Below are 57,671 nucleotides of genomic sequence, written 5' to 3'. Positions count from 1 at the left end.
GGCCGCCCTACGGCGAGACCAACTCCACGTTGCAGTCCGTCGCGTCGTCACTGGGCATGCGCCAGGTGATCTGGGACGTGGACTCCCAGGACTGGAACGGCGCCAGCGTCAGCCAGATCGTGGCCAACGCCAGCCGACTCCAAGCCGGTCAGGTCATCCTGATGCACGACGGGATCCAGAACACCCGCGACGCCATCGGACAGATCATGGCCAACCTGACCAGCCGCAACCTGTGCCCCGGCATGATCTCGTCGTCCACCGGCCGTGCTGTCGCGCCCGACGGCACCACTCCCCCGCCCACCACCACTCCGCCGCCCTCCGGCGGCACCTGCACCGCGACCGCCACGACCCCCAACGTCTGGGGCGACCGGTACAACACGTCGGTGACGGTCAGCGGCGCCAGCACGTGGACGGTGGTCGTGGCCATCACCGCACCGCAGCGGGTCACCACCATCTGGAACGGCACCGCCACCTGGGACAGCAGCGGAACAGTCATGACCATGCGGTCCAACGGCAGTGGCAACACCTTCGGCTTCACCACCATGACCAACGGCAACAGCAGCGCCCGCCCACAGATCCGCTCCTGCACCTCGGGGTGACATCGCCCAGGTGAAGACGTGCGCGGTGGGTGCGCCCGGCACCCACCGCGCACCTGCCTGCCCGCCGCACGTGGCCACTAGCCTGCAATGATGCGACACACCCTCACGCCCGGGGACGACAGCCTGCACGGCCACTTCTCCCCCGACTTCCCGCCGGTGCTCACCATCGACCCCGGCGACACCGTCACCTACCGCACCCTGGACTGCTGGTGGTCCGCCGGCCCGTACCCCGGCGGGCCAAACCGGGACCGACCCCGGGTCGCGCAGCACCGGCCCGACTACGGACACGCGTTGATCGGACCGGTCGCGGTCCGCGGTGCGCGCGCTGGCCAGACCCTCGCGGTACGCATCGACGCGGTCGTCCCGGGCAGCTGGGGAACCACTGTGGCCGGCGGCTGGCCGAGCGGCTTCAATCAGCGTTACGGCGTGCAGGATCAACCAGTGGTGCACGCCTGGGCGCTGGACCCTGTGACGATGACCGGCCGCAACCAGCACGGCCACACTGTCGCGCTGCGGCCCTTCATGGGGGTGCTCGGCATGCCACCCGCGGAGCCCGGGCTCCACTCGACGATCCCACCGCGCCCCTGGGGCGGCAATCTGGACTGTCGGGACCTCACCGCCGGCAGCACCCTCCTGCTGCCGATCCCGGTGGACGACGCGCTGTTCTCCGTCGGGGACGGGCACGCCGCGCAGGGTGACGGCGAGGTCGGCGGCACCGCGATCGAGTGTCCGATGAACGAGGTGACGTTGACCATCGACGTGCGCGACGACTTCCCGGTCACCGGCCCGGTGGCCCGTACCCCCGACGCGTGGCTGACCCTGGGCGTCGGCGCCTCCCTCGACGACGCCACGTTCACCGCCCTGGAGTCGATGCTGACACTGATGCAGCGGCTGCACGGCCTCAGCCGCGCGGACGCGGTGGCGCTGGCCAGCATCGCTGTCGACGTGCGGGTGACGCAGATCGTCAACCAGAGCGTCGGCGCGCACGCGGTGCTCCGCGACGACGCGCTGCGTTGGCCGGACGCCGATTCTGTCGGGGGGCGGCGTTAACGTGTGGTCACTGTCGCCGCGCCGGCCGGATCGCGCCGCCCGCTGACCCCTCGGAGGCCCCCCATGTCCCAGGAGACGACCTACCTCGAACTGTCCGAAGTGGACGGTGCGCACAAGTTCTACGAGGTCATCGTCGACAACGCCACGCTGACGGTGCGCTACGGCCGCATCGGCGACCAGGGGCAGGTCAAGGCAAGCGCCTATCCGGACAACGCCCGGGCCCGGGCCGCTGCGGCGAAGAAGATCGGGGAGAAGGTCCGCAAGGGCTACGCGCCGGCGGTCCCCGGTGTCCGCCAGAAGCGCACAGTGTCGCGGCGGCAGATCGTCAGCACCCGCTCCACCGCCCACACCGCCCCGGTGCTCTGGCGCTACGACTCCGGCGCCCCCGCCTTCGGCATCTTCGTCGACGGGCGGCACTGCATGGTCGGCAACGAGCACGGAGTCATCACCACGCTCGACCACGACGCCCGGGTGCGCAGCCAGGTCCGCCTTCCCGACGGGGTGAAGTGCATCGTCGCCGACGACGCCTGGATCTACGCCGGCTGCGACGACGGCAACGTCTACGACCTGTCCGGCAAGGTGCCCCGCGTGGCGTACGCGATCGCCCCGGAGATCGACATCTACTGGCTGGACATCCACGACGGCGTCCTCGGCGTCTCCGACGCGGACGGCGGGATCACCGCCGTCGACCACGAGGACGAGTTCCTGTGGCGTCGCCCCGGGCGGGGGCGTTCGGCCTGGATGGTGCGGTGCGACGACGACGCCATCTACCACGGCCACTCGCAGGGCGTGACCGGCTACGAGTGGCGCACCGGCAGCGAGCTGTGGCACACGAGGACCGGTTCGGTGCTCTTCGGCTGGCAGGAGCACGGCAGCGTGTTCGCCGGCACCAGCACCCGTGAGGTGGTGCGGCTGTCCAAGGCCGGTCGCCCCGAACGCACCTACCTGTGCGACGCCCCGGTCTTCTCCTGCGCCACCGCCGAGGGCGGCGAGTACGTCTTCGCCGGTGACAGCCAGTCCTCGATCTACTGCTTCGACGCGGCGGGCACCCGGCTGTGGAAGCTCGGCACCGGCTGCGGCTCGGCGTACTCGATGCAGTACCACGACGACCGGCTCTACGTCGTCACCACCGGCGGCCATCTGGCCTGCATCGACGCGAGCGAGCCGGCGATCCGCGCGGCGCAGGCCGGCAACGTGCCTGAGGTACGCGACATCAAGGCCCCCCGCCAGGCGCCCCAGCCGGTGCAACCGACGATCGTCGAGGTGACCAGCGACTCGGGCGCGGGCGTGGTCGTGCAGTGCATGGACGATCGGGGGCGGTTGCGGGTTCAGGTGCTCTCCGACGGTTACCGACGCGACTGGTCGGTGCAGTTCCCCAAGGGGATTCGCGAGCCGGGCGCCCGCTACCTGGTGACCGAGGTGCGCGAGTCCAGCCGCGGTGGCTACTACCGCGCGTTCGGCGACATCCGCCGGCTGCGCTGAGCCGCGGGCGCACCGCCTCGTCAGCGAGGGGTCACCGGGCGCGCCCGCCCGTGTCGTAGGGTGCCGCCATGGCGCACCCCGTCCGGGCCAACGGCGACGCCAACAGGGCCTGGTGGGCCGCCCCGCCGACGGGGCGAGTGAGTCACCTGCCGGGCATCGACCCGGAGCTGCTGCGGGTGGCACTCGACCCGTTGCCGCCGGCAGCGCCCGCGATCGTGCACTACCGGCCCACTGTGACGCGTCCTCTCGGTGACCTCGTGGACAGGGCGCTCGACCAACTGGACACCGCAGCCCTCGCGATGTTCCCCCGCTGGCTGACGGGGGCCGACCGTTTCGACAGCGAGGGCACGCTCGGCGTGGCGGCGGTGCGGGCCCTCGCGGCCCGTACCGCCGCCCGCTCCCGGCACTTCGGCCCGTTCCTGGCCGACCTCGCCGAGCGAGGGTTGCGCGGCCCGGGCCGCCCCGGCGGCCGGTCCCGCTTCGCCCCGGGGGTACGCGCCGCGGGGCTCGCCCGGGTGATCGCCGACGCGTACGACCGGGACAGTTGCGTCCTCGTCGTGGCCCTGCCCGACCTGGACGTCGACGCCGAGCGGACGCTGGTGGCCGCCGCCGAGTGGCTCGTGCGGCACGGCGGCTTCACCGTGTGGTTGGCCGGCGGGCCGCTGCGTCACGCCGACCGGGTGCGCTCGGTGCCCCTGTCGGTGCCGGCGCGGTTCGCCGGGCTGGCCAGCACGACCGGACGGCTTCCGACCATCGCCGCCGAGCCGGGCTCGACGGTGCTGGCCTGGCCGCCGATCGCTGGCGTGCCACGCGGTGACAGCGCAGCCGAGCAGGCACTGGAACGCGCGCTCGCGCCGCAGGACTGGGCGCGGGGCCGGCTGTGGAACCAGACCTACGAGTGGCACGTCCTGGCCGAGGCGTACCGACTGGATCTGTTTTGGCCCACCGAGGGTCTTGCGGTCGAGGTGGACGGCCCGGAGCATCGTGGGCGAATCGCTTTCGCCAACGACCGACGGAGAGACGTGCAGTTGCAACTCCTCGGGCTGGACGTGCTCCGCTTCACCAACGAGCAGGTGCTCACCGACGTGCCGGCGGTGGTCGACGGGATCCGTCGGCTGCTGGCCCGGCGACGCGCGGGCGGCACGCACAACCACGGAGATGAGACATCATGACGAGCCCGGCGGACGTCCCGCACCTGACGCCGAACCAGATCAACGCCCTCGTGGTGCTGATGGTCGAGGCACGCCGACTCACCAACGTCGAGCTGAAAGAGCTGGCCGGTTTCACGCTGACCGGCAGGGACAACGCGAAGCTCGTCGACCTGGGCCTGGTGGACACCGATCGGACGCACCGGCCGTTCGCCCACGAGCTGACCGAGGAGGGCTGGCGGGTGGCACGTCAGCTGCACACCTCCGCGCCGCCGAAGCAGGGCGGCTCCACGACCCGGTCGCTGTTCGTCGTCCTGTCCAACCTGCACCGTTCACTGGACCGGCTCCGGGTCAGCCACGGCGACTTCTTCAAGCAGACCGAGACAACTGCCCCGGCGGCCGGCGAGCCGCGACACGAAGCGGCGGCACCCAGGGCGACGACGGCGGCAGCGGCGGCACCGGTGTCCGCGGTGGAGGTGGAGGCGCTGGTCCGTTCCGCGTACCGGGATCTGGCCACCGCGCCGGGCGCCTGGGTCGGCCTCGCCGACGTCCGCGACCGGCTCGCCGACACCGACCGGGCCGCCCTCGACGCGGCGTTGCGGGCGATGGTCGGCCGGGAGGACGTCCGCATCATCCCGGTGGCGAACAGCAAGTCACTGACCGCACGGGACCGGGCCGCTGCCGTCCGCATCGGGAACGAGGACAACCACGCCCTGGCGATCGGCCCGGCATGATCTCCGACGACCAGCGGGCCGCACTGGAAGCGGTGAACCTCAACCCGGCGGTCACTCCGGACGACGTCTGGCGACCCAGCCCGCACAACGTGCCGGAGCTGCACGAGAAGGTGGCCGCGGAGATCCTGCGCGGGGTTGCGCGGGCCCGCACCGACGACACCAGCATGCCGCTCGGCGTGGCGATGCAGGGCCGCGCGGGCGCCGGCAAGACGCACCTGCTCGGGGCGGTGCGCGAACGGATTCAGCGCGACGGCGGCTACTTCTTCCTGGTCGACATGGTCAGCGGCAAGACGTTCTGGGAGAGCGTGGCCCTGGCCCTGGTGGAGGGGATGGGCCGCCCCCACGTCGGCTGGGGCACCCAGTTGAAGACCTTCCTGCGTCGACTCACCCCCCACCTCGGCCTGCCGGTGGAGGTCCGCGACGCGGTCGCCGGCGCCCGACCGGTGACCCGTGCGCAGCTCGACACCTTCATCTGGGCGCTGCGCGAGCGCGATCGGGAGGTCGGGCGGGACGCCCAGGACACCGCTCGGGCGCTCGTCCTGCACGGCGCCATCGACTTCGAGGCACAGGACGTCGGTTACGCACACCTCATCTCCGAACCTGGCGACCCGGCCGCGCGGGCGGCATGGGGGTTGAGCACAGCGATCCGCACCCCACAGCAGGTCGTGCAGGACATCTCCCGGCTGATGGCCCTGACCCTGGACCCCACCGTCATCGCCGTGGACCAGCTCGACACGCTGTTCGCCCAGACCAGCACCTCACTGCTCAACCAGCATCAGGGGCTGGAGGACGGCCAGGCCAAGGTGCTCGGCCCGATCGCCGACGGCCTGCTCAAGCTCCGCGACATCACCCGCCGCACCCTGGTCGTGGTCTCGTGCCTGCCGGACACCTGGGTGCTGATGACCCGGGCCGCACCCACCCCGGTCGCCGACCGCTTCCGTACGGCGACCCTGCCGGACCGGATCCCCACCCCGGAGATCGGGCAGGCGATCGTGGCGAAGCGCCTATCCGCCGCGTTCGCGGGTATGTACTTCGGGCCACCGCACCCCACCTGGCCGATCGCCCCCGCCGCCTTCGCCGACGCGCCCACCCTGACGCCACGCGCCCTGCTCCGCCGGGTGGACCGCCACATCGCCTGGTGCCGTGACCGCGACGAGGTGGTCGAACTGGATCGGCTCATCGACGGCGCCGACACGACGCCGACGGTCAGCACCGCCCGTGGCGCCTCCGCCGATCTGATGACTGACGAGCGCCGCCTGCACGAGTTGGACGAACGCTTCGCCGAACTGGTCGAGGCCGCGGACGTGTCGGCCGCCGTCGACCCGGCGGGCGAGGACGCGCACATGCCGCCGCTGCTCGCCGCCGGCCTGGCCGCCTGGATCGCGGAGCAGGCGCCGACCGGCGCCACTTACAAGTACGATCCGCCGCCCGGACGCAAGCCCGCGCTGCACGGACGGCTCATCGAGGTGCTCGACGAGGCCACCGAGAACGAGGCGCACTGGTGCTTCCGGGCCATCGCGCACCCCAACGCCGTCGCCGTCACCGCCCGGGTCAAGGCCGCCTGCACCCTCGCCGGGTTGGACCGGGACCTGCCGCAGCGGCGGCTGATCCTGCTGCGCAACGGTCCGTGGCCGACCGGGAAGCGTACGACCGAGGTGTTGACCGGCTTCGACGCGGCCGGCGGCCTGCGGTGCGCCGTGCCGGAGGCGGACCTGCGGGTCTTCGCGGCGCTGCGGGTGATGGCGGCCGAGCCGTCCACGGCCTTGCAGGAGTGGCTGGTGGCCCGCCGTCCGGCCAGCGGCACCGAACTGTTCCGCGCGGTCCTGCCCGGGCCCGACGGGACGCGCGGCGGCGCCCCGCCGCCGCCCGACGACGACGAGCCACCATCGGGTGGCACCGCAACCGACCCGACGAACGTGCCGGAAGCCGACGTCCCCGCTGGCGCGTCGACCGGCGCGACGGCCGGGCCCGTACCCGCTGACCCGGCCGACCTCCCGGTCGGCACCGGCGGTCGGGCCGTCGGGCTGGGGCGGACCGTCGACGGCGGTCAACCGTTCACGGTGCCCCTGGAGTCGTTGCGCCGCCACGCCGTCGTGTTCGCCGGGTCCGGCTCGGGCAAGACCGTGCTGATCCGCCGGCTGGTCGAGGAGTGCGCCCGCGAGGGGGTCTCCGCGATCGTGCTCGACCCCAACAACGACCTCGCCCGGCTCGGCGACGCGTGGCCCGACCCACCGGGCGGCTGGGGCCCCGGCGACGCCGAACGAGCCGCCGACTACCTCGCGCACACCGAGGTGGTGGTGTGGACGCCCCGGGTCACCGCCGGTCGGCCGCTGAGCTTCCAGCCGCTGCCCGACTTCACCTCCCTGCGGGACTGGCCCGACGAGTTCGACCAGGCCGTCCGCTCCGCCGTGGAGGCGCTCGCACCCCGGGCCGGTGTCGACCGGTCGAGCCGACTCGCCCAGCAGGGCAAGGCCGTCCTCACCGAGGCCCTCCAGGCGTACGCCCGCAGCGGAATGGTGGGCCTGCCCGGCTTCACCGAGTTCCTCACCGACCTGCCCGAGGGGGTCAGTCGGCTGGCCCGCGCCGGGAAGCTCGCCGAGGAGTTGGCCGAGGCGCTCAAGGCGGCGATGGTCACTGATCCGCTCTTCGGCGGGGTCGGCGCACCGGCCGACCCGGGGCTGCTGCTGACACCGTCGGCGGGGCGGCGGGCCCGGGTGTCGGTGATCAGTTTCGTCGGCCTCACCTCGGATCAGGAGCGGCAGAGCTTCGTCAATCAGCTGCAGATGGCGCTCTTCGCGTGGATCAAGCGGCACCCCGCCGGTGACCGACCGCTGGGCGGACTGTTCGTGATGGACGAGGCGCAGACGCTCGCGCCCTCGACCGGCACCACTGCCTGCACCGCCAGCACGATCGCGCTGGCCTCGCAGGCCCGCAAGTACGGGCTCGGGCTGGTCTTCGCCACGCAGGCGCCCAAGGGTCTGCACAACCAGATCTCCGGCAACGCGACGACGCAGTTCTTCGGGCTGCTCAACGCGCCGGCGCAGATCGACGCGGCCCGGCAGCTCGCCGAGGCCAAGGGCGGCCGACTGCCGGACATCGGCCTGCTCAACAGCGGTGAGTTCTACGCGGCCGGGGAGGGATTCTCGTTCGTCAAGGTCCGCACCCCGCTGTGCCTGACGCACCACCCGAAGGCGCCGCTGACCCCCGAGGAGGTCGTCGCCCGCGCCCGCCCGGCTGGGTAGCCTGGGGCCATGATCTTCATTACCGCCAAGTTCCGGGTCCTGGCCGGGCACGCCGACCGGTGGCCGCAGATCGCCGCCGAGTTCACCGAGGCGACCCGGGCGGAGCCGGGCTGCCTGTGGTTCGACTGGTCCCGCAGCCTGGACGATCCCACCGAGTACGTGCTGGTCGATGCGTTCCGCGACGACCAGGCCGGCGCGGCCCACGTCCAGTCCGCGCATTTCCGCGCGGCCCAGGAGACCCTGCCGCCGCACCTGGCCGAGACGCCGCGGATCGTGAACGCCACGGTGCCGCAGGAGGACTGGTCACTGCTCGGCGAGATGGCCGTTCCCGAGGGTCGCTGACCGCCATCGGCCCGGGGTCAGCGCCCGTCGTCAGCGCAGCCGGCGGGCGGTGAACCGGGCCGGCGGGTCGGCGATCACGTCCTGCGCCGCGATCAGCTGGATCTCCCGGGTGCCCGCCGCGAGAGTGGCCTCGAGCACGGCGTAGACGGAGGCGATGGTGCGTTCCAGCGCGGTCGCGGGTGAGCCGGTCGTCCACAGGTGCGCGAGGTACAACGCCGCTGTGACGTCGCCCCCACCGTTCGGGTTGATCGGCAGCAGCGGCGTGGTCACCGCCCAGGCGCCCTCGTCCGAGACCGCCACCACCTCCAGCGAGTCCGGAGGCAGGTCGCCGTGGAGCACGCTGGTCACCAGGACGTGACGTGGCCCGGTCGCGCGCACCACGTCGACCGCGTCGAGCACCTCGGCCAGCGAGTTCGTGGTCCGACCGGCGAGGAAGTCCAGCTCGAAGTGGTTCGGCGTGATGATGTCCGCGCGGGGCACGACGGTGTCCCGCAGGTACTCCGGAATTCCCGGCCGGACGAACATGCCCCGGCCGGCGTCGCCCATCACGGGGTCGCAGCAGTACACAGCCGCCGGGTTTGTCGCCTTCACCGTCGCCACCGCGTCCAGGATCACCGCGCCCATGGCCGGGTCGCCCTGATAGCCGGAGAGCACGGCGTCGGCGCTGCCGAGGACCCCACGGTCCTCGATGCCCGCGATCACCTCCGCCACGTCCGCCGCCGGGAGCATCGGACCCCGCCACGCGCCGTACCCGGTGTGGTTGGAGAAGTGCACAGTCAGGACCGGCCAGACCTCGTGCCCGAGGCGTTGCAGCGGAAAGGCCGCCGCCGAGTTGCCGACGTGACCGTAGGCGACCGACGACTGGATGGACAGGATCTTCACCGGCCCATCATCGCCGCTGCGGCCGGCGGCGCACCGACGGCCCGCCGTATCTGTCGGGTGGCCCACTCGCGCGGTGTCGGGTGGCACTCTCGCCGTCCTCCCGGCGGGACGCACGAACGGGCGACCCGGACCGTGTCGTCCGGGCCGCCCGAGCGGTCGTACGGGTCAGCCGCCGAGGCTCGCCGCGGCCGAGGCGATCGACGAGGCGAAGTAGCTCACCTGGGTGTAGACACCCGGGTAGTTGGGCCGGGCGCAACCGTTGCCCCAGCTGACGATGCCGACCTGGATCCAGGCGTTGGAGGCGTCGCGGCGGAACATGGGGCCGCCCGAGTCACCCTGGCAGGTGTCCGTGCCGCCGCTGGCGTAGCCGGCGCAGATCTCCTGGGCGGGGATGAGGTCCCCGCCGTAGTTGGCGTTGCAGGTGGAGTCGCTGACGAACGGCACCGTCGCCTTGAGCAGGTACCGCTGCTGGCCGCCGCCCTCGCGCGCGGCACCCCAGCCGGCGACGGTGAAGGTGCCGCTGTCGTACGCGGTGGTGCTGGCGATCGGCAGCGTGCTCAGCCCGGTGACGGGGCTGGCCAGCCGGATCAGCGCCCAGTCGCGGCCGGCGCCGTTGTAGCCGGGGGCACGGTAGACGTAGTTGGACCGGACGGTGATCCGGCTGGACGACTGGAGGTCGACAGTCCCGAGCGTCGCGGTGATGCTGGTGTTGGTGCCGGTCGCGCCCACGCAGTGCGCCGCGGTGAGCACCAGCCGGGCGCTGTACAGCGCCCCGCCGCAGCCCATCGAGAGACGGACCATGAACGGGAACTCGCCCTGAGCGGCGCGGGTGCCGCCGACGACGTTCGGCGTCACGGGGCTGTCGGCCGCGGCGGCCGGCGCGGTGAGGGTGAGGCTGGCCGCGGTCACCGCGGCCAACGCGGTGGCCAGCAGGCCAGTGAGGGTACGCCAGCGAACCATGCATTCCTCCGCATCAGGATGGCACGCCTCGTGAGCGCACCGCAGTCGAGATAGCGGTCATCATATTGAGGTCTATGGATCTAGCGGGTCATCCTCTTCGGGTCGTACCACCGGAGTTATGGATCTCGCACGACCTGCGGCGACCGGCGGTCAGGCGTCCGGGGTGCCGGTACTCCCCCGGCGGAGAAGCCGGAACGGTGTCTGCACGGTCAGCGGCCCCGCGACCTCCGCGCCCTCGATGCGGGCGACGAGACGGCGTACCGCGAGACGGCCGATCACCCTCTTGTCCGGGGCGATGGTGGTGAGGGTCGGGGCGGTGAACCGCCCCTCCTCGATGTCGTCGATCCCCACCACCGCGACGTCCTCGGGCACCCGGTGACCGGCCTCGGCCAGCGCCCGCAGCGCGCCGATGGCGACCAGGTCGTTGTAACCGAACACCGCGTCCGGCGGGTCACCGAGGGCGAGCAGGTCACGCATGGCCCGCATGCCGTCGAGCCGGCCGAAGGCGTCGGTGCGGGCGACCAACAGTGGTCGGTACGGCAGGCCGGCGGCGGCGAGGGCCTCCCGGTAACCCCGGACCCGCAGGTGGGCCGACTGCCGGTCACCGCCGGGGGTGGCGCCGATGAACGCTATCCGCCGGCGGCCGATCGCCACGAGATGCCGGATCGCCGCGTGGCTGGCGGCTACGTTGTCGATGGCGATGTGGTCGTGCGGCACGTCGTAGACGCCCTCGCCGATCAGCACGAGCGGGCTTCCGGCCGTCCGGGCCAGCACCTCCTCCCGGCCGACGCGCACCGGGCTGAGGATCAGGCCGTCGATGATGCGCTGTCGCGAGCCGTCGAGGAGCGCCAGCTCGGCCTCCCGGTCCGCTGCGGTGTTCTCCATGACGAGCGTGTAGCCGAGCGCGGCGGCCTCGGAGATGGCGATCTCGGCGAGCTCGGCGAAGTAGGGGTTGGTCAGTTCCGGGATGGCCAGGGCGATCAGGCCGGTACGGCCACGGCGGAGATGCCGGGCGCCGAGGTTGGGGCTGTAGCCGAGTTCGTCGATCGCCTGCTGCACCCGTTGTCGGGTCCGCTCACCCACCGGCCGGTATCCGTTCACCACGTTCGAGACAGTGGCCAGCGAGACACCGGCGCGCTGAGCGATGTCCTTCAGGTTGACGCCCATCCCCCGACCTTTCGCGAATTCGACCGGCGGGCCGACCGGACATTGATGAACAAGCATTGACGGGAGGGCCAGCGCGGCTCTATAACGTTATACAGGTGATGATGGATGTCAATATGCCGGTCACCGTTGGCGCGTGGAGATCCCACCGACATCCGTCGCTGACGCCCGTCCCCCGTCAATGACCACCCGACGCCCACCACCCACGCGCTTCGGGCCTGGCTGCACCGCCCGCGGCGACTCGTCCCCCCGGAGACGGCATGACACGTCACGTCCCCATCCGCCCCGCCCTGCCCCTGCTGCTCATCCTCGCCCTGGTCGTCGGCGCTCTCACCGCGCCCGCCGCACCGGCGTACGCCGCACCGGCCAAGACGCCACCACTGAGCACCCCCTGGACCAGCCAGGCGCTGGTCGGCACACCACTGCCCGAGTACCCGCGACCCCAGATGACGCGGCCGGACTGGCTCAACCTCAACGGCGAGTGGCAGCTACGCCAGTCGACGACCGACGACGCCCCGCAGTTCGGCACCAACCTGCCCGAGCGGGTCAACGTGCCCTTCCCGGTGGAGAGCGCCCTGTCCGGCATCCAACGGGCCGCCAACGACAACCGCAACTACCTGTTCTACCGACGCACCGTCACCATCCCGGCGAACTGGTCGGGTCGGCGCACCCTGCTGCACTTCGGCGCGGTCGACTGGCAGAGCACCGTCTGGGTCAACGGTGTCCGCGTCGGTGCGCACACCGGCGGCTACGACGCCTTCACCTTCGACGTGACGCCCCAGCTCACCACCGGGACGAACGAGATCGTCGTCAAGGTCTGGGACCCCACCGACACTCGGCAGAACGGCAGCCTGCCCGCCATCGGCAAGCAGACCAAGACACCCAGCGGGATCTTCTACACCCCCAGCTCCGGCATCTGGCAGACGGTGTGGATGGAGCCGGTGCCCGCCGCCTCGATCAGCAGCGTGGACGTCTACCCGAACCTGAGCAACAACACACTGCGGGTCCGGGTCTTCACCCGGGGCGACGTGAGCGGCCACAGCGTGCTCGCCGAGGCGCTGAACGGTTCCACTGTGGTCGGCTCGGCCACCGGCGGCTTCACCGAGTTCAGCGTGCCGGTGCCCAACGCCCGCCGCTGGTCACCCGACGACCCGTTCCTCTACAACCTCCGGGTGACAGTGCGTGGCGCCAGCGGCGCCACAGTGGACCGAACCACGCACTACTTCGGCATGCGGGAGATCACCACCGGCCTGGTCAACGGGGTGCTGCGCCCCAAGCTCAACGGCCAGTTCGTGTTCCAGGTCGGCACCCTCGACCAAGGCTTCTGGCCGGACGGGCTCTACACCGCGCCGACCGACGCCGCCCTCGCCTTCGACCTCCAGAAGCACAAGGACCTGGGCTTCAACATGGTGCGCAAGCACATCAAGGTCGAACCCCAGCGCTGGTTCTACCACGCCGACCGGCTCGGCCTGCTGGTCTGGCAGGACATCCCGTCGCTGACCGCACAGGACGTCGACCCCACCGACGCCCAGCAGGCGCAGTTCGAGGCCGAGGCACGCGAGATCGTCGACGAGCACCGCAGCTCACCCGCCGTGATCGCGTACACGCCCTACAACGAGGGCTGGGGCGAGCGGTCCCTCGCCGACACCCGTCGGGTCGCGCAGAACATCAAGAACCAGGACCCGACACGTCTGGTCAACCCGCACAGCGGCCACAACTGCTGCCAGTCCCTCGGCAACCCCGGCAACGGCGACATCGACGACTGGCACGTCTACCTCGGCCCGGACTCCCCCGTACCGTCGAGCAGCCGGATCGCGGTGCTCGGTGAGTTCGGCGGCCTGGGCCTGCACACGCCTGGTCACGAGTACAGCCCGAACGGCAGCTTCTTCGCGTACGAGTGGCAGTCCAGTTCGAGCGCCCTCACTGACCGGTACGTGGGGCTGGTGCAGGGCACCCAGAACCTGATGCTCGGCAAGGGGCTCAGTGCCTCGATCTACACCGAGATCACCGACCTGGAGGGTGAGCTGAACGGATTCCTCACCTACGACCGCCAGGTGATCAAGATGGACCAGGCGCGGGTGCGCGCCGCCAACACCGCCCTGATCAACGCCTCGAAGACCATCGGCAGTTCGGCACCCGTAGCCCTGCCGGTCAACACCCGCCGGTCGTTGCAGGTGACCACGCCCGGCTTCACCAACCGCCACCTACGCCACCAGGACAGCCTGGCCTACACGGAGGTGGTCGACGCCGCGAGTTCCAGCCTGCTCAAGGCCGACGCCACGTACACCATCCGGCCCGGCCTGGCCGGTACCGGTTGCTACTCGTTCGAGTCGGCCAACTTCCCCGGGCAGTACCTGCGCCACCAGAACTCCCGGGTCCGCAACTCACCGGACGACGGCTCCGCGCTGCTGCGCGCCGACGCCACCTGGTGCGCACGTACCGGGCTGACCGGCACCGGCGTGTCGCTGGAGTCGTACAACTTCCGAGGTAAGTACCTGCGGCACTACAACTCGGAGGTCTGGCTCAGCAACGGCACCGGCGGCGACGCGTACAACACGCCGACGTTGTGGACCGCCGACAGCACCTGGAACATCGCCGCGCCGTGGGCACCCTGACCGCCGCGCCCTGACCGGGCCGCCACGACAAGAAGACGCGCGGGGGTTCCGGCACATGGGCCGGAGCCCCCGCGACGCGTGGACGGTGCGGCGGGCCGGCCCCTTCTGCCGGGTCGTGACGGGACGCCGGCGTCACTCGTCGTCTCGGGCGTCGTTTCCCCGGTCATGAGCGAAAGCGGCGAGTTGATTGCACAGTGCGGCTGGGTCGACTTCACGGCAAGGACCGCGCCGCAACTTGCATCTGGCCAGGTTCACTCGGCTGTTGCAAGGCGCAATTATGCCGACCAATAAATAGACAACAACCAATCTTGACTTGTACGGCCGGCCAGCGCACCGTAAAGAGCCAGAGGCAGATGCACACCATTATCGGCCCGGCTGAAGTGGATCGCCAAATGGGGGCGCTGCCGGTTTCGCGCCGCGTGCATCAGGAGGCTTTCCATGCGGTTGAATCCGTTCACCGGGGTCTATCTCACCGATCCGGCAAGCATGTGGCGGCGCATTCTCGACGATCCCGACGGGGTGCACTACGCCGAGGATCTGGGCCTGTGGTTGATCAGCCGGCACGCGGACGTCCGGCGGGCCCTCGCCGACGCCACGACATTCGCCAACGCCCTCACCCTCGCCCCGGTCTACGAGGTGTGCCCGCCGGCACTGAACGTCGTCATGCAGATCGACGCGCCACCCACGACGGCCGCCGCGGACCCACCGACGCACCCACGCACCCGGCGGGCCCTGCGAGCGACCTTCGCGAACACCGCCGAGCGGGTCGAGGCTGAGTACGGGGCGATCATCCGACGCCGGGTCGACCAGTTGGTGTCCCGCCTCGCCGCCCGCCAGGGCGAACAGGTCGACCTGATCCCGGAGTTCGCGACCGAACTTCCTTTGCTGGTGGTCCTGGACATCCTCGGGGTGCCCGACGCCGACATCGGGCGGATCCGAAGGTGGGCGGACGGCCAGATCGCCCTCATCTGGGGGCAGCCGGACCCGGCCGAGCAGGTACGCCTGGCGCAGGGCCTGCTGGAGTTCTGGCACTACTGCGAGGACCTGGTCCGCCAGCGGGTGGACAGTGGACACCGAGGCGAGGACTTCATCAGCCGCGCCCTGGACTACCGGGACGACGACGACAGCGTGCTGACGGTGCCCGAGGTGGCGAGCCTCGCCTTCAATCTCCTGGTCGCCGGTCACGAGACCACCGCCGGGTTGCTCGCGCACGCCCTCGACCAGGCCCTGTCCGCTCCCCAGCGTTGGTCGGCGATCACCGCGGACCCGCGGCTCGTCCCCGCCTTCGTGAGCGAGGCGCTCCGGTTCGCGCCCGCCATCGACGGCTGGCTGCGGGTGACCACCCGGGATGTCACAGTGGGGCCGGTGACGATCCCCGCCGGGGCGCGTTGCCTGCTGTTGATCGGAGCGGCGAACCGGGACCCGGCGGCGTTCCATGACCCGGACCGGTTCGACCCCCACCGGGCCGATGTGGGCAATCACCTGTCGTTCGGCCACGGTCCACATTTCTGCATCGGTGCGGGATTGGCGCGACTGGAGGCCGGAATCGCCCTCAGCCGGCTCGCCGAAACCATTCCCGGACTGAGGCTGTCACCGGAGCAACATCGCTCGTACAAACCCAATGTCGCGTTTCGGGCGCACCGCGCGCTGCTCGCGATAATAGACGTTCCGGGGCCTGCGGGCGTGCCGGCGGCACGGGATGGCGCGACGGCCGAAGTGCACGCCGCCTGAGCGGGCGCCGGCGCCAGCGGTGCTGACCTGCGGACGGGTCGAGGGTGGGATGGGCGGGCGTCGACCCGTTCCACCCGGCGCGCCTCGATGCCGGCACCGGGTCCGGCGAGCACCTTTCCCGCTTTTCCCGACGATCCATACCGGTGAACGTCTTCACACCCATCGCGTCCTGGGTTAAGAATTGCCCTCTGTGAATGTTCGGCTCATCGGCCAATCTCGATCTGGCGTCCGCCGCTGAATGTCCGTTCCACGAAGGTGAGCGCATGGAGCACACGTCCCCGTCGAGCTCGGCTCACTCTGCGGCAAGTCAGCGGTTCCGACGGGAGTTGCGCGACTGCCGCGTCCAACGGGGCCTGACCCAGCGAGCCCTGGCGGATCTGGTGCGATTCAGCCGGGAGACGGTCGCGGCGGTCGAGTCAGGTCGCCGGTTCGGCAGTCACGAGTTCGCACTGCGCTGCGACGACGTGCTCGGCACCGACGGCCGGCTGGCCGCGCTGTGGCCGCAGGTAGCAGCCGAGCAGTTGGCGGCCGACGGTCGCCGAGGCCCTCGCGCACCGGAACCTGCTCGGTTGGACCGGCAGGTGCCGCGCCAGCGTGAGCGGCGGGACGCGCGCGACCCGGGCGCCGTGGTGGACGCGATCGACGAGCTGCGGGAGCTGATCGGCCAGGTGCTCAACGGTCAACCCGAAGCGGACGAACCGGAGCGGCGGCACCCGTCGGCCGAACCCCTCGACAACCAGCGCTGACCCGACGATCCGAACCGACCTCGCGGCGTCACCGGCCGCTGACGTTGGGTACAGATGCTGGTACGGGCAGTTTGTACCACGGCCAGGTCTGGCCTACGAGCGCGGCTTCCGGCCGAATGGGACTTGCATTCGGCAACGTGCGGATAGACCGTCATCGACGAGTCGTGGGAGTCAATCTTGGCGTCGAGCACCCGGTCCCACGCGGCCAGACCCTACCCGACCCGCCGACGCGGTTGGAAGATAGCCGGCCGGATGCGCCTCATCGTCGCGGCCCCGCTCGTCGCCGTGATCGGCTTCGCCGGTCTCGCGCTGACCGAGAGCGCACGCCAGACGTCCCGCGCCAGCGACCTGCAGATCCTGGCGCAGGTCGGTGCCGAGGCCGGCGACCTGGCCTACCGGCTGCAACGCGAACGCATCGCTGCCGCCGATCTGCTCACCTATGCCCGGCCGGAGCAGCAGGACACCTTCGGCGCGGAGATGGCCGCCTCCGATGACGCCGTCGCCCGCTACCGCGGGCAGCGGGACCGACTGTCCACCGACAACGGCACCAGCTCCGCTCTCCTGCGGCGCATCGACGCGGCTCTGGACGGCCTCGCCCCGCTGCGCACCCAGGTGCGCACCGCCACCCACGCGTCGGTGTCGGCGATGACCTTCAGCTACCGCATCGCGATCGCCGACCTCATCAACTTCCGGGAGAACGTCTCGCACGGCGTGGTGGACGCCCCACTCGCCGACGGGATCCGGGCCTCCGCTGCGCTGTCGAAGACGGCCGAGGCCATCGGTCAACAGCAGGTGGCCGTCCTGCGCGCCGTCGCCGGCGGCGAGCTGACCCCGGCCATGCAACAGGACATCACCGCGGCCCGCACCAGCTACACCGAGTCGAGCCTGTCGTTCCTGGCCCTGGCCCCACCCGAGTGGAGCATCTGGTGGGAGCAGGCCGGCACCGGCAAGGAGGCGCTCACCCTGCAACGGATGCAGGACGAGGTGTCCCGGGCTCAGCCGGGGTCACAGCTGAAACTGGAGACCGACGCGTGGGTGTCCACCACCCAGACCCGCGCCGCCCGGCTGGCCGACCTGCGCGCCCGGGTCGACGACGCGGTCCGCGACGACGTTCGGGCCGCGCACGCCGACCAGCGCCGCCGGGCCGTGGCCGAGGCGGCCAGCGTCCTCCTGGCCCTGATCCTGACCGCGTTGGTGACCTGGGCCGTCGCACGGCAGATCACCCGACGGCTGCGCCGGCTACGGGACGCGGCCAACGCGGTGGCCTTCGAACAACTCCCCGCCGTGGTGGCCCAGCTCCAACAGCCCGGCAGCGCCACAGTCGACCCACAGAAACTCGCCCACCAGCAGTCCAGTGCCGCCCTCGAACCCTCCAGCGACGACGAGATCGGCGAACTGGGTCAGGCGTTCAGCGCCGTGCACCAAGCCGCCGTGCGGACCGCAGCCGAACAGGCCGTCATGCGCGCCAACACCGCCGACATCTTCATCCACCTGAGCCGCCGCGAACAGCGACTGGTCGACGCCGTCCTGGCCCAGGTTGATCTGGTCGAACGGGACGAGACCGATCCCGACCGGCTCGACCAGCTGTACACACTGGACAACCTGGCGACCCGGATGGGCCGGATCAACGCCAGCCTGCTGGTGCTCGGCGGCGTCGGCGTGGGTCGCGTACGCCAGCGTGACGTTCCGCTGCAACAGGTGCTCCAGGCGGCGTTGTCCCAGATCGAGCACTACGCACGGGTCCGGCTCGGCATGATCGACGGGGACGTCGCGGTGGCCGCCAAGACCGTCGACGAGGTCGTGCACCTGCTCGCCGAACTCATGGACAACGCCACGACGTACTCACCGCCGGGCAGCGAGACCTGGGTGAGCGGCCGGAGCCTGGGGGACCGCGTCATCGTCCAGATCAGCGACGAGGGTGTGGGGCTGTCCGCGCAGCGGATGCAGCAACTCAACGAGCTGCTCGCCCGCCCACCGGCCATCGACGTGGCCGCCGTGCGGGCGATGGGGCTGGTCGTCGTGGGCCAGCTCGCGGCCCGCCTGGGCGCCACCGTCCAACTGCGACGCGGCCCCCGCCGGGGGATCCTCGCCGAGGCGACACTGCCCGCGGCGATCATCCGGTCGCTGCCACCGGAGGAGTACCTGCTGGCACCCGGCCGGCTGTCGCGGCGGGCGGCGCGGACGTCCAACCCTCCGCCGCCGTACCAGCCGCGCCCCGAACCCACCGCCGGACGCCCGCCGGCCGAGCGGACCCTGCCGGCCGCGCCGGTCTTCCGACCGGCGGCTCCCCCACCCCCGGACCGGGGTGACGCGCCCACCGAGGAGCTCCTCATCTTCGAACAGGTCAACCACTGGTTCCAGAACGACGTCGTCGACGGCCAGAACGGCCAGAACGGCCAGCAGTGGTCCAGTCCCGCCGACGACGCCTGGCGCACGGCCGCCCAGGCGCACACCCCGGAGGTCGCCACGACCACCAACTCCGGCCTGCCCAAACGACAGCCGCAACGGCACCTCGTGCCCGGCGGTGTGACGGTGCCCCAGCAGCAGCAACGGTCCGAGTACCGCGACCCGGCGCAGGTGGCCACGGCGATGGCCGCGTACGCGCGGGGCGTGGCGAACCGCCGACGCACCCCGATCAACCTCGGCAACAAATGACGCGACAGGAGAGCACGTGACCGACCAACAGGATCTCGGCTGGCTGCTGGACAACTTCGCGGCGCGCGCGACCGAGGTCAGCCACGCGATCGCCATTTCCAGCGACGGCCTGATGGTGGCCGCCACCCGCGATCTGCCACCGGACCGGGCCGACCAGTTGGCCGCCACGGGCAGCGGGCTGGTCAGCCTGCTGCGGGGGGCGGCGGCCTTCTTCGACGCCGGCGCGGTGATCTCCAACGTCACCCAGCTCGAGGGCGGGTTCATGTTCTCCATGGCCTTCAACGACGGCGCCTCGCTGCTGGTGCTCGCCGCGCCCGAGTGCGACGTCGGCAAGGTCTCCTACGAGATGACCGAGCTGGCCAACCGCATCGGGGACGCCCTGACCCCCGCTGCCCGAGCGGCGCTCGCCCGCAGCCGCTGACCACCCCGGCGCCCCCACGCCGGAAACCCTTCCCCTTCCTCTGGAGTTAGACATGCCTCTCACCACGCCTTGGCGCAGCCGTGCCCTCACCGCCGCGCTGCTCGCCGCCGTGCTGACCACCAGCACGGCCTGCGGCGACGACGCTCCGGGCACGAGCGCCGGCGGCCCGATAAAGATCGGCCTGCTCGCGTCGCTGTCCGGCACGTACCAGGCGGTCGGTACGGAGATCCGCGACGGCTTCCAGCTCTACCTGGACACCCACGACGGCAAGTTGGGCGGCCGGCAGGTCGACCTCATCGTCGCGGACGAGGGCAACGGCGCCCAGACCGCTGTCCCGGCGGCGACCAAGCTGCTCAAGCAGGACCGGGTGTCCGCGCTCACCGGCATCGTCGGTGGTGGCTCGGTCGCCGGAGTCACCCCTGTTCTCAACGAGACCAAGGTGCCACTGGTCGGCTCCAACGGCCGGCCGGAGCTCAAGGACGTCTCCCGGGTCTGGCACACCTCGTACCTCTCCGACGAGCCCGGGGCGGCGATCGCCCAACACGTCCGCGACAACGTGAAGGGCTCGGTGTACGCGATCGGCCCGGACTACCAGGGCGGTTGGGACGAGCTGCGCGGCTTCACCGACGCGTTCGGCAAGATCGGCGGAAAGCTCGCGAACGCCGACGGCAAGACGACCTTCACGCCGTTCCCGGCCACCACCAACTTCCTCCCGTACTTCGCCCGCATCAAGGCCTCGGGCGCGGCGGCCGTCTACACCTTCTACGCCGGCAGCGCCGCCGTCGACTTCGTGAAGCAGTACGCGCAGTCGGAGATCAAGGACATCCCGTTGTACGCGGCCGGGTTCCTCACCGAGGGCGGCGTGCTCAACGCACAGGGCGAGGCCGCCCGCGACATCTACTCGGTGCTCAACTACTCGCCCGACCTCGACAACGCGGAGAACCGCGCCTTCGTGGCCGCGTGGAAGGCGAAGCACGACGGTTCGCCGACGACCTACGCCCTGGCCTCGTACGACGCGGCAGCAGTGCTGGACCGGGCGATCGGCGCCGCCGGAAGCGACCCGACCCCCGAGGCCATCAACACGGCCATCGGCCAACTCGGCCAGATCGCCAGCCCGCGCGGCACCTGGCAGTTCTCCACCACCACGCACTCCCCGGTGCAGAAGTGGTACCTGCGGCAGGTCCGCCAGGACGGCCGGGCGCTGTCCAACACCGTCGTGGGCGACCTCGCGACCGTCGGCCGGTGATAGCGGTGGCGGCAGGCACGAACCGGATCGACCCGTACCTGATCCCGGCGTTGGACGGAGTCGCCTACGGGCTGCTCGTGTTCGTCGCCGCGTCGGGCCTGGTCGTCTGTTTCGGCGTCGCCAACATCCTCAACCTGGCGCACGGCCTGCTCTACGCGATCGGCGGGTACACCGCCGCGGCGCTGCTCGACGGCGGCTGGGCGAGCCTGGCGCTGGCCCTCGCCGTCGGTGTGCTGGCCGCCGCAGCGGCGGGGGTGCTCCTGGCCGGCCTGCTCACACCGGTCGCCACCGGCAACCACCTGAGTCAGGCGCTGCTGACGTTCGGGGTGGCGCTGGCCGGCGGTAGCCTGCTCGTCGCCGGCTTCGGGCCCGACAACCCGCAGGTCCAGGTGCCCTCCGCCCTGGAGGGGTCGGTGATGATCGCGGGCCACCGCTACGCCGCGTACCGGTTGGTGTTCATCGTCGTCGCCGCGGTGCTCGCCGCCGCCCTCTACCTGGTGGTGCGACGCACCAGGGCCGGGATGCTGGTCCGGGCGGCCGTCGACGACCCGGAGATGGTCGCCTGCCTGGGCGTGAGTCCGGCGCGGATCCGGGCCGGTGTGCTCGCCGCCGCCGGTGCGCTGGCCGGCGCGGCCGGGGTCCTGGGCGCGCCCATCATCGGCCCCGGCACAGGCACCGCCGACACGGTGCTGCTGCTCTCCCTGGTGGTGGTCGTCCTCGGTGGTCTCGGGTCGATGGCGGGCACCCTGCTGGCCGCGCTCGCGATCGGTGAGATCCAGACGCTGGGAGTGGCGCTGCTGCCCTCCGCCGCGCCGTTCCTGCTGTTCGCCGCCATGGCGGCCGTGCTGGCCGTGCGGGCGCGGGGCCTGGCCGGCAGGTGGAGGACGGCATGAGGGGTGAGGTGATCCGGCGAGTTCGGGGCGGCATCGCGGCGCTCGTCCTGGTCGGCCTGGTCGTGGCGCCCTGGGTGGTCGACGACTACACCACGTCGATCCTGGCCCGGACGCTGGCGCTGGCCCTGGTCGGGGTGAGCGTGGCGCTGCTCACCGGCGTCGCCGGCATGCCGACCCTCGGCCAGACCGCACCGTACGCGGCGGGTGCCTACGCGTGCGCCGTGGTCGGCAGCCGAGTCTCCGACGTCGGCGTCGTGCAGCTCGTGGTCGCGGCGGCCGCCGGGGCGCTGCTGGCGGCGCTCACCGTGCCGCTCGTCGTGCACGCCCGAGGGGTGATCGTCCTGATGATCACCCTGGCCATCGGCGAACTCGTCGTCATCGTCCTGGGGCGGTGGCGGTCGGTGACCGGTGGCACGGACGGGCTGGCCGGCATCCCCGCGGTCCGCCCGTTCTGGGGGCTCCCGGCCCTGGCCGACGATCAGGCTCGTTACCTGTACGCCCTGGCCGTCGTGGCCACGCTGGTCGGCGCGGTGCTGGTGCTGCTGCGTACCCGGGCCGGGCTGGTGCTGCGTGCCGGCCGTGACGACGAGACGCGGCTGCGGGCCAGCGGACACCGGGTGGCGTTGCACCTGTCCGGCGCGCACATCGCCGCCGGGGCGATCGCCGGTGCCGCCGGCTCGCTCCTGGTCGTCGCCCAGCAGTACATCTCCCCCGCCGACTTCGGCTTCGACACGTCCGCGCTGCTGCTGCTCGGCGTCGTCATCGGTGGCACCGCCTCGGTGGGCGGAGCCCTGGTGGGTGCGGCGTTGGTCATCGCCGTCCGGGACTGGCTGTTCGGGGTGCTGCCCGGCCACGCGCCACTGGTGCTGGGCGCGCTGTTCGTGGCGACGGTCTACCTGCTGCCCACCGGCGTCAACCGGGCCCGGGGTCGGCTGCGCCCGCCGGGCGTCCCGGCGCTACAGGCGAACCCACCCGCCGCCCCTGATCAGGCCACCGTTGCGGAGCTGCGCCGGTGACCGGCCTGCTGGAAGCCCAGGATGTCAGCGTGCGGTACGGCTCGCTCGCCGCGCTCGACGGCGTGGACCTGCGCATCCACGACGGCCAGCGGCACGCGCTGATCGGCCCGAACGGGGCCGGCAAGACGACCCTGCTCAACGTGATCGGCGGGTCCACCAGGCCGCACCGCGGCACCGTGCGGTTCGACGGACGAGACGTCGGTCGGCTCGGCCCGGCGGCCCGGGCGCGGCGGGGCATCAACCGAATCCACCAACGACCCGCGGTCTTTCCGACGCTCACCGCGACGGAGAACGTCGTGGTGGCCGCCCTGCCACGGGTCGTCGGACGCCGACGGTGGTGGCCGGGCGGACGCCGACGCGCCGCCCAGCGCCTGGCCGGCCCGCTGCTGGACCAGATGGGGCTCACCGCCGTCGCGGCGGTGCCCGCCGGGCACCTCGCGCACGGACAACGACGCCAGTTGGAGATCGCGATGGCCCTGGCCGGTCGCCCCCGCCTGCTGCTCCTCGACGAACCGGCGGCCGGGCTGTCCGCCATCGAGGTCGGCCGGCTGGTCGAGTTGCTCCAGGCGCTGCCCCGGGCGGTCGCCGTGCTGCTGGTCGAGCACCGACTGGACCTGGTGTACGCCCTCTCCGACACGGTCACGGTGCTGCGCGACGGTCAGACGTTGGCCGCCGGCACACCGGACGAGATCCGTACCTCGCCGCTGGTGCGGCAGGCCTACGCCGACGGGGTGGCCTGATGCTCACTGTGGATCGTCTCTGCGCCGGCTACGGCGGGGGAATCGTTCTGCACGAAGTCAGCCTGCGGGTACGCCCGGGCAGCATCCAGGCCGTGGTGGGCCGCAACGGGGCGGGCAAGAGCACGCTCGTGCACACCATCGCCGGGCTGGTTCGCGCTTCCAGCGGTCGCATCGAGATCGGCGGCGTGCACGTCGCCGGCCGACAACCACATCGCATCGCCCAGTCCGGTGTCGGTCTCGTCCCGCAGGGCCGACGGGTCTTCTCCCGGTTGACGGTGGCCGAGCACCTGCACCTGGCGGCCGCGCCGTGGCGGGCCCCCACCTCCGGCGGCGAGGGCTGGACGGTCGCCCGGACCCTGGAACTGCTGCCGAGGTTGGCGGTGCGGCTGCGACACCGCGGCTGCGAACTCTCCGGCGGCGAGCAGCAGATGCTGGCGATAGCCCGTGCGCTGCTCGGCCAACCCCGGGTGCTGCTGCTCGACGAACCATGTGAGGGCCTCTCGCCCGATCTGGCGGCGCGGGTCCGCGAACTCGTCAACGGTCTCGCCGCCGACGGCCTGACAGTGCTGCTCGTGGAGCAGCAACTCCAACACGCCATGGAGATCGCGGACCGGGTGGCGGTGCTGGAGTACGGCCGGGTGGTCTACGACCGGCCGACCGCGGAGGCCCGCCGCGATCCGGCCCCACTGGCGGCGATGTTGAGCGTCGCCGCCGTTGCGCCGCCCCCGGCCAACCGATCGACCCCTCGGCTCTGGGCCGACACCCCGTAGTCACCCGACCCTTCACGGAGAGGTAGACACCGATGACAACAGCTACGAGCGATGACACGTACACGTTCGACAACGGCGCACCGGACGCCGTTCCCCAGATGCACGCTCTGGAGTCCTTCCTGGACCCGATCACGACGCGGCGGCTGGCCCGCCCGGTGCTGGAGCCGGGGGCGACCTGCTGGGAGGTCGGGGCCGGTGGCGGCTCGATGGCCCGGCGGATGGCCCGCGCGGTCGGCGACGACGGGCACGTGCTGGCCACCGACATCGACCCCACTCACCTCGTGGCCGAGGGCAACCTGCAGGTACGCCAGCACGACGTGCGCACCGAACCGCCACCCGGGGACGCTTTCGACCTGATCCACGCCCGGCTGGTGCTGCTGCACCTCCCCGATCGACGACGGGTCCTGCGCACGCTCACCGGCGCGCTGGCGCCCGGCGGGTGGCTGGTGGTCGAGGAGTTCGACTGCACAGCGCCGCAGCGGGTGCTGACCGCGCCCAGCGACGACGCCGCGAAGCTCTTCGCGCAGGTCATGGACGCCATGATGGGCGTCCTGGAGGACCACGGCGCCGACCTGGGGTGGGCGCAGGACGTGCACACCGAGATGGCCCTCGCCGGTCTGACCGACCTGGACACCATCACCCACTCGCAGAGCTGGGCCGGCGGCTCGACGGGCACCTCGCTCTACGAGACCAACTCCCGCCAGTTGGAACCGGACCTGCTGGCGGCGGGTCTGTCGCCCAACCAACTGAACGCCTTCCGGCGGCTACTTGGTGACCCCGGGTTCGCCGTCATGTCGTACCACTTCGTCTCCACGCGGGGCCGCCTACCGAGCTGAGCAGGTGGACCACCGCGCGGAGCGCGGTCACGCCGTCAGTACCTCTCCCGCCGCAGCACCTCCCCCCGCTGCGCTCCGGACAGCTCTACGACGGCGTCGACCGCACCGGCCGGGCTCCCCGCGAGGGAGCCCGGCCGGCCCATGTCCGTGGTGCCTCGCCCCATTCCGCGATCTTGCACTTACTGTCCCAGCAAATGGAGCATTCCGCGCTTTTCGGCAACCGAACCCGCAAGATCGGCGCAGGCGTCGCGGCCCCCGTGTCAGGCCGTGTCAGCTCGTGTCGGTGGCGTGTCGGGGCGGTGTCAGCGGGCCCGCGCAGACTCGGCGCATGACAAGTGACCTGGTGATCGAGGCCGAGGGCCTCGTGAAGACATTCGGGAAGACGAGGGCGCTACAGGGCGTGGACCTCGCCGTACCCCGCGGGACGGTGCTCGGGGTGCTCGGCCCCAACGGCGCCGGCAAGACCACCGCAGTGCGCATCCTCTCGACCCTGCTCACCCCGGACGGCGGGACCGCCCGAATCGCTGGTTTCGACGTGGTACGGGACGCCGAGCGCGTTCGGCAGAGTATCGGCCTCACCGGCCAGTACGCCTCGGTCGACGAGGACCTGACCGGGCGGCAGAACCTGGAGCTGTTCGGCACCCTGCTGGAGCTGGGGCGCACCGGCGCCCGGCGACGGGCCGCCGAGCTGCTCGACTGGTTCGACCTGACCGATGCCGCGAACCGTCAGGCCAAGACCTACTCCGGGGGCATGCGGCGACGGCTGGACCTGGCCGCCAGCCTGGTCGGCGCCCCCGACGTGATCTTCCTGGACGAGCCGACGACAGGGCTTGACCCGGCCAAGCGCGAGGACATGTGGGACGTGGTCCGAACGCTTGTCAACAACGGCTCGACGGTGCTGCTCACCACTCAGTACCTGGAGGAGGCCGACGCGCTCGCCGACGCGATCACGGTGATCGACCACGGCCGGGTCATCGCGCACGACACCCCCGAAGGGCTCAAGCGGGTGGTCGGCGGGCAGACCCTGGAGGTCCGGCCGTCCGATCCTGCTCAGCTGCCCCGCACCGCGGAGATCCTGACCCAGGTCGGCTCCGGCGCGCAGGCCGACGAGATCCGCAAGGGCGTGCTCGCGGTGCCGGTCACCGACGACGCCGCCCTGACCGAGAGCGTCGCGCGGTTCGCCACGGCCGGCATCGCGGTCACCGAACTCTCCCTGCACCTGCCGAGCCTCGACGAGGTGTTCTTCACCCTCACCGGGCGTACGGCATCAGAAGACGACACCACCCGCCCCACGGAGGTCGCGGCATGAGCACTCTGACCGACACAGCGCCCCCGAGAAGCCGCGCACTCTCGACGACCGCGCCGAATCCTCGGCCGTTCCGGCTGGTCCGGCACTCGTTGGCGCTCGCCAAGCGCAGCCTCATCAAGACCTGGCGTACGCCCGAGGCGCTCATCGACGTCACACTGCAACCGGTGCTGTTCCTCATCATCTTCGTGTACGTCTTCGGCGGCGCCGTCGCCGGCTCGACCCACCACTACCTCCAGTTCCTGCTGCCCGGCATCCTGGCGCAGACGATCGCCACCGGCGCCATCGCTATCGGCGTCAACCTCAACACCGACATCGCCAAGGGCATCTTCGACCGGTTCCGGTCGTTGCCGATCCCCCGCTCCGCACCACTGGTCGGCGCGGTCCTCGGCGACGTCGTCCGGTACGTCATCGTCACCGTGTCGACCCTAGCGATCGGCTACGTGATGGGTTTCCGGATCGACACCGACCCGTTCCGGGCGATCGCCGGATGTCTGCTGGCGGTGCTGTTCGCGCTCTGCCTGAGCTGGCTGCCCGTGCTGGTGTCGATGAAGGTGCGGACCGCGGGTGCCGTACAGGGTGTGATGTTCGCGTTGATCATGCCGCTGAGCTTCGCGTCCAACGTGTTCGTCGGCGCCGACACCCTGCCGGGCTGGATGCAGGCGTTCGTGGACGTCAACCCGATGACCCACCTGGTGGCGTCGGTCCGCGGGTTGTTCCTCGGCACCCCGCTGGGCAACCACGTGTGGTGGACGCTCGCCTGGTGCGCCGGCTTCGTCGCGGTGTTCATGCCGCTGGCGTTGCGGGCGTACCGCAAGAAGATCTGAGTCAGGCGAGCAGGTCGTCCATCAGCTCGCGGATCCGGCTCACGGCTGCGGCGGGTGGCCGCTCGCGCCACGCGGCCACCAACGGCTCACGCTGCTCCTCGTTCCCGAGGATGGCGTTGAGCCGTTCGCCGTTCTCAAAGGGGAAGAACATCTCGATCTGGGTGCCGATCCGCTTGGCGAGTACGGCCAGTTCGCGTGCGGCGTCGGCGTCGCCCCGGTACGCCGCGAACTCCGCGCCGCCCGACGCCCACGCCCCGATCACCGGCAGGTCCCGCGAGGTCAGCGCATCGTCACGGGCGAGCGACAGCATCGCGGCCGCCTGAACGGTGGCGTCGGTGCCCGACACCCGCCCAACCTGGGCCACCCGCAGGTAGATGATCGCCGCCGTGGCCCGGAGCATCACGCGGGGCTGTGGCTGCGGCCCGACCCAGCCGGCGAGGACGCGCGTCACCTCCTCGGCGTGGGCGAGCGTCTCGTCGTACCGCTCACGCTGCCAGGCGAGGTGCGCCAGGCCGAGTAGCGCCTGCGCGGCGTCGATCTGCTCCGCCTGACCCAGCGCGGCAGTCTCGCCCAGTCGCTGCTCCGCCTCCGCGTCGCCGGTCAGGGCGAGCTGCACGTCAAGCCGTACCCGGATCGACCGCGCGTCCTGCGTGGCGCCGACCAACTCCATGTGCCGGACGCTGCGGGTCAGCCACTCGGCCGACCGGGCGTCCCCACCCGGGACCAGGAACTGCCCGACCGCACCCGCCGCCATCGCCATGCCCCAGTGGTCGCCGGCGGCCTCGAAGCGGTGGTACGCCTGCTCGGCGTCGCTGATCGACGCTTCCGGCAGGCCGCCGTTCTCCCGTACCGCCGCGCGCGCGAAAAACCCCAGCCCCTGCACATACGGGTCAGGGTGCGCGACCATCTCGGTCGCGCTCTTCAAGCTCTGCTCCAGATCGGACGCGTCGAAGCCGGGCAGCGCCGACGCGAGAGCGCTCAGCCGGGACGACACCTCGGCGGGACGTTCGGCCTGGAGCGTCCGTAGCGCCCGCCGGGCGAGCACGGCGGGCCGCAGATCGGCGCTGACGCCGGCATTCACGCTGATCACCACGCACATCCAGGCCAGCCGGTCGGCGTTGGGCAGTGGCCGACCGCTGGCCGAGCCGCGCAGGATCGCCGACCGCAGCCGCCGCTGTGGGTCGTCGATGTGCAGCAGCCCGCGCGCCCAGGCCAGGACCTCCAGGTGCAGGCCCCGCACCGACCAGAGGTGGAACAGCGCGGTGGCGACGTCGACGGCGGCGGGCTCGTTGTCCGCTCCCATCGCCCACCGCAGGCCCGCGACCAGGTTGTCCTGCTCGGCGGCGCAACGGTGCAGCGCCTCGACCTGGCCGGGGCCGATGAAGCGGGCGGCCAGTGCGACGGCCTGCTCCCGCGCCCAGCGGACCAGCCCGGCCATGGCCTGATCCCGGGCGCCGGAGGCGTCCAGCCGGGCCTCGCCGTACTCACGGACCGTTTCGAGCATGCGGTAGCGCGGCGGACCGTCCCCCTCGACCAGTGTCAACAGGGACTGTTCGACGAGGGTCGCCAGGCCGCGACGGACGTTCGGGGCCTGCGCGACGGCAGCGGCGAGGTCCGCGGTGAACGGCGCGGGAATGACGGCGACCCGCTGGAGCAGGTCCCGGTCGGCCTCGGCGAGCAGTTCCCTGCTCCAGTCGACAAGCGCCCACAGGCTCGCGTGCCGCTCGGGCAGGCCGCGCAGGGCGTCGTCGAGCAGCGCGAACCGGTCGGTCAGCCCGGCGAGCACGTCGTCGATCGGCATGTGCCGCAGTCGCGCGGCGGCCAGTTCGAGCGCCAACGGCAGGTTGTCGAGCCGGTGGCACAGGGCGAGCGCCCGCTCGGTGTCCCAGGTCGGCACGGCGCCGCCGGCCCGTGCCCGGGACTCGACCAGCGCGAGCGCGTCGGCGTCCGGCAACGCGGTCAGTCGGTGCACCAGCTCGCCGACCAGGCCCAGTGGGGCGCGGCTCGTCGCGAGCACCGCGACCTCCGGCGAGGCCGCCGCGACCAGGTCCGCGACGACGACGGCCACCGCGTCGAGCACGTGCTCGCAGTTGTCCAGCACCACCAGCCCGTCCAGGTCCGGCGCCACGGCGCGTAGCCGCTCCTCGGGGCTGAGGACCCGCCGTTCCAGACCCAGGTTGCCGCCGGTGGTCGTGGTGTCCGCGCCGCCGAGCGCGGCGAGCACAGTGGGCAGTACCTCGTCGGGCGAGCGCAGGCCAGCGAGTTCGATCACGCGTACCGCCCGCCCACCCGCCGCCGTGCGCCTGGCCACCTCGGCGGCGAGCCGGGTCTTACCCGCCCCGCCGGTCGCCACGATCGTCACGACAGGTGTCTCGGCGAGCGCGTCGGTGACGGCCTTCACGTCCCGCTCCCGCCCGACGAGGGCGGCCATGGGACGGCGCCACGCGGCGGGCAGCGTGATCCGCGCCGGGTGCCGGGGTGGCGCCGCGACGGGCGGTGCGGTGAGTTCGCCGCGCAGCAACGCCAGGTGGACGGTGGTGATCACGGGCGACGGGTCGGTGCCGTACCGGTCGGCCAGGTCGGCGCGCAGCCGCTCGACCACCTCCAGGGCCTCCGCCTCCCGCCCCTGCGCTGCCAGCACCCGGACGAGCAGGGCGGCGGACGGCTCGTCCGGCGGTGTCCGCGCGACGAGTCGGCCCAGGTCGACCTCGTCGAACGGGCCCACGCCGGCGAGTGCCGCCTGCGCGCGCAGCGCGGCGACCTCCGCGAACAGGCGGGTGTCCTCGACGCTGACCAGCTCCGGCACCTCGGGGAACAGGGCCCGCGCCTGATCGGTCAGGGCACGGGCGGCACGCAGGTCACCGCACCGGAGCAGGGTGCCCGCCTGATCGACGAGCGCGCGGGCCTCGACCGCGTCGACGGAGATCTCCTCGGCGGGCAGCCGGTATCCGCCCGGCACCGCGACCACGGGCAGCCCGAGACGGCGCACCCGGGACACGAGCGCCTGGACGGCGCCGGTCGCGTCGTCCGGTGGCGCGCCGTCCCAGACGGCGTCCACGAGCAGGCTCACGGAGACCGCCCGTCCCCGCGCGTCGACGAGCGCGCGGAGCACCGCCGCGAGCCGCTCACCCCGAACGGGCTGGCCGTCGACGGCGAGTGGGCCGAGGGTCGCGATGTGCACGGACCCAGCATCCCCCACGCGCGCACGGGCCCGACGACCACCGGTCCGCCAGACCGGTTGCGGCCCCTCGACCGGCTTGACAGGCCGTCATTCAGTTAGGTTAGCCTAACCTCATGCAGAGCGAGTTGGCGTCGGTCAACGGGGAGCGCAGCCTGTCCGGCGTCGACCTCCGTCTGGGCTATCACGGTGTGCCGGTGGTGCACGATGCCGTGATCAACCTCCGCGCGGGTGCCGTCACCGCACTGGTGGGGCCCAACGGCAGCGGCAAGTCCACACTGCTGCGGGCCCTGGCCCGGCTGCACCCGATCGAGGCCGGAATCGTGCACCTCGCCGACGGCGTCACGGCCGCCAGCCTCGCGGCCCGGGAGTTCGCCCGGCGGGTCACACTGCTCGCCCAGAGCCGTCCGGTGCCCAGCGGCGTCACCGTCCGCGACGTCGTCGGCTACGGCCGCCACCCCTACCGGGGGCGCTGGCGCACCGAGGACCCGGACGGTCCCGCCGCCATCGCACGCGCCATGGACGTCACCGGCGTCGCCGCGATGGCCGACCGTCCCGTCGACGAACTCTCCGGAGGCGAGTTGCAGCGGGTCTGGTTGGCCACCTGCCTCGCCCAGGACACCCAGGTTCTGCTCCTCGACGAACCCACCACGTTCCTCGACCTGCGCTACCAGGTGGAGATCCTCGACCTGGTCCGTGACCTCGCGGACGATCACGGCGTCGCCGTCGGCGTCGTGCTGCACGACCTCAACCAGGCAGCCGCCGTGGCAGACGAGGTGGTCCTGTTGCAGCAGGGCCGGGTCCGCGCCACCGGCACCCCGGCAACGGTGTTCACCGAGAACGCCCTCACCGAGACCTACGGGATCCGCATCGAGGTGACCACCGATCCGATCAGCGGGCTGGTCACCACCCGCCCCGTCGGGCGGCACCAGATCCGCGCCCTGGTCTGAGCCACCCCCATCCACAGCAGAGAAAGACCGTCATGACCCATACCCGTTTCACCGCCCTGATCGCCGTCGCGGCCGCGCTGACGCTCGGCGCCTGCGGCACCACCGAGAACGCCGCGACCCCCGACCCCTCCGCCTCGGCGGCCGGCGGCCCGGTCACCGTCACCGACAGCCGGGGCAAGGAGATCACCCTCAAGGCGCCGGCGACCAAGGTCGTCGGGCTTGAGTGGGGCGAGACCGAGCTGCTGGTCAGCCTGGGCGTCATGCCCGTCGGTGTCGCCGACCCCAAGGGCTACGGCACCTGGGTCACCTCCGCGAAGCTCGACCCGAGCGTCAAGGACGTCGGCGCCCGCGGCGAGCCCAGCGTGGACGCGATCGTCGCCCTCCAGCCCGACCTCGTCGTCATGGAGGACGACCGGGGCGCCAACATGGTCAGTCAGCTGGAGAAGTTCGTGCCGGTCGTGGTCGCCAAGGGCAGTGACGCCACCGACAACCTCGGGCGGATGCGCACCGACCTCACCATGATCGCGAAGGCTGTCGGCAAGACCACCGAGGCGGAGAAGCTGCTTACCGACTTCGACGCGGCCATCGCCGACGGCAAGAAGAAGATCGCCGACGCGGGTGCCGCCGGCCGACCGTTCGCCATCGCCGACGGCTGGAAGGAGGGCAGCACCGTCAGCATCCGGATGTTCGGCACTGGCGCGCTGGTCTCCCAGATCGGCATCCAGCTCGGCCTCACCAACGCCTGGACCGGCAAGACCGATGAGGTGTGGGGCCTGGGCCAGACCGACGTCGAGGGCATGACGGTCCTCAAGGACCCGAACATGCACCTGTTCTACAACGCCTCCGACGGCGACGACGTGTTCGCCGACGGTCTCGCCGGCAACGCCATCTGGAAGTCGCTGCCCTTCGTCCAGAGGGGCAACCTGCACAAGATGCCCAGCGGCATCTGGACCTTCGGCGGTCCGCTCTCCGGCAAGCAGTACATCGACGAGCTCGTCAAGACGTACACGGTGTGAGCGTGCTGAACGCGCCCCCACGCCCGGAGCCGGCCACCCGGCCGGCTCCGGGCGGACGCCTGGCCGTGCCCCGCGTCGCCGGCGTCTTCGTCGCCGCGATCCTGCTGCTGCTCGTGGTCGGCGCGGTGCACCTCACCCAGGGCACCTCGAACGTCGGCGCCCTGGACCTGCTGCGGCTCGCCACCGGTGCCGACGACGAGGCGGCCCGCGTCCTGATCGCCTCCCGGCTGCCCCGGCTGCTCGCCGGGCTGGCCATCGGCGTGGCGCTCGGGTTCGCCGGGGCGGCGTTGCAGTCGATCGCCCGCAACCCGCTCGCCTCCCCCGACACGCTCGCGGTCAACGCGGGCGCCCACCTGGCGATCGTCGCCGTCGCCGCGTTCGGCGTCTCGCTGCCCGCGCTGCCCGTCGGCGGCCTCGCCTTCTGCGGCGGGCTGGCCGCCGCCGGCCTGGTGATGGCGATGTCCTCCGGTGGGCAGGCCGGCACCACCCGGTTGATCCTCGCCGGCTCGGCGACCGCGCTGGCGCTCGGCTCGGTGACCACACTGCTGCTGCTCCTGTTCGAGCAGGCCACCATCGGGCTGTTCGCCTGGGGGAACGGCTCGTTGGTGCAGAGCGACCTGACCGCCCTGACCCAACTCGCTCCGGTGATCGTCGGCGCCGCCACCGTGCTCGTGCTGCTCGGGCACCGCCTCGACATCCTCGCCCTCGGCGACGACACCGCCACAGTGCTCGGTCTCGACGTGCGGCGCACCCGGCTCACCGTCATGGTGCTGGCCGTGCTGCTCTCCGCCGCGGCCGTCACCCTCACCGGCCCGGTCGGCTTCGTCGGCCTGTGCGCACCGGTGATCGTCCGGCTGCTCGCCCCAGTGGTGCCGGGCGTGCACCGGCACCGCATCCTGCTGCCGTTGTCCGGCATCGCCGGGGTCATCATCGTGCTCGGCTCCGACGTGCTGCTGCGGGCCGTGATGGGCGGGCAGGCCGGGGTCGACATCCCCACCGGCGTGGTCACCACCCTGTTCGGCGCGGCGATCCTCATCTGGCTGGCCCGCCGGCACCGCGACGCCGGCCCCACCCGTCGTCCGCCCGGCGGGCACGCCGCAGTCCGCTCCGCCGCCTTCCACCGTGGCGTCGTCGCCGCCACCGCCGTGCTGACCATCTGCGCCGTGGCGGTCGGCATGCTCGCCGGTGACACCTGGGTGCTGCTCGGCGATGTCGTCAACTGGGTCAACGGCAGCACCGGGCCCGCGTACACCTTTGTGCTGGACCAGCGGTGGCCGCGCGTCGCCGCTGCGGTTCTGGCCGGCGCGGCGCTCGCGGTCGCCGGCACCACGGTGCAGGCTGTCTGCCGCAATCCGCTGGCCGAACCCGGCATCCTCGGCATCACCGCCGGCGCCGGGCTCGGCGCGGTCTCCCTGCTCACCTTCGTGCCGCTGGCCGGGGTGTGGGCCGTCTCCGGCGTCGCCGGGCTCGGCGCGATGCTGGCGTTCGCCCTGGTCTACGGCCTGGCCTGGCGCGGCGGACTGAGCTCCGACCGACTGGTGCTGATCGGTTTCGGCGCCTGGCAGGGCGGCATGGCGGTCATCACCTACCTGGTCGTCGCCTTCGACCCGTGGAACACCGGCAAGGCGTTGACCTGGCTGTCCGGCTCCACCTACGGTCGGATGCCCACCCAGGTGCTGCCGGTGCTGATCGCCCTGCTGGTGCTCACCCCGGCCGTGGTCGCCGCCCGCCGGGAACTCGACCTGATGGCGCTGGACGACGACACCCCCCGGGTGCTGGGCGTCCGGCTGGAACGCACCCGGTTGATCGCGCTCGGCGCGGCGGCGCTGCTCACCTCCACCGCCGTCTCGGCCGTCGGGGTCATCGGTTTCGTCGGTCTGGTCGCCCCGCACGCCGCGCGGGCGCTCGTCGGCGGGCGGCACTCCCGGGTGCTGCCGGTGGCCGCCCTTCTCGGCGCGGCCCTGGTCAGCATCGCCGACACCCTCGGTCGGACGGTCATCGCTCCTGCCCAGATCCCCGCCGGCCTGGTCACCGCCATGATCGGCACCCCGTACTTCGTCTGGCTGCTGTGGCGCTCCCGCGCCGTGGCGAGCACCACCCGGTAGAGCCGGCCCGAGCCGAGAGAGGCACCATGACCGAGACCCTGCCCATCGCCCCGTGGCGCGTGTTCGCCGTCACCGTCCGCGCGGTACGCCGTCTGAGCCCGTCCTTCACCCGGGTGACCTTCACCGGGGCGGACCTGGACCGTTTCGCCGACAACGGGTACGACCAGCGGATCAAGCTGGCGCTGCCGCTGCCCGGTCAGTACCGGGTGACCCTGCCGGACGGCGCGGACTGGTACGCGACGTGGCGCGCCCTGCCGGAGCACCTGCGCAACCCGATTCGTACCTACACGGTGCGGGCGCTCCGCCCGCACCTGGCCGAGGTCGACGTCGACCTGGTGCTGCACGGCGACAGTGGCCCGGCGACGCGCTGGGCTCGGCGGGCCAGCGTCGGCGACGAGATCGCCCTGGTCGGGCCGGATGCCGGATTCGACGGCAACCACGGCGGGGTCGAGTTTCGACAGTCCACCGGCGGCACGTTGCTGCTGGCCGGGGACGAGACCGCCGTGCCAGCGATCAGCAGCATCTGCGAGCGGCTCCCCCTCGACGCCCGGGGCACTGTCGTGCTGGAGGTGCCCGACCCCGCCGACGTGTTGCCGCTGGTCGCGCCGCCCGGAGTCGAGGTCCGCTGGCTGGCCCGGGGCGCTGACGGGTACGGCAGCCGGCTGGTGCCCGCCGTCGTCGCGGCGGCCGGGGAACTGCTGACCCCCGGCACGTCGGCGGCCGCCCAACCCGTGCCGGACGTGGACGTGGACGCCGAGATCCTGTGGGAGGTGCCCGAGCAGGTGGCCTCGGCGCCGCTCTACGCGTGGCTGGCCGGGGAGGCCGGCGTCATCCGTAGCCTGCGTCGGCACCTGGTCGCCGAGCGGGGTCTGGACCGGCGGGCGGTGGCCTTCATGGGCTACTGGCGGCTCGGTCACGCCGACGCCGACTGACAGCGCCGCGAGACGCACCGCACCACGCCGCGCGGCCGCGAGGTGCGTCGGAGGCCGTGAGGCGCGTACCGTTTCGGGTCGGACTTGGGGCGGGCCGGCTGGAGCCGGCACGGGATACGGGACGAGACAACGACGCATGACGGTGGACAACATTACCGAAAGCGGTCAAGAGGGTATTGACCGAAGCCGGCTGGAGGCCTGCCTCAGCGTCTTCGAGGCGTTGGAGGCGCTACCCTCCGACCACCCCGACGTGGTGCAGGTGCAGCGGGCCACCGCCCGGCTCTACAAGGTGATCAAGCAGCGGCGACGGGAGGAGCGGCGGGACGCTATCCTCGCCGCCGACCGGGCGGTGACGGAGGCCACCGCCACCGGCGCTCCGGGGCGGATCGACGACGAGACGCAGGGCATTCCGCTCGCGTCGTCAGCGGCGGGCGAGACGGCCGGCTTCCTGCACAACCCACGCGGCTGCTACGTCTGCAAGCAGCGCTACCGCGAGGTGGACGCCTTCTACCACCAGCTCTGCCCGTCCTGCGCCGCGCTGAACCGGGAGCGCCGCGACGCCCGCACCGACCTGACCGGCCGGCGTGCGCTGCTCACCGGCGGCCGGGCCAAGATCGGCATGTACATCGCGCTGCGGCTGCTGCGCGACGGCGCGCACACGACGGTGACGACCCGGTTCCCGCACGACGCGGTCCGCCGCTTCGCCGCGATGCCCGACAGCGCGGACTGGCTGCACCGGCTGCGCATCGTCGGGATCGACCTGCGCGACCCCGCCCAGGTGATCGCCCTCGCCGACGACGTCAGCAGCCAGGGCCCCCTCGACATCCTGATCAACAACGCGGCGCAGACAGTCCGCCGGTCCCCCGGGGCGTACGCGCAGCTCATCGCCTCCGAGGCCGCGGCCCTGCCGGACGGCCCGCTGCCGGAGCTGATCACGTTCGCCAAGCCGGACGGGCAGGGCGGCCCGGTGGGCAGCCTGACCGCCGGGCCACAGTCGACGGCGCTCACCCCGCACGCGCTCACCGCGCTGGCATTGACCAGCGGCTCGGCCTCGCCGGAACGGATAGCGGCGTCCACCGCCATCGACGCCGGAGGTCTCGTGCCCGACCTCGACTCGGTCAACAGCTGGGTCCAGCGGGTGCAGGAGGTCGACCCGGTCGAGCTGCTCGAAGTGCAGCTGTGCAACGTCACCGCACCGTTCGTGCTGGTCAGCCGGCTGCGCCCGGTGATGGCCGCCGCGCCGGCCCGCCGCAAGTACGTGGTGAACGTGTCGGCGATGGAGGGTCAGTTCGGCCGCGGTTACAAGGGGCCGGGGCACCCGCACACCAACATGGCCAAGGCGGCACTGAACATGCTGACCCGCACCAGCGCCGAGGAGATGTTGACCGACGGCATCCTGATGACCAGCGTCGACACCGGCTGGATCACCGACGAACGCCCCCACCCGACGAAGATGCGGCTTGCCGACGAGGGCTTCCACGCCCCACTCGACCTGGTCGACGGCGCGGCCCGGGTGTACGACCCGATCGTCCGCGGCGAGCTGGGCGAGGACCTGTACGGCTGTTTCCTGAAGGACTACGCGCCCTGCGCCTGGTGACCGTCCCGCACGACGAGGATGATCGCCCGCACCAACAAGGAGATGAACATGTCAGCTGACCGTGAATCGTGGCCGACGCTGGACGAGCTGCTGCGCGAGGAGAACGAGCTGGAGCTCGCGGGCCTGTCCGAGACCGACGCGTACGAGCTGGGGATGCTCGCCGTCACCGCCGCGACCGAGCAGCGGCTGCCGGTCTCGGTGGGCGTGTGGCGGGCCGGGCGGCAGCTGTTCCACTGTGGCCTGCCGGGGTCGACGGCGGACAACGACGCGTGGCTGCGCCGCAAGGGGCGGGTGGTGATGCGGTTCGAGCACTCCTCGCTCTACATGGCCCGGCTGTGTCAGGACAAGCAGGTGACGCTGGCCGAGCGGTTCGGCCTGCCGGCGTCGCGGTACGCGGCCGCCGGGGGCGCGGTGCCCCTGCGCGTGCGCGGCACCGGTGTGGTGGGCTGGGTCGGTGTCTCCGGGCTGCCGCAGCTGGACGACCACCGTTTCGTTGTCGACATCCTGCGCAAGCTCCCCCGCTAGAGGGTGCCCGGCGGCCTCGCTGGCGAGGCCGCCGGGTCACTCGCTCAGCGGGCGCGCCGGTTGGCGCGCAGGGCGCCGAGGAGCACGCTGGGGCGGGCCAGCGAGTGCGGGTGCTCGCGCATGGAGACGACGTCGTTGAACCGCCGCGCGGTCGCCACGTCCGTGACGGTCGCGGCGATGACCTGGCCGCTGGCCCACCGGGAGAACCGGTAGCCGCGCGGGTAGGGCCCGTCGACGTGGGGCAACGCCAGGTCCGCCGAGGTGGAGAGCGACCAGGCGGCGTCGACCACGACCTTCTGTAGCGCGAGGTAGTGGCGCGCGGGCGCCCTCAGGTCCGGGCCGGACCGAAGGTACGTCGACAGGCAGGCCGCGTGCAGGGCCGCCGCCGTCATGCCCTGCCCGTAGACCGGGTTGAAGGACGCGACGGCGTCACCGACGCTGATCAGGCCGGCCGGGAACCGCTTGAGCGCGTGGAAGTCCCGTCGCCGACTGTCGGCATGGTGGTAGGTCTGGACGTCGCCGATCATTTCCTGGTCGGCGACCTCGCCGAACTCCGGTGGGAACTGCTCGCGCAGGCGGCGGACGAAGTCCGCCGCGGTTCGCCCCGGACGGTCGTCGCCGTAACCGGCCATCATGGCCATCCACCGGCCGTCCTCGATCGCGAAGAACGCTGCTCCGGCCACGTCCATCGCCATCCTCGGCGTGTTCAGGGCCAGCACGACAGTCGAGGCCGGGGTGACCTCCGGACGGCGGAACAGGGCTGTCGCGTAGTTGAGGTGCACTGTCATCCGCCGGGTGACCGGCCGGTCCCAGTCGGCCTGCTCCAGCCAGTCCGAGAGTCGGCTGGAGCGCCCCATGGCGTCCACCACGAGGTCGGCGCGTTCGACACCGGCCACCCCGCCGACCTCACAGCGGACCCCGGTGACCGCGGCGCCGTCGAACACGAGGCCGGTGGCGCGGGCGGTGAGCGTCTTGACGTTGGGCAGTCGGAGCACCTGCTGGCGGATCAGGCCCTCCAGCAGCGGTCGACTGCCCGCCAGACTGTCGGCGTCGTCGGGGACGACGACCTTCAGCCGCCCGTCGAGGTAGTTGCGCCGGGCCGCTGGCGGCGCCTCGATCGCTCCGCGCGCCAGTGCCTCGTCGCGGAATCCGGGAAACAGCCGCTCCAGTTGGAAGAGGCCGCCGGGCAGCAGCGCGTGCAGCTGTGTCCCCTGGGGTACGCCGGGCCGCGCGCCGGTCACCTGCGGGTCGTCCCGGTCGATGATGACGACGGTGTCAGCGTGGTCGGACAGCACCCGCGCGGCCAGCAGGCCGGCGACGCTGCCGCCGACAACGACGGCAGTGCCCATCGTCGGGGACGGCTGGTCAGGGGGTCGATTCGCGTTCAGCTCTGCGAAGACCCGGGACGGGGAGAGGGACATCGTGCTCTCCAAGGGGGTAACGAGGTGTGTGCCCTCCCCGGTTACTGTCCGCGACCGTGCGCGGACAGACCGGTGGACGGTCGTTCGACGTGATGCCCGCCGATCGTCGCACAACCGCCTGAATGGCAACCGGCTGTGTCCGCCAGATGACCACCTGTTGGCCGACAGGTCGGACGAAGCCGACGTTCGGACGGGTCAGGTGGCACGTTGTCGGGCCGGCTGTCACGATCTCCGGCATGCCCGTTGCGCGTCGTACTCTGCTCGGGGCCGGCCTGGCCGCCGCGACCTCTGCCCTCACCGGCTGCCGCGACGACGGCGCGCCGAACCCCGGTTCGGACGGCCCTGGCGGCGCGGCGACCGGGAAGGGCGCCAGCGGCAGCCGGGTCGGATTTGGTGCGGCGGAAGACCCCGGGTCGCCGACCAGGGCGCCGGACGCAGGGGTCGGCGGCAACCCACCAGTCCGTCAGGCCCGCTACGCGCAGGACGTGACCGCCCTGCTCCGGCGACACCTGCCCGCGACCCCGCAGACCGTGCAACACAAGGGTTTCCCCGGTGCTGTCGCTCTCGTCCTGGTGGGCGGAAGGATGACGGTACGCACCGCTGTCGGTGAGGCGCTGCGTTATGAGGCGGGCCCGAAGCTGCTCGCGGCGAACCAGCGCGTCGCGATGCGCCCGGACTCCATCTTCGACCTCGCCTCGGTCACCAAGGTGTACACGGCCATCCTGCTGTTGCAGCAGGTCGACAAGGGACGTGTCGACCTCGGCGCCCCGGTGCGCGACTACCTGCCCGCCTTCACCGGCACCGGCAAGGAGCGGGTCACCGTCGAGATGCTGCTCACCCACACGAGCGGCCTTCCCGTTGGTGCCAAGGTCACCGGCCTGCCCGACAACGCGGCCCGCTGGAACGCCGTGCTCACCACGCCGCTGGTCTCCGGCGCCGTGCCGGGCAACACGTTCCGCTATTCCAGCGTCGGGCTCATGGTCGCCGGCAAGATCGTCGAGAAGGTCACCGGCCAGCGGCTCGACCAGGCGCTCAAGAGCAACCTGACCGACCCGCTCGGCCTGCGCGACACCGGCTTCAACCCGAACGGCTGGCTGTCGGCCGCCGCGAAGGCCAGCCGACTGGTCGCCACCGACGCCCGCTCGTCCCGAGGGCTGCTCCGTGGCGTCGTCCACGACGACGTCGCCAACCACCTCGGTGGCATCGCCGGCCACGCGGGCATCTTCGCCTCCGCAACCGATCTCGCGGTCATCGGTCAACTGCTCCTCAATGAGGGCACCCACCAGGGCAAGCGGATCCTCGCCGCCGCGACGGTGCGCCGGATGCTCACCAACCACAACGCCGGCAAACCCGCCATCGACCCGGAGCGTCCCAACCGGACCTCGGCGCACGGCCTCGGCGTCGCCCTCGACCAGAGCTGGTTCATGGGCAAGCTCACCTCGGCCCGGACCTTCGGCCACACCGGATTCGCCGGCCCGTCGCTCCTGGTCGCGCCCGACCGCAAACTCGTCCTGGCGCTGCTCACCAACCGCGCGCACCCCAACTGGAGTTGGTCGGACCCCGACCCGGTCCGCGCCGCCGTCGGCGACCTGCTCGCCACGAAGGTCAACTGACCGCAAGGTGTGGACCATCGCGCCCCGCCCTGACACGATACTTGCGCTAGTAGTGCAAATACTTCGTCCGTCCAGGTGGAGGATCGATGCACACATCCCGCCGGAGGCTGCTCTCCGTGGTGGCCGGGGTCGCCCTCGCGGCCAGCCTGTCCGCCGTCGCCGTTCCACGCGCCGAAGCCGCCGCCACACCGACGTACCGTCCAGTGATCTTCGTGCACGGCAGCGCGGGATCGGCGGCGCAGTTCGAGACCCAGACCAAACGGCTGGCCAGCAACGGGTACCCGATCGACATCGTCGAAGCCCACGAGTACGACTCCCCGAACGTCGCGACGATCCTGCCCCAGGTCTACGCGGGTCTCGACGCACGGATCTCCCGCCTGCTGGCGGCCACCGGCGCGGACCGGGTCGACCTCGTGGCGCACTCGCTGGGTACCTTCGTCTCGCAGGGCTATCTCAACAGCTCGCCGGAGCGTGCCGCCCGGGTCGCGCACTACGTCAACCTGGACGGGCGCACGGCGACGTCGCCGCCGGGTGGTGTGCCCACGCTGGCGATCTGGGGCGAGGGTGACCCCGCCCGCGCCGTCGTCGGCGCGACAAACGTGCGCCTGCCGGACCAGTCGCACACCCAGACCGTGTCGTCGGCGGAGTCGTTCACCGAGATCTTCGGCTTCCTCCGGGGCAGCGCGCCCCACACGACGCGGATCGTGCCGCAACTCTTCGGCGCCGCCCGGGTCTCCGGCCGCGCCGTGCTCTTCCCGAGCAACGTCGGTGTCACCGGCGCGACTCTCGAGGTGTACCCGGTCAGCCCGCTGACCGGCGGCCGGCTGTCACACCGGCCCGCGCATCGACTGTCACTCGGCGGCGACGGCTCCTTCGGCCCCCTCCCGGTGCTCGCCACTGCCCGCTACGAGTTCGCCATCGTGCGCCAGGGCGCCGCTACGCACCACTTCTACTTCCAGCCGTTCCTCCGCTCGGACTCGTTCGTACGCCTCGCGACCAGCGAGCCGGGCGAGGGCCTCAGCGGCCTGGTCGAGACCAGCGACCGGCACACGGCGCTCACGATCCAACGGCAGAAGGAGTGGTGGGGCGACCAGGGCGACGCCGGTGACCACCTCTGGATCAACGGCACGGACATCCTGAACGCGGCGAACACACCGCGCGTCAAGCGGACGATCGGCATCTTCGCCTTCGACGACGGCAGCGACGGCGTCACGGACCTGACGGCCCCGTTGCCGGAGTTCTTCAGTCAGACCTTCATCACCGGCATGGACGTCTTCATCCCGGCGACGCCGGCCCGCCTCGGCCTGGTGCGGATCACCGTGGGCCAACGCGGCGGCGGTTACGAGGTGATCAACGTGCCCAACTGGAGATCGAGCACCGACCGGGTGACGGTCAGCGTGGACGACTTCTGATCGCGGACGGCCCGGCCACCTCAGGTCGAGACGGTGGCCGGGCCCCGCGCGCACTCGTTCAGACGGTGGCCGGGACCCGGTCGCGCACCCGTCGCCCGACGGCGAAGCTGACCAGCCCCAGGATCAACCCGACGACCGCCAGGACGACGCCCACCCGGGCCGGCGCGAGGTAACCGAATCCGGCGGCGATGGCGACGCTGCCCAGCGCGGCGCCCAGGCTGTTCGCGATGTTCATGGCCGACTGGTTGACCGCCGCGCCCATCAGTTGCGCTCCCGGGGCGACGGTGATCAGGCGCGCCTGTAGGACCGGACCGAGATAGAGGCTTGTCGCACCGACCAGGAACGCGCCCACGAACAGGCCGACGCGGGTCGACGCCACGAGGCTGAACACGGCGATGCTCACGATCATCGCCACGAAGCCGATGACCATGCTCCGCTGGAGGTCGCGGTCCGCCAGCCAGCCACCCAGGGCGTTGCCGACGGTCATCCCGAGACCCACAGCGACCAACGTCCACGGCACCGTCGCGGCGGAGAGGCCGGTGACATCGGTGGTGACCGGCGCGATGTAGGTGTTCACCGCGAAGAAGCCGGCGAATCCGACAGCGCCGGTCGCGGCGACCAGCCAGACCTGCGAGGTCCGCAGCGCCCGCAACTCGGCGGCCGGCGAGCCGTCGACCGCCGCGGCGACCTCCGGTACGACCGCCAGCACCGCCAGCAGGGTGAGGACGAAGAAGCCGGCGATGACCAGGTAGGCGACCCGCCAGTCGGCCGCCTGCCCGAGCCGGGTGATGAGGGGTACGCCAACGAGGTTGCTCACTGTCAGACCGCCGATGACTGTGGCGAACCCACGGGCCTCGTTGCCGGGGCCCATCAGGGTCGCCGCGAGCAGACCGGCCGCGCCGAAGTACGCGCCGTGCGGCAGCGCCGCCGCGAACCGGGCCACCAGCACCAGGTCGAAGGTGGGGGCGAGCGCGGACGCGACAGTGCCGACGGCGAACAGCACGAGCAGCCCGAGGACGAGCTTCTTGCGGGGCAGGCGCGCACTCAACGCGGCGATCAGGGGTGCCCCGACGACCACGCCGAGCGCGTACGCGGTGATCGTCCAGCCGGCCCGGGCGACAGCGTCCGACGACGACTGCGCGTACTCGTTCGGGAGCAGACCGCGGGCGATGTCGGGCAGCAGCCCCATCGCCACGAACTCGGTCAGGCCGACCGCGACGCCGCCCAGTGCCAGAGCGGCCAGTGCCGCCAACCGTCGACCTCTACTCAACTCGATCACCGAAAAAATTTAGCAACAGCGTTGCGTAATAGGGTGGTGAGATGACTCGCGTCACTGCCGACGTCACCTTCCTCCGCGGATACAACCAGGCCCTGGTCATGGCGGTGGGGCGCACGGCCCGCACGTTCGAGCGCTCGACGGTGGTCGAGGCCACCGGTCTGACACCCCAGGCGGTCTCCAAGGTCATCGCCCGGCTGGCCGCCGACGGCCTGATCCGCCCCGCCGGCGTCCGGCGTCCGGGCATCGGGAAGCCCGCGATCGTCTACGAACTCGTTCCGGACAGCCGGTACGCGATCGGCGCCCACGTGGCCCGACGCACGCTGCGGCTCGTCCTGGTCGACCTGGCCGGCACCGTGCACCACTCGGCGGTCAGCCCGCTGCCCCGCGACTTCACCCCGGAGCAGCTCCTCGACGCCCTGAGCGTCGGCATCGACACGATGGCCGGCATCGGCGACCTGCGGAGCCGGCTCACCGGGCTGGGCATCGGCATGATCGGCCCACTCGACCACGCCAACGGTCTGGTTCGGGACGCCCACGGCCTGCGGCACTGGCACGACGTACCGCTGCGCGAGATCGCGGAGAAACACCTCGGCCTCCCCGTCCACCTGGACAAGGACGTCACCGCGGGGATCACCGCGGAGGCCTGGCGGCACGGCGCGACGTTCGGCGACGCGGCCCTCATCATGGTCGAGTCCGGCATCGGCGGCGGCTTCTGGCTGGGTGGCGCTGCCCACCGGGGGGCGCACACCAACGCGGGCGAGTTCGGCCACACGGTCGTCGACCTGACCGGGCCGCGCTGTGTCTGCGGTCGGCACGGCTGCCTGGAGATCGTGCACCACCGCGCAGCCGAGGCCGGAGACATCGCGCACGCCGCCCGCGTGCTGGCCGTCGGCGTCGTCAACCTGCTCCAGACCCTCGACCTCGCGCACGTGGTGCTGGCGGGCGCGGACCTCCTCCGGCACCCGCAGACCTATCTCGCGGCGGTCACCGAGGCCGTCGGGGCGGACGCCCGGCGCGCGGCCTGGCTCAGCACCACTGTGGCTCTGTCCAGTCTCGGCGCGGACGTGATCGCCGCGGGCGCCGCCATGCAGGTCCTCGACCAGCACTACGGCATCCCGGAGCTGGCTCATTCCTTGATCGTCGGCAGCTGAGCAGCCCGAGCGCCGCCCTGCGCAGCCGCCACCGATCGCCGCGAGCTCGGAAGCCGGCGACGGCTACTAGCCGCGTCGCTACGCCACAGCGGCGTCGGTGTCCGCTCGGGTGCAGCCGCTGGCCGGGCTCTCGCTGAGCGCGATCACCTCGTCGAGCCGCTTGCGTGCCTGCCGGAGTTGGGTGATCTGCCGATCGATGCGGTCGCGTTCGGCGCGGAGCATGGCCCGCGACTGCGGTGTGTTGACCTTCGCGTCGACGCAGGGCAGCAGATCCAGGATGGTTCGGCTGGACAGGCCGGCGGCATACAGCATCTGGATCAGATACACCCGGTCGACCGCGTCGTCGAGATAGTGGCGCTGGCCGCCACTGCTTCGTGCGGCAGTCAGGAGGCCCTGCTCCTCGTAGTAGCGCAGGGCTCGTACCGACACTCCGGCCTTCGTGGCGAGTTCCCCGATCCGCATGGACCCCTCCCCCGGCCGGTGACGCCAGCCACACAGCCTTTTCCCTCACGTGAACGTCAGGTTTTACCGTAACTCATCGGCCGGAGACCGACGACCGGGGCGACCTCCGTGCCGCGACGGCACTGTGACTCACTGGCAGACGCGCCAGTCACCGTCCTCCTTGACCAGCGCCACCCCCTGGGTGAATTTCGCACCGGTGGCCGCCTGGACAATCTCGACCTGGACAGTCCCGGTGACCCGCCCGTTGTAGCTGTTGACGTTGACGCCGGTGATCTCGTAACTGCTGATCTTCAACTGCGCGCTCTGGATCCGGGCGAAGTCCTCCTGCGGCATGGTGTCGCGCACCCGGTCGCACAGCCGCCCGTACGCGCCCGCGTAGTTGCCGGCCTGCACGTCGTCGAGGTACGCCGTCGCGGCCATCCGGGCCGGTTCGACGGTGTCCTTGACCGAGCGGTAGAGCCAGAGGCCGACGCAGGTGCCCACCACGCAGCACAACGCCAGGAGGGCGCCGACGACGATCAGGACCGTACGAAGTGTCCGGTTGGGCCTCGGGGCGGGAACCATCATCGGCTCGTACGTCATGGCCCGGAGGGTAGGGCCGCCGGGCAAGGGGCGAGAGCCTGCCGGGCAGTCGGTGGTTCAGCCTCCGGAGGCGGCCGGCTCCGGCGTCGGCACGCCGCCGGCAACCGCACGCGCGGGTGGCGCCGACGCCGGGGCCGGGCGCAGATCCGCGGGTACGGGCAGCGCGCTGCCCTTGACGAACTGACCCCAACTGGTGTTCCAGGCCGTCCAGCCGTTGCCCGACTGGAGCCGGACCTCGGTGCCGGTGAAGGTGACCAGATCACCTACCTGGGTGACGCCCATCAGCCAGTCGGCGTTGGCCGCCGAGATGTTCGTGCAACCGTGCGAGACGTTGCGGTGTCCCTGATCCGACACCGACCAGGGCGCCCCGTGGATGAACTCGCCGCCCCAGGTGAGCCGTTGCGCGTCCTCGACGTTCACCACGTAGCCGCCGTTCGGCTCGCCGCGCGTGTCGAACGTGGTGTACTGGTGCTTCTCCATGATCACCATCTTGCCGCTGGACGTGGGGGTGCTGCGCTTGCCCAGGCTGACCGGGATCTTGCGGATCAGCTTGCCGTCCCGCAGTACCCGCATCTGCTTGGTGGCGTTGTCGACTTCGAGCGCCACCTGCCGTCCGATCCGGGACGTCGCGGTGCGGTCGGCGTCACCGACATGGTTCTTGCCGATCGGCAGGCCCTCCAGGCCGGCCCGGACACTGATGGTCGTGCCCGGCCGCCAGAAGTCGGGGGCCCGGTAGAAGACCTGGCTGCCGTCGTCCACCCAGGACCAGGCACCCGGCTGGGCTGGCTTCGTGGTGACGAACAACCGACGCTGCACGTCGGCGCGGGCCGCCCTGGCAACGGGCGGATCGAAGCCGATGGTCACCGGCATGGCAGTGCCGTACGTCTGCTTGTCGGCGAAGTAGAGGGTGCTGGTCACCTGCGGCTTCGTCGCCGCCGCCGCGGTGGTGAAGGTGGTGGTGCGGGTGGTGGTCCGCCCGGAGTCGGCGGTGGCGGTCACCGCCGCGGTGTAGGTGCGCTGCGGCCGCAGCGGAGCGGTCGGCACCCAGGCCGAGCCGTCCTCGCGTGGCTCCGCCCGGACCAGCGTGCCCGCGTCGTCGACGATGCGCACGGCGGTGATCTTCCCGCCCGTGACGAGCGGAACCACCTCGGCGCTGAGCGGCACGTTCCGGGACAGGTCGGCCGGCGTGAGGGTCAGTTCGGGTGATGGCACCACCCGCTCGGCGGGGCGTGCGGCGGGCTTCCGCTCGGTGGTGCACCCACCGAGGACCAGCGGTGTCGCCGCGACGGTCACCGCCACGAGCGCCATGCGCCTTCGTAACCCCATCGAACGTCCCCCGGCTTCCGTGTGCTCCGTGGCGGCAATTCTCTCCGCGCCGACGGTGCCCTGTGCTGTTTCCGGAAATCACGCAACGAAGGTGGGAACGTTCGGCACGGCACGCGGTCCGGGTCCGTCCGTTGCGCTTCCCTTTCGTGATCCTCGGGGCATCGAAGCGTGATGCCGCCGTGGAATGCTGGCCGACATGCGCAGAAGACGACGTCAGTGGATTCTGCTCCCGCTGCCCCTCCTCCTCCTGACCGCCTGCACCCCACCGGATGAGCCGATCGTCGCCCTCGCCGTTCAGGACGGCCGGCCGGTCGGCGTACTGGTCACCTGCGACGGCTATGACGCCGATATCCGGGTGTACGAGAACGGCCATCAGGGTGAACCGGGCAAACGGTCCCTGTACAGGTGGAGAGTCGACGGCCCGCCCGCGAGCGAGGTCGTGGAGGTCACCCTGCTGGGTCAGCCGCCGGAGGGCTGGGAGGTCGACGAGCCGGTCGACTTCCCCGGGCCCGAGCCTGGCGTCGAGGTGGACGTCGAGTTGCTCACCGAACTTCGACCCGGAGTCTCCTACACCGTCACCGGGTCGAGCCGCCGTCACGCCATCCCGGTGGACTTCACCCTCGCGGACCTCCAACGGATCGGTCCGGACCAGGTGCTGGCGCCGCGCGGACACGACTCGACGACTGTCGTGTCCCGGGAGACCTTCCTGCGCAAGGCGCGGGACAAGTGTTGAGCAGGACGGCGGTCGCGGGGACCCAGCAGAGAAGCAGAGTGCCGCCGCAGCCGTCGATTACGGTTTTTAGAGGAAGATCAAAGAATTGAGATTGAGTCGACATCGCGGCGGCTCCGCAGAGCTGACCAGGCAATCGCTGAGCGCTATTTAAGGGAGAATTAATCGTTTCAGTGGGAAACGAGCAGGGGGCCGACTCGTATTCTTCGGGCTCGGAAGAAAGGTGCGCCCCCGTTGATAGATTTCCGATCCACCCTTCGACACCGTCGTTTCGTCACCCCCCTGCTGCTGGTGAGCGTGGCGCTCGCCGGCGGATGCAAGGAGGCGCCGGGCACTCCCGGCGCGTCCGGCCCATCCAGCGACACCGGTATCGGCTCGTCCGCCCCGGAGGCGCCGACGGCCACCGCCCCGGGCGACCCGTCGGCCACGCCGAGCGCCCCGGGCACCTCGGCCACCCCGTCCGCGCCGGGCAAGCCGGGAACGCCGGCGACCAGCGCCGCCCCGCCCACCGCATCCGGCGGCTGGATCACCATCGACGCCGCCGCGCAGGCCGCCGCGACGAAGGCGTTCTTCGCGCGCAAGCCCAAGCCGGTGACCGGCAACCCCGTGAAGGTGCCCGAATTCAACGTCGGCTGTACGACCAGCCACCACAACAGTGACGACCCGATCGTGCTGCCGAAACTGGTGGGCGGTTCGCACAACCACACGTTCTGGGGCAACAAGTCGACCGACGCCAACTCGACCGCCGAATCGCTGCGGGCGTCCAAGGCGACCACCTGCAACTCGCCGGATGACCAGTCCGCCTACTGGGTGCCGACGATGTACCAGAACGGCAAGGTCGTGGACCCGAAGGAGGTGACCGTCTACTACGGTTCCCGCCTGAAGGACCCGAGCAGGACCCAGCCCTTCCCGTTCGGTCTGCGAATGATCACCGGTAACGCCAAGAACCAGGTCGACACCCCCGACAAGCAGGGCAACCACTTCTGGTGCGCCGGCATCGGCGGCGAGATCGGCCGCAGCGCCGACAAGACGTTCCCGGTCTGTGCCAAGACCGCGAACATCGTCCGGCAGATCACCTTCCCGGACTGCTGGGACGGCAAGCACCTGGACAGCCCCGACCACAAGGCGCACATGGCCAACGGGGACCACACCGGGGCGTGCCCGAAGAGCCACCCGGTGCCCGTCCCCTCGGTGTCCTTCGTGATTTCGTACCCGTTGAGCGCGAACACGGACGGCATCACCCTCGCGTCCGGCACGTCGTTCTCGATGCACGCGGACTTCTTCAACGCGTGGAAGGACGAGGCGCTCGCCGCACGGGTGCGCAACTGCCTCGACCAGGGCGTGAAGTGCAACTCGGCCGGTAACTTCTAGGGCCTGGTACGACGGCGGCGGCCGGTCACCCCGAACGTGGGGGTGGCCGGCCGCCGCCGCGTCGATCAGCTAGAGCCGGGCGGCGCCCGCCTCGGTGGCCTCCTGCACCGCCGAGGTACGGCGGACCTCGGCCCGCTGGTCACCGGCGTCCTCCCGGTCCGGGCCGGCCACCCGGGCCGACCGGTTGGTGGTCGTGGCCGCCTGGTCACCGGTGACCCCGCCGCGGATCCGGTTGTTCGCGGCCACCTGGGCGGCCGGGTCGTTGGACGTCACCGCCAACTGACCGTTGATGATGTTGTCGTCGACGGTGACGCCGCCGGTGGTGCTGGTGACGCTCACGTCCTCACCCCAGTAACCGCCGGAGGCGCAGCTGTCGAGGGCGCCGTTCGGGCCGAGCTGCACACCGCCCAGGTTGCCGGCGAAGGTGGCCCGGCCCTGGACCGCACTGCCGCACACCACGCTGCCGGTGGCGCTGTTGAGCACCGACAGCGTGCCGTCGACGAACGAGTCGTGCAGGTCGGTGTAGTAGGTGCCGGTGCTGCTGAGGTTGCGCTGCACCTGGGTGCCCCGGTCGAGCCGCACCTCGCCGGCACCGACGGTGACGTGCCCGGTGACAGTGGACGCCTCCGCGAACAGGAAGCTGTCGATGGTCGTGGAGCCCTTCGGCCGTACGGTGACGGTGCCGGTGCGGGCGTCCTTCAGGAAGATGCCGTACCCCCCGGCCGCGAGCACCACCTGACCGTCGACTGTCGTCTCGGTCGCGTCGAGGTAACCGTCGGCGGCGACGCGCACCTCACCGCTGACCCGGCCACCGGTCACCACCAGGTTGCCGCCGGCCGCGACGGTGACGTTGCCGGTGATCGTGGTGCCGGTGAGCGCGCAGGACTCGCCGGCGGGGACGAGCAGATCGTTGGGCACTGTCACCGCGCCGCCGGTGCCGATGCAGTGGGTGACCAGATCGGCGTGTGCGGTGGGCGCCACGGCCAGCACCGAGGCCGCGATGACGGCGCTCACGGTGGCGAGCTTGGCGACGGTACGTCCGGGCATCGTGGTACTCCCTGTCGGTGAGGTTCGAGGACTCATGCGCCGACGTCCGATCGGGCCGCGGCCCGGACGATGGCGCCCTGCTGCCGCCGGTCGAGCGTGCCGCCGGTCACGAGCGCGGCGGTGACCGCTTCGACGTGTCGGACGAACTCGGCGTGGCCGGGGTAGTCGGCGTTTTCGTCGATCAGGTCGTTGATGGTGCAGCCGTCGCCGGTGTCCACGTTGGCCACACCGGTGTCGCCCCCGTCGATGACCACTGTGGCCCGGGTGTCCGAGTCGGGGCACGTGTCGGTGCCGCCGGCCACCACTGTGAACGTCGTCGACTGCTCGGTGGAGGAGTTGCCCGCCGTGTCGGTCGCCCGATACCGCACTGTGTGCGCCCCGGGCGTGCGGACGGCGACCGGAGCGGCGTACGCCGTCCAGGCTCCGGTGTCGAGCGCGTACTCGATCTTCGCCACGCCGGACTCGGCGTCGGTGGCCGTGACGGTGACTGTCGCGGCGCCGACGTACCCGCCGTCGTCGTTGCGGTCACCGGCCACAGTTGCGGCGACAGTGGGTGGGGTGGTGTCCTCGGCCTGCGGCTCGACGACTGTGAAGTGGGACATCTGCTCCGCCGACGTGTTGCCGGCGACGTCGGTGGCCCGGTAGTGCAGCATGTGCATCCCGGCCGCGTTCACCACGATCGGGTTCGTGTATGCGGTGAAGGCCGCCCCGTCCAGGGCGTACTCGATGGTGGCGACGCCGGATCCGCTGTCGGTGGCGGTCAACGTGGCGGTGGCCGTACCGATGTAGTTGCCGTCGCCGTCGCGGTCGCCGGCCAACGCGACAGCGGCCACCGGCGCTGTGGTGTCCTCCTCCCCCGGCTCGACGATCCGGAACGCCACCGAGCCGACGGCGCTGGTGTTGCCGGCCTGGTCGGTGGCGCGGAACTGCACCGCGTGGTCGCCGATCGCCGTCACCCGCACCGGTTCGGTGTACGGCAGGAAGCTGGTGTCGTCGACCTGGTACTCGACGGTCTGCACGCCCGAGTCGGCGTCGGTGGCCGTCACTGTCACAGTGGCCGCGCCGAGATAGTTGCCGTCCTGGTCCTGGTCGCCGGAGACCACGGCGGTCACTGTCGGCGCTGTGGTGTCGCCACCGCCACCGCCGTCGGTGACCACCAGTTCACCGACCATCGAGCTGTGGCCGGGGATCGAGCAGAAGTACCGGTACCGGCCCGGGGTCAGCGTCACTGTCGCCTGGTGACGACCGTCGTTGGCGTCGAACGGGCTGGCCAGGATGTTGAGTGTGACGTCGTGGTTGTAGCCCTCGGTGCTGGTGTCGAAGGTCAGCGTGTGCGGCATCCCGGTGGTGTTGCCGGTGGCGGCGCTGTTCTCCCAGATGATCGTTGTCGCTCCGGCCACGGCGGTGGTGGGCGCGGACTTGTACTGGGTGATGCTGTCGTCGGCGGTCCAGGTCAACACCTGGTCGGCGGCGACACGCGGGGCGGCGGAGGCGGGCGCCACTGCCAACGGGATCACCGTGAGCACGAGCGCCGCCAGCGCGGCCGTCAGTCGTCGGGTCATCGTCACTCCTAGAGTTCCCGCGCACGGATGTTGCGGAACTCGGTCAGGTCGTTGTCACCGTGGTTCTGCAGGCCGATGAAGCCGCGCAGGAACTGCCGCAGGTCCGTCGGCGGGTCGCCGGCGCGCGACGACTGCTTGCCAGGCGTGTTGTCGAACTCGTTGATCACCACGCCGTTGCGGATCATCGTGTAGTGCTGCCCGACGGCGCGGATCTCGTAGTCGTTCCACTCGTTCTTCGGCGTCACGCCCGCCTGGGCCAGCGGCACCGGGTCGAAGTTGTAGACCGAGCCGGTCTTCTGCGGCTCACCGGTGTCACCGTCGTAGATCTGGATCTCGTGTCCGCAGTAGATCGCCATCCAGGCCGGCGAGGTGCGCGCCGACCCGACAGTGCCGCAGCTGTCCGGTGGCCGCTGGTCGAGGGGCGTTCGCAGGTCCGGGAACCGGATGAAGACTCCGGTGTTGGCCCGGCCGGTGCCCGGCGCGATGTCCCGGAACTGCAGCTTCAGCGAGAAGTCGCCCAGTTCCTTGGTGTGCCAGAGCATGCCCAGGCCACCGCTGGAGCGCAGCGACCCGTCCGGCTGGATGCCGAACTGTCCCGACGGCGCCTGCTGCCAACCGCGCAGCGACTCGGCGGTGCCGTCGAAGAGCGGCTCGTACCCGGTGTGCCCGTCCCGGCCGATCTCCGACGCGGCGGCCAGGCGGGTGAGGGTGCCCACTTCGCGGCTGCTGAGCAGGTCGTCGTCCTGCAACGCGCGGGCCACAGCTGTGACGTGCCGGACGAAACCGTTGTGGTCGGCCCAGGTGCTCTCGTCGTCGATCAGGTCGTTGGCAGTGCAGCCCTGCCCGACAGTGCGACTGGGCACCCCGGTGTCGGTGTCGCCGAGCCACACCGTCGACCGGTCGTCGGGCACCGCGCAGCCCACCGTCACAGTGGTCTGCACCGTCGTCGTCTGACCGTCGGCGTACGTGACGGTGAGCTTCGCGGTGTAGGTGCCGACAGTGGCGTACGTGTGCCGGGGGTCCGCCTCGGTCGACGTGGCGCCGTCGCCGAACTCCCAGCGGTGGCTGACGCCGCCGGGGCGGGATCCGGTGAAGGCGATGGTCAGCGGCTTGTTCTGCACGGCCACCGAGGTCGCCGCCGGCGCCGGGGTGGGCGCCCCGCCGGTGTAGGTGATCCGGATCAGCTTCTGGTTCGCGTGCAGGCTGAAGAAGCCGCCGCCGTAGTCGAGCAGGTAGAGCGCGCCGTCCGGGCCGAACTTCGCGTCCATCCAGCTCTGCAACTTGGTGTCGCCGTTGCCGCCGGGGATGATGGCCCGCAGCGACTCGGCGTACACCGGTGGGGCGGCCTGCGGCACGCCGGCCGGGTCGACGGTGACCGCGACCCGGTTGGCGGCGTTCGACTGGTCGCCGATGAACCACTTGCCGTCCCAGTGCTCCGGCCACGCGACGCCGCTGGTGGTGTCGACGAGGCTCCGGTGGTACGTCGGGCCGGACATGATGGCCTGCCCGCCGCCACGCAGGTACGGCTGCGTGTAGGTGGCGTCGGCCGCCACGTAGGTCGGCAGGCCGCTGCCGTCGGTCCGCTTCGGGAACACCGGGCCGCCGCCGTCCGGCGAGTACCAGATCATGTTGTCCCTGGCCGCCGGAATGTCCACCAGTCCGGTGTTGCGCGGCGACGTGTTCTTCAGGTTGTCGCAGTCGTACCAGCCGGTCAGCACCGTCGCGTCGGTGCTGCTGCGGTCGCGGTACGGCTGCCGGTTGCCCATGCAGTACGGCCAGCCCTGGTTGCCGGCGGAGGTGATGATGGTGGCCGTCTCGTACTTCGCCGGGCCCAGGGTGGGGCTGGGCGACGAGGCGTCCGGGCCGACCCAGCCGGCGGTCAGCCACTGGTGCACCGGGTCGATCTGGAGGCGGGCGATGTTGCGCACGCCCATCACGTAGATCTCCGGCCGGGTCCTCTCGGTGCCCGGTGGGAACAGGTTGCCCTCCGGGATGGTGTACGTCCCGTCGGCCTCCGGGTGAATCCGGATGATCTTTCCGGCGAGGTCGTTGGTGTTGCCCGACGTGCGGCGGGCGTCCTGGAACGAGATCCCCTGGTACTCCTGGGTCCAGTTGTTGCCGGCGTAACCCTGCGACCCCTCGGAGGAGTTGTTGTCGCCCGAGCCGACGTAGAGGTTGCCCTTGGCGTCGAACGCCATGCCGCCGCCCGCGTGGCAGCAGCTGTGGATCTGCACGGGGAACTGCAGCAGGTCCTTGCGGGTGCTCTGGTCGATGGTCTGCGCCTGGCGGTCGTAGGTGAACCGCGAGACGGTCCGCTGACCGACCCGCTTCACCCGGTCGACCGAGTCGTGCGGCATCCAGTAGACGTAGAGCCAGCCGTTCTCGGCGAACTTCGGGTCGGGCACGATGCCGAGCAGGCCCTCCTCGTTCTTCACCAACTCGGAGCCACTGCCCCGGTTGCCCATCACCTCCAGGGTGGTGAGCAGCTTGACCTGCTTGGTGCGCGGGTCCCACGAGTGGATGGTGCCGCAGCCCAGGCCGACCTTCGGGTTGTCCCAGTCCGCGATCGGGCCGCTCGGGCAGGCCGCCTTGCCGACGTAGAACACAGTGCCGTCCGGCGCGATGGTGAGCCCGTGCGGCTCCCCGATCTGGTCCAGCTGCCCGGTCTGGTTGGCCGCGGTGAGTCGCTCCACCTTGTAGTTCGAGGCGATGGTGGCCTGGCAGTCGCCGCGCACCCGACCGGTGGTCCAGTTGAGGGCGCCGGCGAGGTGCGTGCGGAACGCCTCCTCGCCGTAGCTGCCCTCGGTGTGGCCCATGCCGGTGTAGAACGACCGGCCGCCGTCGTAGTCCCGGCACCAGGACACCGGGTGGAAGGCGCCGTTGGCGGCCGCCCCCGGGTTGTAGTGCCGCTCCTCGACCTGGGCGAGGGTGTGCACGGTGCCGATCGGGTTCGGGTCCCAGTTCTCCCAGCGGTCGGACCGGGTGATGGTCAGCGGCAGCGACGCGGTGGCCGGGTGCTTGCGGTCCAGGATGTTCACCACGGCGCGGTTCACCGCGGGCGGCTCCGGGGCTGTGGTGCTGCCGGTGAACAGGCGCAGGTCGGCGAGTTGGACCAGCGGTTCACCGCTGTTCGCTGTGACGTTCAGCCGGTAGCGCGTGAACTCCTGCGGGGTGGCGATGTCGAACCGCCGGGTCTGGTACCGGTCCGGGAAGGTCTGCCCGGTGCGCCGGTCCAGGTCGGTCCAGGTCTGGCCGTCGGTGGAGCCCTGCAGGGTCCAGTCCTTCGGGTCCCGGCCGGAGGAGTCGTTGGCCGACGTGAGCGCGTACCCGGTGATCTTCTTCGACGCGCTCAACTCGTAGGCCACCCAGGCGGTCGGGGTGCGGACGAGCCATTTGGTGTTGGCGTCGCCGTCGGTCAGCTTCTCCTTGGTCTCGTTGGGGGGGTTCTCCCCGCTGGCGGTCACCCGGGTCACCGGCTCGGCGACCGGGATGGCGCCGGCCGGCCGGGTGCCGATCAGGCCGGTGAACCAGGTGGAGTCGACCTGGGCGCGGGCGGCGTCGGCGATGCCGACGAAACCGCCGCCGGCCTTGACGTAGTTCTGGAGCGCCGACTCCTGGTCGCGGTTCAGCGCGGCGCCCGTCGCGGAGAGAAAGACCACGCTGCGGTACGCGGACAGCCCGGCCGCGGTGAAGGTACCCGGGTCCGTGGTGGCCGTGACATCGATGTCATGAACGGCACCGAGCTGTTTGATGGTGTCCACCGCGCGCGCGACCGGGTCCTGCTGCTCGGCCACCGGGCCGTGGAACACCAGGACCGCTGTCTGCTGCGGCGCCGCCGCCTGCGGGGCGGCAGTTCGTGGGGCGGCCGCGGCCGCCGTCGTCGCCGGGATCAGTGTCGCGAATGCCGCTACCGCGGCGAGGGTTCGTCGTAGTTTTCTGGTCATCCCCGTCCCCACTTTCGGTTCGGTCAGCTTCCGTGCGTGTGGGTGTGGCCCTGGAACCGGTGGATCGCCTCTTCGGCGCCCGGCGGCATGCTGCCGTCGGCGTTGCGCACCAGGAAGATCCCGGCCATGCCGCCGTCGGAGTGCGTCTGCACGTGGCAGTGGTACATCCACGCGCCGGGTCCGACGCCCTCCCCGGCCAGCACCTGGAAACCGAACGAGCTGCCGGGATTGAGGTCCTTGTTGTCGACCACCAGGCTCGGGTCGCTCGGCCCCTCCAACATCCCGGTGCGGTTGTCCGCCCAGCGGTGCGCGTGCAGGTGGAAGGTGTGGAACAGGTTGCCGTGGCCGATGGCGATCCACTCGACGCGCTCGCCCAGGTTCGCCTCGAACATCGGGGTCGCCGGGGCCATCTTGTTGTTGATCATCATGTCGTGGAACACCGCCGTGAACTGCTTCGACGGCAGGATGTCGCCACGCCGCCGGACGATCAGCGCCCCGTACAGTCCCTTCGCGACACCGCCGGTGCCGTGGTCGGTGCCCATCGCGTGATCGTGGTAGTGCCAGTAGCCGGCGCTGCCCGGCATGTACCGCCGGCCCGCCGCGGCCACCATCTCGTGCGAGCGCCAGACGTACGTCCGCGTCTCACCCGGGTTGTTGAACGAGGCGTTGAACGGGCTGCCGTCGGACTCGGTGCTGTAGTCCACCCCGTGCGGGTGGATGGAGAGCCGCTGGTTGGTGGTGTTGACCAGGGTGATCTCCAGCGTGTCACCCTCGTACATCTCCAGGACCGGGCCCGGAACGGTGGCCTGACCGGGCGCCAGGCCGTACCCGAACAGGTTGCCGGGCAACTGCTCGGCGTAGATGGTGATCTTCTTGGTGACACCGGCGGCGGCCCGGGCGGGGGTGCCGCCGAACGCGGTGCCGATCGTTGGGGCGGACGCGCCCAACGCCCCGGCGGCGAGTGCGCCGGTGGCGATCAGCGATCTGCGGGACAGGTGGCGGTGAGGGCCACCAGCGTGATCGTCCATGGGTCTCCGTTCCCGACCGGGCGAAGACGCGACGAGGGCAGTGTGCATCGACCGCCGAGCACGGGCGGTGGCACGACTGAGGGTGAGGCTCGTCGCGGGCTTTGCTCGGAAGACTCAGAACTTTCGATGGATGACAGCAACTTATGTAATCCATCGACGAAAGTACAGCTCTGATTGCAAAAAGATTACCTTGACATCACGACGTCCGTCGATTGACATGAAGCTGACACGCAAGCAGACGCCGGGCTGCCGTCAGTGCGGCAACCCGGCGGGAAGGACGTGCGGGAGCTGTCGTCAGAGGTGGTGGCGATCGTCCGCCGGCAGGCTGGGGGCCTGCGGCGGCGCGGGCGGCTGGTCGGGCTGACCGAGCTGCGCGACGTGGGTCGGGTCGAGGACCCGGGAGAGGAACGCGCGGGTCCGTTCGTGCTTCGGCGCGCCCAGCACCTCCTGCGGCGGCCCCTGCTCGACCACCACGCCACCATCCATGAAGACGACCCGGTCGGCGACGTCGCGGGCGAACGCCATCTCGTGGGTGACCACCATCATCGTCATACCGTCCTCGGCCAGCTTGCGCATGACGGTGAGCACGTCGCCGACGAGTTCCGGGTCGAGCGCGGAGGTCGGCTCGTCGAAGAGCATCAGCTTCGGCTCCATCGACAGCGACCGGGCGATCGCGGCCCGCTGCTGCTGCCCACCGGAGAGCTGCGCCGGGAAGGCGTCGGCCTTGTCGGTCAGCCCGACGCGCTCCAGGTTGGCCCGCGCGATCCGCTCGGCCTCGGCCCGGCCTCGGCGGAGCACCCGGCGCTGGGCGATCGTGAGGTTGTTCAGGACGGTCAGGTGCGGAAACAGGTTGAACGACTGGAAGACCATGTATCGGAAGAGAGGCGGGTAGGGAAAGAGTGTAGGTCGCGGTGGTACCCGTATGATTAGAGAAGCAAATTAGTCAGCCACGGAGGGTGATGACTAATGATAGGGTCGCAGCTAAGGACGGTGGGCAGCAGCGATACAACACAGTTACGACGGGAGGTATCATGG

General features: G+C 71.4%; 45 protein-coding genes and 1 pseudogene (1 of these 46 running past the window's edge). 31 read left to right on the top strand and 15 right to left on the bottom strand.

Going from position 1 to position 57,671, the window contains the following annotated elements; translation table 11 throughout:
- The 7 genes from NIE79_RS10945 to NIE79_RS10915 all read left to right on the top strand — a co-directional run.
- Window positions 1–599, top strand: the 3' portion of a protein-coding gene (locus NIE79_RS10945) for a polysaccharide deacetylase family protein (RefSeq protein ID WP_238678445.1). 424 nt of this gene lie to the left of the window's left edge; 599 of the gene's 1,023 nt are visible here — the last part of the coding sequence; its start codon lies off the left edge, out of view; the stop codon is at window positions 597–599.
- A 90-nt stretch (window positions 600–689) separates the two neighbouring features.
- Window positions 690–1,649, top strand: a complete 960-nt coding sequence (locus NIE79_RS10940; protein WP_238678444.1) for an acetamidase/formamidase family protein — start codon at window positions 690–692, stop codon at window positions 1,647–1,649.
- A gap of 63 nt (window positions 1,650–1,712) precedes the next feature.
- Window positions 1,713–3,131, top strand: a complete 1,419-nt coding sequence (locus NIE79_RS10935) for a WGR domain-containing protein (protein WP_238678443.1) — start codon at window positions 1,713–1,715, stop codon at window positions 3,129–3,131.
- Between the two features lie 68 nt (window positions 3,132–3,199).
- Window positions 3,200–4,303, top strand: coding sequence for an endonuclease domain-containing protein (locus tag NIE79_RS10930; protein WP_238678442.1), 1,104 nt, complete (start codon window positions 3,200–3,202; stop codon window positions 4,301–4,303).
- A complete protein-coding gene (locus tag NIE79_RS10925) occupies window positions 4,300–5,013 on the top strand; it encodes a hypothetical protein (RefSeq protein ID WP_238678441.1) in 714 nt (237 codons plus the stop codon). Before NIE79_RS10930 ends, NIE79_RS10925 begins: the two co-directional genes overlap by 4 nt.
- A complete protein-coding gene (locus NIE79_RS10920) occupies window positions 5,010–8,255 on the top strand; it encodes an ATP-binding protein (protein ID WP_238678440.1) in 3,246 nt (1,081 codons plus the stop codon). The genes NIE79_RS10925 and NIE79_RS10920 overlap by 4 nt, the downstream gene beginning before the upstream one ends.
- A 9-nt stretch (window positions 8,256–8,264) precedes the next feature.
- Complete coding sequence (locus NIE79_RS10915) at window positions 8,265–8,597, top strand: putative quinol monooxygenase (RefSeq protein WP_238678439.1); 333 nt, start codon at window positions 8,265–8,267, stop codon at window positions 8,595–8,597.
- Between the two features lie 30 nt (window positions 8,598–8,627).
- Here NIE79_RS10915 and pdxY read toward each other — a convergent pair whose 3' ends face one another.
- The 3 genes from pdxY to NIE79_RS10900 form a co-directional block, all read right to left on the bottom strand.
- Window positions 8,628–9,479 carry a pyridoxal kinase PdxY gene (pdxY, locus tag NIE79_RS10910; RefSeq protein ID WP_112602567.1) on the bottom strand — a complete coding sequence of 284 codons (852 nt, stop codon included), beginning with the start codon at window positions 9,477–9,479 and terminating at the stop codon, window positions 8,628–8,630.
- A 165-nt stretch (window positions 9,480–9,644) separates the two neighbouring features.
- Window positions 9,645–10,439, bottom strand: a complete 795-nt coding sequence (locus NIE79_RS10905; protein ID WP_238678438.1) for a S1 family peptidase — start codon at window positions 10,437–10,439, stop codon at window positions 9,645–9,647.
- A gap of 150 nt (window positions 10,440–10,589) precedes the next feature.
- Entirely contained in the window at window positions 10,590–11,606 is a 1,017-nt protein-coding gene (locus NIE79_RS10900) for a LacI family DNA-binding transcriptional regulator (RefSeq protein ID WP_238678437.1), read from the bottom strand.
- A 257-nt stretch (window positions 11,607–11,863) separates the two neighbouring features.
- On the opposite strand from NIE79_RS10900, the gene NIE79_RS10895 reads away from it, so the two are divergent.
- The 11 genes from NIE79_RS10895 to NIE79_RS10845 all read left to right on the top strand — a co-directional run bounded on the left by NIE79_RS10895 (window position 11,864) and on the right by NIE79_RS10845 (window position 25,272).
- Window positions 11,864–14,218, top strand: coding sequence for an AbfB domain-containing protein (locus NIE79_RS10895; protein ID WP_238678436.1), 2,355 nt, complete (start codon window positions 11,864–11,866; stop codon window positions 14,216–14,218).
- 438 nt (window positions 14,219–14,656) lie between these two features.
- On the top strand, window positions 14,657–15,949 hold the full coding sequence (locus NIE79_RS10890; protein ID WP_238678435.1) for a cytochrome P450: 1,293 nt from the start codon (window positions 14,657–14,659) through the stop codon (window positions 15,947–15,949).
- A 263-nt stretch (window positions 15,950–16,212) separates the two neighbouring features.
- Entirely contained in the window at window positions 16,213–16,695 is a 483-nt protein-coding gene (locus NIE79_RS10885) for a helix-turn-helix transcriptional regulator (RefSeq protein ID WP_238678434.1), read from the top strand.
- A gap of 252 nt (window positions 16,696–16,947) precedes the next feature.
- A complete protein-coding gene (locus NIE79_RS10880) occupies window positions 16,948–19,350 on the top strand; it encodes a sensor histidine kinase (RefSeq protein WP_238678433.1) in 2,403 nt (800 codons plus the stop codon).
- A 16-nt stretch (window positions 19,351–19,366) separates the two neighbouring features.
- A complete protein-coding gene (locus tag NIE79_RS10875; protein ID WP_030490280.1) occupies window positions 19,367–19,771 on the top strand; it encodes a roadblock/LC7 domain-containing protein in 405 nt (134 codons plus the stop codon).
- Window positions 19,772–19,823: 52 nt separating this feature from the next.
- Entirely contained in the window at window positions 19,824–21,017 is a 1,194-nt protein-coding gene (locus tag NIE79_RS10870) for an ABC transporter substrate-binding protein (RefSeq protein ID WP_238678432.1), read from the top strand.
- Window positions 21,018–21,022: 5 nt separating this feature from the next.
- The gene (locus NIE79_RS10865; protein WP_238678431.1) at window positions 21,023–21,910 is read left to right on the top strand and encodes a branched-chain amino acid ABC transporter permease; all 888 of its coding nucleotides are present in this window, start codon (window positions 21,023–21,025) and stop codon (window positions 21,908–21,910) included.
- Window positions 21,907–22,926 (top strand): branched-chain amino acid ABC transporter permease, encoded by a 1,020-nt coding sequence (locus NIE79_RS10860; protein ID WP_238678430.1) that lies wholly within the window; start codon window positions 21,907–21,909, stop codon window positions 22,924–22,926. Before NIE79_RS10865 ends, NIE79_RS10860 begins: the two co-directional genes overlap by 4 nt.
- Window positions 22,923–23,666, top strand: a complete 744-nt coding sequence (locus NIE79_RS10855; RefSeq protein WP_238678429.1) for an ABC transporter ATP-binding protein — start codon at window positions 22,923–22,925, stop codon at window positions 23,664–23,666. Before NIE79_RS10860 ends, NIE79_RS10855 begins: the two co-directional genes overlap by 4 nt.
- Complete coding sequence (locus NIE79_RS10850; RefSeq protein ID WP_238678428.1) at window positions 23,666–24,436, top strand: ABC transporter ATP-binding protein; 771 nt, start codon at window positions 23,666–23,668, stop codon at window positions 24,434–24,436. Before NIE79_RS10855 ends, NIE79_RS10850 begins: the two co-directional genes overlap by 1 nt.
- 32 nt (window positions 24,437–24,468) lie before the next feature.
- Window positions 24,469–25,272: a class I SAM-dependent methyltransferase gene (locus NIE79_RS10845; protein ID WP_238678427.1), complete on the top strand. Its 804-nt coding sequence runs from the start codon at window positions 24,469–24,471 to the stop codon at window positions 25,270–25,272.
- Window positions 25,273–25,307: 35 nt separating this feature from the next.
- Here the strand turns inward: NIE79_RS10845 and NIE79_RS33665 are convergent, their stop codons facing one another.
- Entirely contained in the window at window positions 25,308–25,436 is a 129-nt protein-coding gene (locus tag NIE79_RS33665) for a hypothetical protein (protein WP_274523918.1), read from the bottom strand.
- A gap of 164 nt (window positions 25,437–25,600) precedes the next feature.
- Here NIE79_RS33665 and NIE79_RS10840 point away from each other — a divergent pair, with 164 nt between their 5' ends.
- A complete protein-coding gene (locus NIE79_RS10840) occupies window positions 25,601–26,581 on the top strand; it encodes an ATP-binding cassette domain-containing protein (RefSeq protein WP_238678426.1) in 981 nt (326 codons plus the stop codon).
- Window positions 26,578–27,405 (top strand): ABC transporter permease, encoded by an 828-nt coding sequence (locus NIE79_RS10835; protein ID WP_238678425.1) that lies wholly within the window; start codon window positions 26,578–26,580, stop codon window positions 27,403–27,405. Before NIE79_RS10840 ends, NIE79_RS10835 begins: the two co-directional genes overlap by 4 nt.
- Window position 27,406: 1 nt before the next feature.
- Here the strand turns inward: NIE79_RS10835 and NIE79_RS10830 are convergent, their stop codons facing one another.
- Window positions 27,407–30,586, bottom strand: coding sequence for an ATP-binding protein (locus NIE79_RS10830; RefSeq protein WP_238678424.1), 3,180 nt, complete (start codon window positions 30,584–30,586; stop codon window positions 27,407–27,409).
- Between the two features lie 113 nt (window positions 30,587–30,699).
- Here NIE79_RS10830 and NIE79_RS10825 point away from each other — a divergent pair, with 113 nt between their 5' ends.
- From NIE79_RS10825 to NIE79_RS10800, 6 genes are all read left to right on the top strand, one after another.
- A complete protein-coding gene (locus NIE79_RS10825; protein ID WP_238678423.1) occupies window positions 30,700–31,533 on the top strand; it encodes an ABC transporter ATP-binding protein in 834 nt (277 codons plus the stop codon).
- Between the two features lie 32 nt (window positions 31,534–31,565).
- On the top strand, window positions 31,566–32,549 hold the full coding sequence (locus tag NIE79_RS10820) for an ABC transporter substrate-binding protein (protein WP_238678422.1): 984 nt from the start codon (window positions 31,566–31,568) through the stop codon (window positions 32,547–32,549).
- Window positions 32,550–32,554: 5 nt separating this feature from the next.
- Window positions 32,555–34,654 carry an iron ABC transporter permease gene (locus NIE79_RS10815; protein ID WP_238678448.1) on the top strand — a complete coding sequence of 700 codons (2,100 nt, stop codon included), beginning with the start codon at window positions 32,555–32,557 and terminating at the stop codon, window positions 34,652–34,654.
- 26 nt (window positions 34,655–34,680) lie between these two features.
- Window positions 34,681–35,586 carry a siderophore-interacting protein gene (locus NIE79_RS10810; RefSeq protein ID WP_238678421.1) on the top strand — a complete coding sequence of 302 codons (906 nt, stop codon included), beginning with the start codon at window positions 34,681–34,683 and terminating at the stop codon, window positions 35,584–35,586.
- Between the two features lie 136 nt (window positions 35,587–35,722).
- Window positions 35,723–37,183: an SDR family NAD(P)-dependent oxidoreductase gene (locus NIE79_RS10805; RefSeq protein ID WP_238678420.1), complete on the top strand. Its 1,461-nt coding sequence runs from the start codon at window positions 35,723–35,725 to the stop codon at window positions 37,181–37,183.
- Between the two features lie 48 nt (window positions 37,184–37,231).
- Window positions 37,232–37,708, top strand: a complete 477-nt coding sequence (locus NIE79_RS10800) for a heme-degrading domain-containing protein (protein ID WP_112584538.1) — start codon at window positions 37,232–37,234, stop codon at window positions 37,706–37,708.
- A gap of 44 nt (window positions 37,709–37,752) precedes the next feature.
- Here NIE79_RS10800 and NIE79_RS10795 read toward each other — a convergent pair whose 3' ends face one another.
- Window positions 37,753–39,129 (bottom strand): FAD-dependent oxidoreductase, encoded by a 1,377-nt coding sequence (locus NIE79_RS10795; protein WP_238678419.1) that lies wholly within the window; start codon window positions 39,127–39,129, stop codon window positions 37,753–37,755.
- A gap of 236 nt (window positions 39,130–39,365) precedes the next feature.
- On the opposite strand from NIE79_RS10795, the gene NIE79_RS10790 reads away from it, so the two are divergent.
- Complete coding sequence (locus tag NIE79_RS10790) at window positions 39,366–40,742, top strand: serine hydrolase domain-containing protein (protein ID WP_238678418.1); 1,377 nt, start codon at window positions 39,366–39,368, stop codon at window positions 40,740–40,742.
- 86 nt (window positions 40,743–40,828) lie between these two features.
- Window positions 40,829–42,154, top strand: coding sequence for an alpha/beta hydrolase (locus NIE79_RS10785; protein WP_238678417.1), 1,326 nt, complete (start codon window positions 40,829–40,831; stop codon window positions 42,152–42,154).
- A 58-nt stretch (window positions 42,155–42,212) separates the two neighbouring features.
- Here the strand turns inward: NIE79_RS10785 and NIE79_RS10780 are convergent, their stop codons facing one another.
- Complete coding sequence (locus NIE79_RS10780; RefSeq protein ID WP_238678416.1) at window positions 42,213–43,433, bottom strand: MFS transporter; 1,221 nt, start codon at window positions 43,431–43,433, stop codon at window positions 42,213–42,215.
- Window positions 43,434–43,474: 41 nt separating this feature from the next.
- Between NIE79_RS10780 and NIE79_RS10775 the strand changes: the two genes are divergently transcribed.
- Window positions 43,475–44,584 (top strand): ROK family transcriptional regulator, encoded by a 1,110-nt coding sequence (locus tag NIE79_RS10775; protein ID WP_238678415.1) that lies wholly within the window; start codon window positions 43,475–43,477, stop codon window positions 44,582–44,584.
- 78 nt (window positions 44,585–44,662) lie between these two features.
- On the opposite strand, the gene NIE79_RS10770 is transcribed toward NIE79_RS10775, so the two are convergent.
- The 3 genes from NIE79_RS10770 to NIE79_RS10760 form a co-directional block, all read right to left on the bottom strand.
- Complete coding sequence (locus NIE79_RS10770; RefSeq protein WP_238678414.1) at window positions 44,663–45,046, bottom strand: MerR family transcriptional regulator; 384 nt, start codon at window positions 45,044–45,046, stop codon at window positions 44,663–44,665.
- A gap of 129 nt (window positions 45,047–45,175) precedes the next feature.
- Window positions 45,176–45,628, bottom strand: a complete 453-nt coding sequence (locus tag NIE79_RS10765; protein ID WP_238678413.1) for an Rv0361 family membrane protein — start codon at window positions 45,626–45,628, stop codon at window positions 45,176–45,178.
- 57 nt (window positions 45,629–45,685) lie between these two features.
- Entirely contained in the window at window positions 45,686–46,936 is a 1,251-nt protein-coding gene (locus NIE79_RS10760; RefSeq protein WP_238678412.1) for a L,D-transpeptidase, read from the bottom strand.
- A gap of 214 nt (window positions 46,937–47,150) precedes the next feature.
- Here NIE79_RS10760 and NIE79_RS10755 point away from each other — a divergent pair, with 214 nt between their 5' ends.
- Together NIE79_RS10755 and NIE79_RS10750 are read left to right on the top strand one after the other, a co-directional pair.
- Window positions 47,151–47,687 carry a hypothetical protein gene (locus NIE79_RS10755; RefSeq protein ID WP_238678411.1) on the top strand — a complete coding sequence of 179 codons (537 nt, stop codon included), beginning with the start codon at window positions 47,151–47,153 and terminating at the stop codon, window positions 47,685–47,687.
- 231 nt (window positions 47,688–47,918) lie between these two features.
- Window positions 47,919–49,055, top strand: coding sequence for a DUF1996 domain-containing protein (locus tag NIE79_RS10750; RefSeq protein WP_238678410.1), 1,137 nt, complete (start codon window positions 47,919–47,921; stop codon window positions 49,053–49,055).
- A 69-nt stretch (window positions 49,056–49,124) separates the two neighbouring features.
- On the opposite strand, the gene NIE79_RS10745 is transcribed toward NIE79_RS10750, so the two are convergent.
- The 5 genes and pseudogenes from NIE79_RS10745 to NIE79_RS10725 all read right to left on the bottom strand — a co-directional run.
- Window positions 49,125–50,102: a hypothetical protein gene (locus NIE79_RS10745; protein WP_238678409.1), complete on the bottom strand. Its 978-nt coding sequence runs from the start codon at window positions 50,100–50,102 to the stop codon at window positions 49,125–49,127.
- 32 nt (window positions 50,103–50,134) lie between these two features.
- Window positions 50,135–51,664, bottom strand: a complete 1,530-nt coding sequence (locus NIE79_RS10740; protein ID WP_238678408.1) for an OmpL47-type beta-barrel domain-containing protein — start codon at window positions 51,662–51,664, stop codon at window positions 50,135–50,137.
- An 8-nt stretch (window positions 51,665–51,672) separates the two neighbouring features.
- On the bottom strand, window positions 51,673–55,608 hold the full coding sequence (locus tag NIE79_RS10735) for a ThuA domain-containing protein (RefSeq protein WP_238678407.1): 3,936 nt from the start codon (window positions 55,606–55,608) through the stop codon (window positions 51,673–51,675).
- A gap of 23 nt (window positions 55,609–55,631) precedes the next feature.
- On the bottom strand, window positions 55,632–56,636 hold the full coding sequence (locus tag NIE79_RS10730) for a multicopper oxidase domain-containing protein (protein WP_238678406.1): 1,005 nt from the start codon (window positions 56,634–56,636) through the stop codon (window positions 55,632–55,634).
- A gap of 294 nt (window positions 56,637–56,930) precedes the next feature.
- Window positions 56,931–57,506 (bottom strand): annotated as a pseudogene (locus NIE79_RS10725) (amino acid ABC transporter ATP-binding protein); the annotation flags it as partial.
- Window positions 57,507–57,671: the final 165 nt, after the last annotated feature.

This window comes from Micromonospora trifolii (assembly GCF_022229005.1).
Classification (GTDB): domain Bacteria; phylum Actinomycetota; class Actinomycetes; order Mycobacteriales; family Micromonosporaceae; genus Micromonospora; species Micromonospora trifolii.
This window is presented reverse-complemented; position numbering and strand designations above follow the sequence as displayed.

Excerpts from the sequence above, each read along its gene's own strand:
- NIE79_RS10740 (WP_238678408.1), bottom strand. The coding sequence starts at position 51,664 with ATGACCCGACGACTGACGGCCGCGCTGGCGGCGCTCGTGCTCACGGTG.
- NIE79_RS10890 (WP_238678435.1), top strand. The coding sequence starts at position 14,657 with ATGCGGTTGAATCCGTTCACCGGGGTCTATCTCACCGATCCGGCAAGC.
- NIE79_RS10760 (WP_238678412.1), bottom strand. The coding sequence starts at position 46,936 with ATGGCGCTCGTGGCGGTGACCGTCGCGGCGACACCGCTGGTCCTCGGT.
- NIE79_RS10885 (WP_238678434.1), top strand. The coding sequence starts at position 16,213 with ATGGAGCACACGTCCCCGTCGAGCTCGGCTCACTCTGCGGCAAGTCAG.
- NIE79_RS10805 (WP_238678420.1), top strand. The coding sequence starts at position 35,723 with ATGACGGTGGACAACATTACCGAAAGCGGTCAAGAGGGTATTGACCGA.
- NIE79_RS10920 (WP_238678440.1), top strand. The coding sequence starts at position 5,010 with ATGATCTCCGACGACCAGCGGGCCGCACTGGAAGCGGTGAACCTCAAC.
- NIE79_RS10940 (WP_238678444.1), top strand. The coding sequence starts at position 690 with ATGCGACACACCCTCACGCCCGGGGACGACAGCCTGCACGGCCACTTC.
- NIE79_RS10730 (WP_238678406.1), bottom strand. The coding sequence starts at position 56,636 with ATGGACGATCACGCTGGTGGCCCTCACCGCCACCTGTCCCGCAGATCG.
- NIE79_RS10820 (WP_238678422.1), top strand. The coding sequence starts at position 31,566 with ATGACCCATACCCGTTTCACCGCCCTGATCGCCGTCGCGGCCGCGCTG.
- NIE79_RS10785 (WP_238678417.1), top strand. The coding sequence starts at position 40,829 with ATGCACACATCCCGCCGGAGGCTGCTCTCCGTGGTGGCCGGGGTCGCC.
- NIE79_RS10930 (WP_238678442.1), top strand. The coding sequence starts at position 3,200 with ATGGCGCACCCCGTCCGGGCCAACGGCGACGCCAACAGGGCCTGGTGG.
- NIE79_RS10770 (WP_238678414.1), bottom strand. The coding sequence starts at position 45,046 with ATGCGGATCGGGGAACTCGCCACGAAGGCCGGAGTGTCGGTACGAGCC.
- NIE79_RS10795 (WP_238678419.1), bottom strand. The coding sequence starts at position 39,129 with ATGTCCCTCTCCCCGTCCCGGGTCTTCGCAGAGCTGAACGCGAATCGA.
- NIE79_RS10915 (WP_238678439.1), top strand. The coding sequence starts at position 8,265 with ATGATCTTCATTACCGCCAAGTTCCGGGTCCTGGCCGGGCACGCCGAC.
- NIE79_RS10900 (WP_238678437.1), bottom strand. The coding sequence starts at position 11,606 with ATGGGCGTCAACCTGAAGGACATCGCTCAGCGCGCCGGTGTCTCGCTG.
- NIE79_RS10870 (WP_238678432.1), top strand. The coding sequence starts at position 19,824 with ATGCCTCTCACCACGCCTTGGCGCAGCCGTGCCCTCACCGCCGCGCTG.
- NIE79_RS10765 (WP_238678413.1), bottom strand. The coding sequence starts at position 45,628 with ATGACGTACGAGCCGATGATGGTTCCCGCCCCGAGGCCCAACCGGACA.
- NIE79_RS10935 (WP_238678443.1), top strand. The coding sequence starts at position 1,713 with ATGTCCCAGGAGACGACCTACCTCGAACTGTCCGAAGTGGACGGTGCG.
- NIE79_RS10790 (WP_238678418.1), top strand. The coding sequence starts at position 39,366 with ATGCCCGTTGCGCGTCGTACTCTGCTCGGGGCCGGCCTGGCCGCCGCG.
- NIE79_RS10775 (WP_238678415.1), top strand. The coding sequence starts at position 43,475 with ATGACTCGCGTCACTGCCGACGTCACCTTCCTCCGCGGATACAACCAG.
- NIE79_RS33665 (WP_274523918.1), bottom strand. The coding sequence starts at position 25,436 with ATGGGGCGAGGCACCACGGACATGGGCCGGCCGGGCTCCCTCGCGGGG.
- NIE79_RS10800 (WP_112584538.1), top strand. The coding sequence starts at position 37,232 with ATGTCAGCTGACCGTGAATCGTGGCCGACGCTGGACGAGCTGCTGCGC.
- NIE79_RS10905 (WP_238678438.1), bottom strand. The coding sequence starts at position 10,439 with ATGGTTCGCTGGCGTACCCTCACTGGCCTGCTGGCCACCGCGTTGGCC.
- NIE79_RS10895 (WP_238678436.1), top strand. The coding sequence starts at position 11,864 with ATGACACGTCACGTCCCCATCCGCCCCGCCCTGCCCCTGCTGCTCATC.
- NIE79_RS10835 (WP_238678425.1), top strand. The coding sequence starts at position 26,578 with ATGAGCACTCTGACCGACACAGCGCCCCCGAGAAGCCGCGCACTCTCG.
- NIE79_RS10810 (WP_238678421.1), top strand. The coding sequence starts at position 34,681 with ATGACCGAGACCCTGCCCATCGCCCCGTGGCGCGTGTTCGCCGTCACC.
- NIE79_RS10860 (WP_238678430.1), top strand. The coding sequence starts at position 21,907 with ATGAGGGGTGAGGTGATCCGGCGAGTTCGGGGCGGCATCGCGGCGCTC.
- NIE79_RS10925 (WP_238678441.1), top strand. The coding sequence starts at position 4,300 with ATGACGAGCCCGGCGGACGTCCCGCACCTGACGCCGAACCAGATCAAC.
- NIE79_RS10840 (WP_238678426.1), top strand. The coding sequence starts at position 25,601 with ATGACAAGTGACCTGGTGATCGAGGCCGAGGGCCTCGTGAAGACATTC.
- NIE79_RS10845 (WP_238678427.1), top strand. The coding sequence starts at position 24,469 with ATGACAACAGCTACGAGCGATGACACGTACACGTTCGACAACGGCGCA.
- NIE79_RS10850 (WP_238678428.1), top strand. The coding sequence starts at position 23,666 with ATGCTCACTGTGGATCGTCTCTGCGCCGGCTACGGCGGGGGAATCGTT.
- NIE79_RS10755 (WP_238678411.1), top strand. The coding sequence starts at position 47,151 with ATGCGCAGAAGACGACGTCAGTGGATTCTGCTCCCGCTGCCCCTCCTC.
- NIE79_RS10735 (WP_238678407.1), bottom strand. The coding sequence starts at position 55,608 with ATGACCAGAAAACTACGACGAACCCTCGCCGCGGTAGCGGCATTCGCG.
- NIE79_RS10825 (WP_238678423.1), top strand. The coding sequence starts at position 30,700 with ATGCAGAGCGAGTTGGCGTCGGTCAACGGGGAGCGCAGCCTGTCCGGC.
- NIE79_RS10745 (WP_238678409.1), bottom strand. The coding sequence starts at position 50,102 with ATGCCCGGACGTACCGTCGCCAAGCTCGCCACCGTGAGCGCCGTCATC.
- NIE79_RS10880 (WP_238678433.1), top strand. The coding sequence starts at position 16,948 with ATGCGCCTCATCGTCGCGGCCCCGCTCGTCGCCGTGATCGGCTTCGCC.